This is a genomic window from Ruegeria sp. AE4, from assembly GCF_056542185.1.
Genome location: NZ_JBQFZK010000006.1, coordinates 1 through 57361, shown reverse-complemented (window position 1 = coordinate 57361; position 57361 = coordinate 1). Strand labels below are relative to the sequence as shown.

Genomic DNA, 57361 nt, shown 5'->3' with positions numbered 1-57361 from the left:
TGGTCGTCGCGCAGTGCGCCTTTACCCATCAAAGAATGCGCGACTGGTAGGCCCATGTGCTCCACAAAGGCGCGTAATTCCTCGCTGGCCTGTGCCAGTAGAATACCACCACCGACATAAGCGACCGGACTTTGAGCCTGCGCCAACGCTTCGACAATCTCTCGCGCTGTTTCATCGTCAATCGACGGTTTTTTGAGCGCGCGCGTGTTGTCGCGGATACGGTCGAAACTGTCCGAGGGGATCACCTCGGAGAAGATGTCCATCGGCACGTTGACCAGCACTGGCCCGGGCTGGCCGCTTTCGGCCAGATGAAACGCCTTTTCCAGAATTTCGGCCATCAGGTCTGCCCGATCGACCCGCCAGGCGCGTTTGACAAAGGGACGATAGATCTCCCACTGGGCGGCGTCTGCATGGAGGTTCACTTCCTGATGTGGATGTTTACCGTAGTAGTGCGTTGGAATGTCGCCCGCGATCACGACCATCGGGATACAGTCCAGTGCGGCGTTGGCGACCCCGGTTGCACAATTGGTCAGCCCCGGGGAGAGATGGGACAGCACCACCGAGGCCTTGCCCGTCACGCGGGCATATGCGTCCGCTGCGTGGCTGGCGATTTGTTCGTGCCGTACGGTGACGAAATCGATGGGGCTTTCCGCCAACGCGGCCAGAACCGCAATGTTCGTGTGCCCGCACAGGCCAAATACATGCTTGACCTCGCGACGTTCGAGAAAGTCGACGATGTGTTCGGCAACGGTTTTGCCTTCCAGTTTCGCTCCGTCCATCACGCGACCTCCTGTCCGTAGAACTCACCGAACAGGTCCGGCTCCGAGGGGCGATCCTCGGGGATGGGACGGCTGACCCAGGTGTAGTTCATCATGTGTTTCATGGTGACATTTTCATTGGTAATGTTGCCGCCCCAGATGCCGCAACCTAGGCTGCTGGTCATAGGCATGCCATTGGTCCAGGCACCCGCATTGGCCTTGGACTGAGGCTGTCGCACCATCATGCGGCTGACCGGAGCCAGGCGCGCCAACCGGTCGATGTGATCGTCATTGTGGCTGTAGATGCCGCAGGAATGGCCCTTGCCTCCGGTGTTGTAAATCTGGCTGACCGTTTCCAGCGCGTCATCGAAAGTGTCAAAGTGATATAGCGCCATCAGCGTGGTCAGTTTTTCCTTCGAGAACTTGTGCTGCGGCCCGATTTGCCCCTGATTTTCAACCATCAGGAACTTGCGATCTTCGGGGATCGAGAAACCGGCGACCTTGGCCGTTTGCTGAGGCGGACAGGCGATAGTCGGGAAGGTACGGTTTCCTTTCTCATCCCACATGGCAGCTTCGAGCATGGCCTTCTCTTTGGTCGAACACAGGTATCCACCTTCGGCCTCAAGCGCCTTGACCATATCGTCGTAAACCGAGCGCTGGATGATGATGTTACCGTCGGCCGAACAACCCGAACCAAAGTCAGACGTCTTGGAAATTCGTGTGTTCTGAGCGGCGATGTCCAGGTCGGCAGTCTCATCGATGACGATGGATGAATTGCCCGCGCCGACGCCAAAGGCCGGGCGCCCTGAACTGTACGCCGCTTTGACCATGGGCTTGCCGCCCGTTGCCAGCGTCAGATCACAGATCTCCATCAAATGTTGCGTCAATGGGATCGACGGTTTGCGAATGGATTGAAACAGATCCTCGGGGGCATCAGCGGCACGGCAGGCCGCTCGCATGACCTCGACCATCTCGAAGGTGGTATGAGCGGTTCGCGGATGCGGACTGAAGATAACAGCATTCCGGGCGTTGGCGGCGGAAACACCGGTCACCGGTGGTGTCATCGCTGGATTGGTCATCGGAATCAGAGATGCGATCACACCGGCAGGCTTGGCATATTTTACCAGACCCTTTTCTTCGTCTACTTCGACGATCCCGGTCGATGGTGTCCGCAAGACGTCACGCAACACCATGTGAATCTTAAATCGCTTGGCAGGACGCCCTTCGCGATCTCCGATACCGCTTTCGTCCACGCCTTGCTGGGCTAGACGCGTGAAGGTTTTCTCGTTCCCCGCATACCACGCAATGGCCTGAGACAGGCGGTCCAACCTGCCCTGATCCCAATCCTCGATCTCGGCCATGGCAGCGCGGGCGCGTGCCAGCATATCGGCCGCCATGTTGCGGTCGTTTTCAGTGAGCTCTTTGCCCATGATGATCCTCTTGGTGTTTTGGAATTGCAGCATTGGGCATACGACGCTGTGACCGCGCCTCGCCGAATGTTCGCTTGGCGTGGCTGAGACAGCGACGCGCGTGTTCTTCATATCCCAACTCGGCCACGCGGCTTTGGTTGGGCAGTTCGATGGAATAGTCGACGGGTGGCATCCGTTCGATGATGCCGGTGAAATCGATCCATCCCTCACCGGGATATAGCCGCGCATCGCGGGCCAGTTGGATCATGCCCTCACGCGTATCGGCGATGCCGGGCAGGCAATCAGAGATATGCAGGAAGTGAAACAGGTCCGAGGGAACGTGCAACAGCTCACCAAGATCTACGCGGCTGAGGTGCAGGTAGAGCGTATCGACCAGAATACCGCCGTTGGGCTGATCAGAGGCGCGGACAATGTCCAGTGCTTCATCCAGCGTGCGCAAGCGGGAGAAGCTCGGGAACTCCAAGTCCACCGTTAATCCGTAGGGCGCTGCCAGTTCGCAGGTTTCGGAATAGACGTCGATCAGAAAGTCACGATCATCGCGGGTGTTTGTCCACGCGCTCATAATCATGCGTTTGGCGCCCAACTCCCCGCCAATCTCAAGAGAAGGCTCAAAACTGCGTGGATCGACATCTTCGGTGATGCGTGCAAGCTCGACATCAAGGACCTTCAATCCGGTGGTAGAGAGAGCCGTTTTGGTGGCCTGCACCTGTGCCTTGTCGATTGGGGATTGAGTGAATTCGCCGGGCACATGCATCGGAATGAATCGGGGGCTGACGGCATCGTAACCGGCCCGTGCGGCGATATAGACCAACTCGGGCGGCGTACAGCCAATCAGCGTCAGATGCGCCAAGGAGTAGAGAGAGGGGCTTGCGCCAGCCTCTTCGGGTTTCACCATGAACGACAGCTCCACGTGTCTGCGAATCTAAAATTCATCACACGTAGTCAAAAATATCTGTTATTTTTTAAAATATCAACTTTAATACTGAACAGGAAATGAAAACGCCCGGGCAACGGCCCGGGCGTGTATTACATTCGTGTAGGCAGACCCTTAGAGAGTGACCCAGTCCCCTCCGGACTGGTGAGAGCGCACAGAGGCGTCAATGAATCGAACACCGTCTGCGCCTTGTTCGACACTGGGATAAGCAAGCCAATCGGCCGGAACGGTAACGCCATCCCGACGCGCGGCTACGGCCATCGCAAGTTCCGTATAGAGGTTGGCCCAGGCTTCGATAATCCCTTCAGGGAAGCCGCGCGCGGTACGGACCAAACGTTCTGCGCCGGGTCCGATACCATGCCCGAGACCTCGGCTGATGATATGATCCGGTTCACCAAACCGATTGAATTTCAGCCGCTCCGAGTTCTCTAGGTCCCACTCGAGGCCTCCTTCGTTCCCGAATATGCGCAGGCGCAACCCACCCCGGTTTCCGGGGGCAAGGCGTGTTGCCATCAAGGTTCCGGGGACTTCATTTTGGTAACGGGTGAACATGAACACCGTGTCTTCCAAAGGCTTTGGCGCGCCGCAGACATGAAACTCGGCCCGCAGGTCGGTCAAGGGCAGGCCGGAAACAAAACTGGCGAGATGCGCGGCATGGGTGCCGATATCGCCGACACAGCTGGTTGGACCAGAAATATTGGGGTCCAGCCGCCACTTTACATGAGGCGCATCGGCCACATCTTCGGGCGTCATCCAGTCTTGCATGAACTCGACATGGATCTGGTTGATTTTGCCGATGCCCCCGTCGGCCACGATCTGCTTGGCCTGCCGTATCACCGGAAAACATGACATCGCATAACCGACAGCAAAGATGTGTCCCGTGCGCGCGGTAATCTCCTCAAGCCCCTCGGCCTCGGCCACTTCGTTGGTCAGGGGCTTGTCGCACAACACGTCAATGCCCGCTTCCAGAAACGCTTTGGCCACGCCGAAATGAACGTGGTTTGGGGTCGTGATCATGACGGCATCTACGCCATCTGGGCGCGCCGCCTCGGCCTGTGCCATCTCCTCGAACGACGCGTAGCACCGTTCGGCCGGCAGGAACCACTCGGCCCCACGCGCCTTACTGCGCGCTGTGTCAGAACTGAGCGCTCCTGCGACGACCTCCCACCGGTCGGTCATCCGCGCGGCCGATGCTTGCGTGACAGAGATACGCCCACCGCCAACAACGCCCAACCGCAAACGGCGAGACAACCGGGGGAAAGGGCCGTCGAACTTCAGGTCTTCGGGTAAAAGTCTCTCAGCCATTCTCAACCTCCGCTTCCGGGACCCGTACGCCCTCGGGCAGTATTTCCACAGCCATGAAAATGCTGGGGGTAATCGTCTCGTATTGATGCCAAGGATAGTTGCCTTCGGCATCATACATCGGTTTGTGGGTCGTGCCCGGGGCCATGAATTCTTCGAGATACAGGGTCTCGACATCCCGTTCGCGACATTGCTGCATTTTGCCGAAGCCAACGATCTGCGTATGCACTTCGCGAAACCCTGGTACCGGGCAGAACGGATGATCCCTATGCAATCCGACATTCAAAGGGACCGAGCCGGAATGGTACATGGTCAGTCCAACGTTACCCACGAAGACCTTCGGCGACATGTAGTGGCTGACGCCACGCAAGCGTTCCTCTTGCCGGACGTCGAATGCAGATGGCCATGTATCTTTCACCCATGCGAACAACTCGTTGTCATTGGAATGGGCGTCGAAACCGTGGACAATGACTGCACGTTCCACGCCGCTAAGCGTGCTGTCTTGCACGATCACAGACGAAAGCGGTGCAATGGTCTGATCCTCGACAGAGAGATTTCGCCCCCCAAGGTTAAGGACGATGGCGCGACCCTCTATAGAAATTCTGCGCTCGTCAGTTATGTGCTGGACGCGAAAGAATGGCTGAGCAAAGTCGAGAGTCTCAATCGGCATGGACCAACTCCTTCCTCTCATCGTTCAGGAAATCGACCGGCAAAGGTTCCGGAGCCTCGCAACGGCTTTCTATCGTCTGATAGGCACCAAATTTCGGCGCCCGTTCAATCGCGTCCATGACCTCGAATACATGGTAGGCAAGCGCTCCACTTGCACGGGGTTGGCGTCCTTCTTGCGCCGCCAGGGCCAGATCCAAAAGGCCGAGCCCGCGGCTGTCTTCGTTGAAGCCGTGTTTGTTTTCTACCACCTGCCAGTCCTCGCGACCGGTTGGGCGGGGCTGATGCGACCAACGCGAGGTTTCGCGTGTTTTCAGCCAGACATCTCCCTGAAAGATGTTGGCTCCATGAACCGGGTCAGGGTCAGGGATACTGATGGTTCCGTTTTCGCCATAGATCTCGAACCGCGGCGTTTCACTGTCCCAGATGTCGAAACTCATGGTCATCGACCCGATGGCACCGGACGCAAATTGCAGCAGGCTCAGGGAGTGCGTGTCGACCTCGACATCTATCCATTCGCCGTTGCGAGGGCCGTTTTCGATCATCCTATTGTCGAACGTGCGCCGAGCCATTCCGGCAACCCGGTCAACGGGACCAAGGCAGCAGATCATGGCGGTCAGGTAGTACGGCCCAAGGTCCAGCAATGGCCCGCCACCCGCCTTATAGTAGAAATCCGGGTTGGGATGGTGGCGCTCCGTCCCGTGGGTACCGACATGGGCAAAAATCCCTGTTGGTTTGCCAATGGCACTCTCGTCGATCAAGCGCCGAACGGTCTGCCAGCGACCGCCCAGAAATGTGTCGGGTGCGCAACCGACCAGTAACCCCTTTTCAGAGGCCATGTGCAGGATCGCCTTACCGTCCGTTCGGTTCATGACCAGTGGCTTTTCGGAATAGACGTGTTTCCCCGCCTCCAGCGCGCGCAAGCTGATTTCGGCATGCGCCGCCGGAATTGTCAGGTTCAGAACGCAGTCAATCGTCGGATCGTCAAACACTTCACCTGGCGTGCAGGCCTTGGCGATACCGTATTGATCCGCTTTGGCGCGGCTTTCAGAAGGGTCAAGGCTTGCGCAAGCCACGACCTCGACGCTGGAAAATTTAGATAGTGTTTTTAGATAGATATCGCTGATACGACCACAGCCGATAAGGCCGACCCGGAAGGATTTCGATGTCTCACCTGTCATCATTCCTGTCTTCGTAGAGGGGTAAGTAATTTGGGGGCATAGGCCCTTTGTTCCGACCGCCCTGGCTCGTCTGCTCCCAGGCGTGGGCAAGTATTCCGACCGAGCGGGACAGGCAGAACAGCCCCCGCGACAAGGGCGCAGGAAAGCCAAGTTCGCAGAAGATCACAGCTGTCGCGCCGTCGATATTCATGGCAATTGGCCGACCGCCGCGTTGACGACCGAGTTCGGCGCGAACCTCTTCTCCGATATCGGCAAACCGGCCAGATACTGTGCCTTCTGCCGCCGCATCACGAACAAGTTGCATCAATCGTGGTGCGCGTGGATCGACAGGCTTGTGAAACCTGTGACCAAAGCCCGATACGATCTTGCCGTACGTCTCGCGCCAGCTGTCCAGACCGTCCTGAACAGCATTATTCAGCGATGCCCCAGCATCCATGCGTTCCGAGATATCATAGTAAAGCTCGGCGCATTGTTCGCCTGCTCCGCCATGCACATCGCCCAGCATGTTCACCGCAGTCGCCATCGCATTATTGAGACCTACCCCGCAGGTGGCAGCCATGCGCGCCGCCGCGATTGAGGGGGCCTGTGGGCCGTGATCCACGCCTGCGACCAAAGCGGCTTCGAACAGACGCGCTTGTGCGTCGCTGGGCAGATCGCCCCGCACCATCAGCCAGATCATCTGCGGGAAAGAAACGTTCCCGATCAGATCCTCTATTGCGTTGCCACGAAACGCGATCTTGCCGGGTTTCATGTCAATGATGGATGTGCGCCACCATTGGCGGATTGCTTGTTCGTCGTTTGTCATACCGTTGCACCTCTAAACTCGCGCATGCGCTGCTGACGAAGTGAATCGAAAACGTTTTGAAGGCGACTGATTGAGGCGGTGCAGCCGGTGAAGATTTCAAAAGACGCTGCAGCCTGATGAACCGCCATTCCAGCACCATTCATCACTTTCAACCCAGTTGCGCGGGCCCTGCTCAGTAGGTGTGTCTCAAGCGGGAAATATACGATGTCTGCCACCCATGCATCGGGCCGCAACAGGGATGGTTCAATGACTGTTCCGGGGTACTTGTCCATTCCAAGTGGTGTTGCGTTGACCACTCCGTCCACAAGTTCGATCCGATCCAACGAAATCGAAGGGGAACCCTGAATCTTTGCGTAAGGGCGCAAGACCTCTAGTCGACTGACCAGCGCCTGCGCTCGGCGGAGGTCAGGATCAATAATCTCCAGGTCTCGAACACCTGAATCAAGCAAAGCCAAAGAGACTGCACTGCCCGCGCCACCAGCACCAAACATGAGAACCGTTTCAGTCTTCGATGATCCCAAAGAATTTCCGAAGGCACTGTGGAAACCTATGTAGTCGGTGTTGTGGCCAACCATTCGGTCGTCACAAAAAACCACCGCGTTGACAGCTTGAAGCTCCTCAGCAGTCTTGGTAAGCTCATCAAGATGATCAATGACTGATGCTTTGTAGGGATGCGTCACGTTGACCGCCGCGCAGCCTAATTCAACGGAATAATGCAGTAAATCAGCGACCGACATTCCACGAAATGGCTCTTTTGCAGTGTCGATCCTACCGTAGCTCAGATCGATACCCTGCGCCCGACCTTCTGCCTCGTGCATCTCAGGCGTCATGGAGCCAGCAATACCTTGGCCGATTAGTGCCGCCTTCATTTCAGGTTGTTCCTTCCGCCATGTGGTGTCGCGCTTGGGCCGCCAATCGGAACGCAGCATTGCGCGCGCCATAGCCGGAATAGCCAGATCGGCGCTCAACAATTTCAAAGAAGAAGCCGTTAAAGATAGGTCGGCTGTAGATCTGAAAATACTCGGAACCCGCTGCGCGGTCGTAGAGAATGTTATCCCTGCGCATTTGGGCGATCAGGTCTTCACTTAACCCGAATGTCGCTTGCAGATCAGCGTAGTAGTTTTCTGGGATGGACAGGCTGGGAAAGCCGGACTTCCGCAATTGGGCTGAGGTTTCAAATATGTCGTCCGACTGGAAGGCTATGTGCTGAACACCGGCACCAAAACCGTCTTCAAGGAATGAAGCCGCCAGTGTTCGACGCCCAACTGCACCATTCAGGTTTAAACGCACTTCGCCCTCGGGGCTCTCGATGGCTTGGCTTTGCACAACACCTGAAGGGTCGGCAACGTTCACGATCGGAGATTTTGCCATCTCAAAAGTCGAAATGTAATAGAGCAGCCAGCTTTGCATCTCATCGTTACGCATCGTCTGCGCCAGATGGTCGATGCGGCGCAGACCAGCAGGCTGGATCGCTTTGGTCTTGGCGACTGGCTCGAACTCGATGTCCCAAACCCGATGCAGATCGGATTTCTCATCTATGAAATGGACAACATTGCCACCAACACCTCGGATGGCCGGGATGTCCAGTTCCCCAGTCCCTACCGGCTGTGAGAAATTCGGCGCGCCCAACGCGGTCGCTCGCTGAACCGTCTGATCCGCATCTTTGACACGCAACCCCATGTCACACACGGAGGGGCCGTGACCCAGGAACGCCGAATGGGCGAAACCTTCCTTTTCGGTATTTACAACGATGTTTATCGCGCCCTGCCGCCACAGCTCGACGGACTTGGTTACGTGTTTTCGCTCCATTCGAAAACACATTGCTGACAGCATATCTGCCAGCTGCGCGCCGCTTGTTTCGTCGGCTGTAAATTCGACGAATTCGAAGCCTGACGCATAGACGCGTTCCGGCAGGTCCGGGATGCCGAAATCTGTTCCCGGTTCGGTCCGGGAAACCTCATCTAACAGGTTCACCAGCGACCTGTAGCTGTCTCGGGCCAGTGTCAGGCCACCGGGTTGAGGAGCTGCTTCATTGACACGCGCAATAGACCAAGGCCCCTTGTACCCAGCGCGGGACAACACCCGCACAAAGCCCGCAAGGTTCAGCGACCCAAGCCCCGGCAGAAGCCCAAAGTGCCGTTTGAGCCTGCGAATATCCATCTCAAGTCGGGGTGCATCGGATAGCTGCACATGGAACAGCCGATCTCCGGGAATGTCCCGAAGGCGGGCTGGTTTGGACCCGTCGGCAAGCGAGAAGAAGGAATTCAAGGCCAACCCCAAATAAGGGCTGTCGATAGCTTCAACGACGCCTAACGCCTGTTCATCCGAGTGAATAAGATCCGACCATGGCAAGCCCATATAGGCCAGACGCAACCCCAATGCCTTTGCTATTTCGGCCGCCTCGCCAAGATCTGCGATTACCTGTTCTTCGGTCGCAGCGGCATCGACCTCGAATGCGGACCCGATTAGCAGCAGATCCGTACCCAATTCGCTCATCAGGTCGAGTTTGCGCTTCAGTCGATCAAAGGCGCGCTCCCGTCCGCCGCCAGACTGACCTTCAAGGTTATGGAAAGGTTGCAGCAGGCAAATCTTCAGGCCGAGATCTGATGCAATGTTCCGAATTTGCGATGGCGGCCCGTCAAAAGCGGTCAAGTCCGGTTCGTGTAATTCGACACCCCCGAATCCCGCGTCAGCGATAGTGCTTAGTTTTTCGGCCAGATCACCGGGGATCGACGTTGTCGAAACCGAGAGGCACATTATCCCTGATATCCAAACATACGCGGCAACCACAGGACCAAATCAGGCATCAGTATCATGATCACCAGGGCGAAGATGAGAACCGCGAGGAAGGCCCAGATTTCCGAGATGATTTCGCGTAGCGGAATGTCCGTCACGGCGTTGATCACAAAGAGCAGAATGCCATAGGGCGGCGTGATCAGACCGATCATCGAGTTCACGACGACCAGCACCCCGAAATGCACCAGATCAATCCCAAGCGCCTCGCAGGTTGGAATGAACAGGGGCACAATCACCAGGATGATCGTTGTTGCGTCTAACACGCATCCCAGCGCGAGGATCAGCAGGTTTACGAGGATCAGGAACACAATCGGGCTAACATCGGAACCCTCCAGCAGCGCCGAGATAGACTGCGGTATTTGTTCCTGGATGACGATGAAGTTCAGAATGAACGCGCCACCAATGACAACCCCGACGGCTGCGGAAGAGCGCGCACTATCGACGAACACCTGATAAAGGCCGCGGAAGGTCAGCGCTCGGTAGAACAACGCTGCCAGTAGCAGGGCGTAGAATGCAGCTACGGCGGCAGCTTCGGTCGGAGTGGTGACGCCCCCATATATGCCGTAGAGCAGGATTGCGGGCATCAGCAGTGCCGGGAACGCGTTGGCGGTTTTAGCCGGCAACTCGCGCAGCGGAACAGGTTTCTCCAATGCAAAGTTCCGCTTACCGGCCAGATAATAGTTCATCGCCATAAGAACGACGCCCATGATCAGGCCGGGCAGAATGCCAGCCAAGAACAAGGACCCGATAGAGGCCTTGGAAACGAGCGCGTACAAAACCATCGGGATAGAGGGCGGAATAATAGGGCCGATCGTTGCCGACGCCGCCGTGATTGCAGCTGCGTAGCCTCGGCTGTAGCGGCCATCCTTGGTCATCATTTCAATGATGATCTTCCCGATCCCCGCAGCATCCGCGACGGCCGAGCCGGACATACCCGAAAAGATCAGTGACGCTACCACGTTTACGTGCCCGAGGCCGCCCTTGAAACGACCGACAGCAGCGACGCAGAAGTTCAAAAGACGGTCCGTGATCGATCCAGCGTTCATGATATTCGCGGCGACGATGAACAAAGGCACGGCAAGCAGGATCGTGCTTTTGTAAAAACCTTGCAGGATCTTCTCGCCCGCGAGGGCGACGTCCAGTCCGGCCGTGCCCAGGTACACTAATGAGGCCAGGAGGATGGAATAGCCGATAGGTGTCCCGATGCCTGCCAGAAGAAAGAGAGCGAGCAGGCAGGAAAGAAGTTCAAAACTCATTTCTTAACTTCCTCATCCTTTTCGACGTCGACACGGGGATGATCGTCAACCACGTTGTACCCAACGACCAGTTCCAACTCTGTCTTTGGTGGGCCATTGCGCATGACGTCGAAGAATAGCCACGCGTAGCGCGCTGCGACGACCAGCATGAATACCGCGTAAATCGAGAATACTGTGCGCAGCGGAATCTTCTCACCGGAGAACGGATTGCGGACAGTCGATGTCTTGCGGATTTTCATCCAGTCGATGTAGTCCCACGTCGGAAGGAAGCTGTAGAGCATACCGACTACGATCGCTGCGGCCGCCAGCATCGCAAAGACCTGCCGTACGCGCATCGGCACCGAAAGATAGATGATGTCGAACTTCACGTGATCCCGTTCGCGCACGATGAAAGCGCAGCTGAAGAAAATCACCCAGACCCAAAGAATGCCGATCAATTCCAGCGTCCAGCCTGCTGGGGTGAAGAAGTACCGTAGTAGAATTTGGAGAAGGAAGATAAGGAAGATTGCCGCCAGCATCCCGCCGGCAATCGCTTCGGTCAGTCGGGAGAACCCCTTCATAAAGGCCTTCATTATGGTTCTCCCTCCCCTGTCTTACTGGGTTCAGTTGCCCAGAGCGTTGATCTGATCCAGAACGCCTTCGGGCCATGAGCCAGCGAATTCGCTGTCCAGATACATAGACTGTACCTGATCGCGGAACGCAGCGAGATCGGGTTCGTAAATCTCCATGCCCTGCTCTTTCAGGAAGCTGACAAGATCCTCTTCTTTCTGAAGCTGCTTCTGGCGGCCTGATTCAGCTGCTGCGTCCGCAGCTTCCTGAACCTTGGCTTGCTGTTCCGGTGTCAGCCCGTCCCAAACCTCTTTGCCGATGGCGATATAGTTCAGGTCGACCAGATGCGATGTCAGGACGATCTGATTGGTCACTTCATAGAACTTGGCGTCGACGACGGTCGGCAACGGGTTATCCTGCCCGTCAACGGCACCGGTCGACAGCGCGGTATAGACTTCGGAGAAGGCCATCGGTGTCGGCGCGGCACCCAGCGCCTTGCCAAGGAACTGCCATGCGTCGGTGCCCGGCATCCGCAGATTCACGCCTTCCAAATCTGCGGGTGTCGTGACTGTCAGCTCATCCTTGGGCTGGCGCAGGTTCACCTGACGACGGCCCAGATACATGACCGACAGCAGTTTGACGCCTAATTCTTCTTCGGCCTTCTGCTTAAAGGCATCCATCAAGGGATCGTTGAAGACAGCCACCTGATGCGCGGCGTCCTGGTGGACATAACCTGCGGTAAAGATCGAAAACTCGGGGAAGAACTGTGCCAGTTCCTGCGCCGAGGTGATCGACATTTCCAGGTTACCCCGGCTGATGGCATCCAACTCGGTGCCTTGGGCAAAGATGGTTCCATTATAGCTGGGCTCGTAGCTTGCAAAATCAGCGACCATCGGCGCGAAAACCTCGGCCATAGCGACCGAGCGCTGGTCGGTCTCCGATCCTGATGTTGCGAGGCGAAGTTGCACTTTGTCTTCCGCCAGCGCACCGCTTGTCGCGCCAAACAGAACACCGGTTGCAACAAGGGCTGATACAGCAGCCCGGCGGGTAAGTTTGGTAATCACTTTGCTCCTCCCTGAGACATCATGATGCTTCTTTTTTGCGATTCAGAGTTTTGCCCTATTTTGGAAATTTTGCAAGATTTTTTGCAAAATATCTGATATTTTATACTACTGTCATATCTACCATTGGTGTTTTTTGTAAGTTTTTGATCCTGACCGTTTCACCTGTTCTGCAAGAATTCTGAATAGCTTCAATAACTTGAAGCGTTCTGAAACCTTCCCATCCAGACACAATCGGCACTGCTTCGTGCCGGGCTACTTCAATAAAGTGCCTGAGCTGATTGACCAAAGGGTCAGACGCACCCTTCTTCAGCGCGGTCGATGAGATAGGCGTCCACCAGTCCCGTTGCTCACTCTGGTAACTCCACAGGCGAAGATCGGGAACGGACAACGAACCATGAGAGCCACCGATCATATAGCTACTCTCTGTGGTCGAAGGATAGATTGGATATTCCTGAGACGTCATCTCCCAGCTCCATGGAGCAACGATGCTGTCGGACACACTTATGGTCCCTATCGCCCCGCTTTCAAATGTCAACAGCGCACCAGCAACATCTTCGTTGTCGTAGCCCCGCTGCGATGCAGCCGACTGAGCCTGTACGGTCACAACTTCTCCGGCCAGGTACCTCAGCAGATCCACATCGTGGACAAGATTGACCGAGATGGGCCCTGCACCGGGTTTCTTTCTCCAGGGCGCAGTATCAAAATACTCGTCTGGCTTATAGAACCAGCAATTCGCATGGACAGCGCGCACATTTCCAATCTTTCCATCGACAATTGCTTCCTTAGCCGACCTGATCAAAGGATTGTGTCTGCGATGATGACCGACCATCAGTGGCACATTGGCCTTCTCCGCAGCTTGAACAAGCTCAAGTGCAGCGGTGGCTTCTACGGCGATCGGTTTTTCGACAAGAACAGGACAACCGTGTCGAACACACGTGAGGCCTTGTTCAACATGAAGCGTGGTCGGGGTCGCAAGAACAGCTCCGTCTGGCGTCTGATTTGCAAACATTTTCTCGAGGGTCTCGTAACATGCGACCCCGTGCTCAACGGCGTAAGCACGACCGTCATCACTGGGGTCGACTACCGCAACGAGATCAACATGGCGCAACGCTCGGATAGCGTCTGCGTGGCGGCGTCCAACAAGACCAATGCCGACAATGGCAATGCGAAAGTTCTTAGACACTTTGCTTCCTTCCGGAGGGTCCGGAAAATCCCGAAACCGTTGATTGCGATCAGGCTGCCTTGCCCAATTTGGCCACGACCGTATTGGGGTTTTCGCGATTCCGCAATAATGTATGATATTATTATTTATACCATACATCAGTTTGGATTGCTGATGTCTCAAAAAAATGCTAATTGAACGAGGAAACTAAAAATATCGGGTGAAACGCATGGCGAAACAGCCGTCTACGATAGGTGCAAGCACCTATCAGCGCATCAAGCGGGACATCATCTTCGGGGAGCTGCAGCCCGGCTCCAAACTGAAGCTGGACGCCTTGAAGGAACGCTATTCGGCAAGCCTTTCGACACTTCGTGAAACGCTGAACAGGCTCGCCAGCGACGGATTTGTCGAAGCTCCTGAGCAACGGGGTTTCCTGGTCACGCCAGTTTCACGAGAAGACCTGACCGAGATTTCAGAACTGCGCGTTCTGCTGGAATGCCACGCGTTGGAGTTGTCCATTGCGAATGGCGACACGGACTGGGAAGGCAACCTGGTCGCTGCGCATCATAAGCTGCATTTGATGGAGCAACGGCTTCTCAAGGGAGATGACTCTGAAAAGGAAACCTGGAAGAGGTACGATTCAGAGTTTCATCAAGCGATGATTGCAGCCTGTAATTCCAAGAACCTCTTATCCCTTCACTCAATCATTTATGACAAGTACCTTCGTTATCAGATGCTCGTACTGACCTACCGAGGTGAGGTTGCAGCCCAAGAACACAAACGAATGTTCGATGCCGCGTTGGCCAAAGACGCTGATACAGCCAAGAAACTGTTGGAAGATCACATCAGAAATGGCCTCGCCCACACGTTGGAGGCTATGTAAGGCGGCATGCTGATTGTGTGCCTCGACGTCTTCAGGTCGATTTGGCAGGGAATACCTCAAGATTCCACATCTAAATCGAGAAGTTTGTGAGCGCCCCATACCGGACCTTTAGCGTCGAAGCCGAATGCTGGTGGTGCAGCCCGCATAGCTGCCGATCGCTGGGATCCCGCCCACCACCTTCCGATATCACCGACCTCATGGCAGGGTACGGAGTTCTACAACAACATGCAGCTACTTCAGTTGATTTAGTGGAAATTCCTTTTTCAACGGCTCTCAAGCCGATGGCCGACTTCGTAGTAGAGGAAATCGGTCTCTGCAACTTTGGCGCAAACGGCACGTAGCTTGGTATTCATGCCGCTCTTGTCGACCCTCGTCATCTTGGGATTTCCGTTGGAAGCTAGTTCGCACGTCTAACCAGGAAATTCAGGAAAAACTGACCGTCGATACGTCGTGGCTCATACACGAGGCGTCGGTTGGGTTGCAGTCCTTGAGGCAATTTTACATCAATTCGAACCTTGTAGGGCGTCACCGGTGGACCAAAATGTGAGCTTAGGGTGAAACGGAGTTTCAGTTGACCGTTGTCATCCAATGACCCCTGGAAATCCTTGAACCACGGACCCCCTCCAGTAAACGCTTGGGCGGACACCAGAGTCACTTTGCTGCCTTTCCGATTGATCCGCAATGACGCGAGTGGTTCGATTTTTCCGGGGTAGTAGGATTCGTCGCCGCGCGTTGCAGTCTGCCAATAGTCATCATCCCATCTACGCCGAATGGAGATGACGTAATCACCGTCTAAACCTACAGCAACCGCAACTTCCTTGCAAACGCGACCCGGTTCTTTCTTAAGCGCAATGAGGGTCTGTTGTTGGTTCAGACCTTCCGCCGGAAGCCCCAGGTTTTTTCGGGCGTTCCGGTATCTGGTATATGCCGCTCTAGTGCGAGGACCTGCAACGCCGTCCGCCGCGCCCGCGCTGCATCCGACGCGGTTCAATTCGCTCTGAATGTCACGGACCAGGCTGCGTGTCTGTGCTTCCTCAGTCGGATTGTCCGGCGGAGCCACAACGGCGACTTCCGTGTCGTTCGTTCTGGGGTTGTCGTCAGGAGCAGCTTGTTGCCTTGCCTTCTCACGCAGATCATCCCGAAGCGAAAGGGCGAGCGTTACCGCAAAGTGATCATTCTGTTCCTGATAACGGTTTAGAAAGGACTCAATTGCATCCAGCGTTCCGAGTGAACGAGCCAACTCAAAGTCAGCGTAGATTTCACGGTTGTCAGACCCGACACGCTTGGCTTCCGGCGGCATGGGCGCTGCCACCGGAACTAGGTAGATATCTTGGCTCGGTAAAGAACCGTAGGTGAAAGGTTCCTGAAACCCATCTGTCAACTTAAATACGGTGTCGCGGACCTTGCGGAACATTTTACCTAGTTCCAGCCCAGGCTCTTCGATGTGCTTTAGCAGCGCTGTGGCATACGGGCTGTTACGCCCCTCTCCATCAAGAGCCAACGTTCCACCCTTGGCTGCGTAGCTTACTAATACTCCGCTGGGGTCAATACGACCCAATCCGCGACCGATGGAGCGTGTGCCGCCATTTCTTTCCATCGTGCTCAGGAATGGGTTGTTCCGGCACGCATCGATCAAAACGACCTTTAACCCATCGGCACCCGACAAAGAACTGATGACGGAGTCCAACCGTATCGCTTCAAATTCGATATCCTGATCGCTGCGCAGTTCTGAGTTTACAGGAATAAGGTAGTTTGTGTTTTCGATCTCAATCCCGTGACCCGCAAAATAGATGATGGCCATATCCGCATCTTTCGCCGCTCGACCAAAGTCGCGCAACGCAATGCGGAGACCACGGTAATCTAGATTCTGATTGTGCCAAACCGTGAAACCGATCCGTTGCAAGGCTTTGGCCAGATCCGAGGCATCATTGCCTGCATTTGGAAGATTGGCGACATGTTGATACTCGGCATTTCCAATCACCAATGCGACCCGTTTGGTGTCCGCGTGCGCAACATGCGAAACCGAGAACCAAATCGCAAAGCCTATCAGCCATAAGAATGTCCTGAAAGGGTATTGAAATGAACTGTTAAACAAACTGCCCCCGATCGGAACAAATTGAGACGCCTGAACATTACCACATAACCTGATTGAATCGAATATGCCGATCCGATTGCCAGCGTATCCTCAAAAAAAAATAGCTTCGCTGAAACCCTTTGGGCAGAGCGCGTTATTTCAGAGAACCTTCCAAGACCACAGAACGCGCATTCCATCCAGAGCCATCGAACCATTTTGTTGGGGTCACATCATCAAGGTCGCGCCGTCCTCGCGCTTCGTACTGAAATTGGGCAAATGATTTTCTGCCTTTGCCGTGAGTTTTGTTTGGCTTGGATGGCAACCAGTTGGTGTAGCTCACGGGTTCTCCGCTGAACCATCGCCATCCGATGATGGCACCGTCTTCTTTGGGGTCCTTTCTGAACCCGAAATAGGGTCCGGCCTTGTAGCTGATTTTCGTTTTGCTGTCGTATCCCAATTCAAAGAAAGCCGGGTCACTTGAAATCATCCGGACGATGAACGCATTCTCTGCAGCCGATGTTATTGCGGCCAAATCCAAGCCACATTTTTGCGCCTCGCTGCGCGCACTCTGCACACTGCCTGAATAAACCAGCGCAATATATAGGTTTCCGCGAAACGTACCATAGACGCTTTTACGCAGGCCCAAACAGCCAAGAATTTGCGTGACCTCTTCGGATTCACCTAACACTTCCAGTTCGGATATATCCTGTCGGACAGCAAAGGGATTGCTGATAAAACTCGCGCCATCATCCGCCAGCGGTCTGATCCCCAAACCGGACAGGACAGCAAGATCGGCATATCCGGTTGGTTCTAACCCGAAGTTGGCCTGAAGCGCCTTGATGCCTGATCGGGTCCGCGGTCCGAAAACTCCGTCAGGTGTACCAACGTCGAAGCCTGAGTTGTTAAGACTTTGTTGTACTTCCTTCTTCTGAGCAGGGCCCGGCAAGAGCGCGGCTTCTATCTCATCGAGCCGCCCGCTTTTTCTGGTCCAGGCAGGTGTGATCTGGGCCATCCGCTTCAGTATTTCGGGCTCGGATAACGTTGCAGCGCGATAGGATCTGGCGACCAAATCCCACCCCCTGACTGTGTTCACCTTCATAGCTGCGGCCAGCGCGTTTTTCTGAGTTACCTGCGGCCGCAAGACTGGTTCGTCAGACTCCTGAAGGTCAGGGAAGGGTAATGCAGCCTGTTCTACCTTGGGGACCAAAAAAATGTCCTCGCCCGGTAGTGAGCCATAGACAAAAGGCTCCTGATACCCGTCGGTCAGTGCGACCACGCGGTCGCGCACCTTGCGGAACAGTTTACCAAGTTCCACTCCCGGTTCTTCAACATGTTCCAGAAACGCCTGCGCGTAAGGGCTGTTCCGGCCGTCGCCATCCTGCGCCAGAGTCCCACCTCGGGCCGCGTATCCGACCACGACTCCTCTTGGTTCAACTGCGGCCAGACCGCGCCCGATTGAACGAGTGCTCGAGGCCTTTTTCATCTGGGCCAAAAACGGGTTGTTTCGGCATGCGTCAACAATCACGATACTTAGAGCCGACGAGCCAGCAATGGCATTCACGATAGCGTCCAGACGAATGGCTTCAAATTCTACATCCCGATCACTTTTTAGCGCGGCATTCACGGGTATCAGATAGTTTGTGTTCTCAATTTCGATTCCGTGGCCCGCGAAATACGCAAGCGCCACTTCCGCATCGGCTGCGGCTTCGGCAAAGTCGCGCAATGCAATGCGCATATCGGTGTAACTCACGTTTTGATGCTGTGTAACCTCAAACCCAATGCGCTGTAACGCCTTAGATATGTCCTCAGCATCATTGGCCGGATTGCGCAGGTCCGGGACGTATTGATAGGCGGAGTTACCTATTACAAGCGCGACGCGCTTGCCCTTAGCCTCTGCCGCAAGCGGCAAGATCAAGAGCAAACAAACCACCAACAAACACGAGGCGCCGCTTCGCCATTTGCTTTCAGGAACCATGAGCACAGACTCGACTCTGAACCGAACAGATCCTTATTTTAGCATAAAATTGCCTGACCACCGAGCTTAGGATCAGCTGAAGCGAGACAGAGCAGGAACTGGACTCAACGTAGTTTCAAGCCTACGCTAAACCTTCAAAAAGCGGATACACTTGCAGTTTTCTTCGAGAGGCGTCTTGTGTCGTGGAATTGGGTATCAATAGCTGTTTCTGTCTTCGTACTCGCTGCAGGCCTTTTTCTCAGCGGTTTTGCGCTAGCTTCCGGCGATGAGAAAAACACCGACACGTCCGCAGAAATTGTGTTTGTTCCTCCCAAAATAGGTACGCCAAAAGATCGAATGGGCGCAGGCACCCGGAATATACCTTCGGATGCCGCTTCTGACCTATTGCTACTGGTTCCAGCAGACGGTGGGCTAACAACTCAAGCCTTTCCGCCGTTGATCTGGCGGCTAACTCGCGGCCATCGAGGAAATGTAATCGTCAAACTGGGCCCATCCGGGATGACTGCAACAGAGTTACACATCAGTGGCCCTTTCCCACCCGGCGATTACGGTCTGGACCTCAGTAGGTCAAATATTGTGCTGGACACCGACCGAGTTTATCTTTTGCAACTCGAGTTGCTCGATCCAAACACCGACGCGGTGGTCGAACGAACATCAGGATTGATCGAGCGTTTGCCGGAAGAATTTAGATCCGACACCCCGGCCGCAGCTGGTCTGTGGTTCGATGCGCTCTCTGAACTTGTGGATATAGGCCTCAGCGGCCGTGTGCAGGCGACGAACCCAGCCGAACTCGAACAATTGCTGAACTCAGCTGGCGTAGGTCAGTGACATCGAAGCGTCAAAAGCATGCATGGCAGAGAACGTCATCGCTCATGCCGGTTTGGCAACGCTGGGTGTTGGTCTGTGTCATTACACTGATTGTCGGCATGCCTCTGGTCGAACTCCGGAAAAAAGGCATGCTCGAGTCACTTGAGCTTCTCCAATACGATTGGACAATATCGGCCTTTGCGGCGGATGAACCTATAGCAGACGTTTATCTGGTTGCCATCACCGACCGAGATTTGAGCGAATGGGGTTGGCCTGTCCCCGATCGGCAATTGGCACAGATTGTAAACACCTTGCTCGCCTCTGGTGCAACTACGGTGGGCGTCGACATTTACAGGGACGTTCCGGCAGGTGAAGGTCGGGACGCCTTACTTGAGGTGCTGAGCGATCCCAGAGTTTTCGTGATCTCGAAATTGCAGGATAGCGAGACTGCTGGCATTTCAGCGCCGCCGGGCACGCACACTGGGTTCGCTGATATTCCAATTGACCCTGATGGCGTTGCCCGACGCGCCTTGTTGTTAGTAAATACGCACGATGGTATTTCCCTGTCACTGCCTATGCATCTGGCCGCGACCCATACCGGGCAACCCGCATTGAAAAGCGCTCCCGACAATCCGCGCTATTTGATGTTTGGCGATACAGTTGTAGAACCCTTGGCCCCGGGTGCAAACCTGTTCCGCAACGTGGATACGTCAGGCTATCAAATCGTCATTGATTACAAAAATGCATTGCCGATCACGCGCAGTGTTCCCGCCGCAGAGATTCTGACTCAAACTGGGCTGGATCGCTTTGAGGGAAATGCCGTGATAATCGGCGTTACCAGTCATTCCGTAAAAGATTACTTTTCAACACCACTCAACCGATCAACCGGGTCAGATTTTACCTTTGGTGCCGAAATTCATGCCGCCATCGTTCAACAGTTGATTGACTACTTCAACGGCCAAGCCTCTCCGCTGCGCGCGTTGGACGGTCAGTTCCCTGCGTTCATCATCCTCGCTTCGGTCTTCTTAGGTGCCTGCGTGTCTGTTTTCGTCAGGGTCACCGGCAATGCGGTGTTGCTGGCTGGGATAGGTGGCGTCCTGCTAACGATTACGTTGTCCATGTTTCAACAGTTCGCGTTGTTAATGCCTGTCGCGCCTTCTCTGCTGGGCTGGACTTTCGGGTTTCTTTTCGGCTTTGGGATCATCTCAGGCTTTTCGCGCAACCAAAGACGCGCGATCGCACAGGTTTTTTCATCTCATCTGTCCGAAGAGTTGTCAGCTGAGATCTGGAAGCAGCGCAAAAATCTAATGTCGGGTGGAAAGCCCCGATCTCGACAGCTGTATGTTACGGCGCTGCTTGCGGATATTGAAGGGTCGACCCTCGCCGGGAATGCGATGGATGCAGACGAGTTTATGACGTGGATCGCGCGAATTCTTGATCGGCTGGGTGAAATCGCTCGCGCGCATGGTGGGTTTGTCGAGAAATATACAGGAGACGGCATACTGGTTGTGTTTGGCGCGCCAATTCCAAGCGAAACACACGAGCAAAGGCAATCGGACGCGCAGGCCGGACTACGTTGTGCCAACGCCATGCGCGAAGCCGTGGCATCACTTAATAACACTTTTCGAAATCAACGTGCATACAAGCTACGGATTGCGCTGAACAGCGGAGAAGCAATCGGTGGCACACTGGGTGTCAGCGGATCCATGCATTATAACGTCATCGGTGATACGATAAATGTCGCTGCACGCCTGGAAAGCTGGATCAAGACCCTAGCACCGGATGCCGATGGGTTTCGTCCCATTTATATGACCATGGCGACGGCAAAAACTGTGGACGCTGAACGACGATGGCCAGTGGCTGCGAGTTTCATTCACGATGATGGCGAGACAGAAATTCAAGTAGTTGAACTCAACAGGCGCGTACCCGAGTAGCTGCGAATACTTCGTGTTGTGAGTTTCAACGTTTTGTTATCGTCACATCCATGAAAAAGGCTTTGTCGAACTGGCCTTGGTTGGAGTGGAGGGTTTGCCCCTTGGAAAAGTCTGCAGGAATTCTCTGAGTAATCGAGAAGGGGACAATTCTTACTTTACCAAACAGGTACCCTGTATTTCCCGAAATACGCAACCGCCCCTTTTCTGATAACGATGCGCGAAATCGTTTTGGTCGATTTTCACCACCTTCCGTCAGATCCTGAGCGCTGATCATCTGAAACCCGGCGGACGACTTCCGGTACACCATCTGCAACACTATTTTGGGCCGATCCTTAGCAAGCTCAGGGTCATTGTAGTTTGGATTGGGTCGTCTTCTGACCACGATTGAGTAATCCCCATGGTAGCTGTTCGCTACTGCGCCGGTTTGGGTCGTCTTCGGCAAGGCAGCAAGCGTTTCGCCGCTCGTTTGTTCCTCGCTGTGCGCCGAGGGTGGCGGCTTTGCGACGTTCTTTAACACAGCAAGGCTTTGCGCTGTCAGATACCCCGTTCTGGTCGAACCGCTTTTGCTCTGAAATTGCTTTAGTGCCGCACGAGAGCGCGTACCGAATATCCCATCAACAGGCCCGGCTGAATACCCTAGGAAATTCAGGCCACGTTGAATGTTGCGATAGTCGTTTTGGCTGAGATTAAGATCCTTTTCTGCCACAAGGGCTGGATCTGGTTGTTGCCCCGCGACGTTTTCCTGGTTCGTCGTGTTGATCGGGCTTTGGGACGCGGCAGCAGACTCTGTAGGCACGCTGGCGTTGTTCTTAATCGGTTGTGAACGGCTGAGCACATCGGCTACGTCAGCCGCATATTGACCAGCGCGTGTATTTGGATAGAGCTGCGCGATCATCTTCAAAGCGCCCAACTTGACCGTTTGATCATCCAACTTTAACGCTTCGCGCAGAACGCGTTGGGCAGATTTTTCACGCTCATCTTCAGGCGAGGACTCGGCAACAGGCGCAGGCGTTTCTTTTAAAATGGAAGGTACCTTGGCCGCTGCAGGGACAAGGAATATATCCCGCCCTGGCAATGAGCCATAAGTGAAGGGCTCTTGGTACCCATCGGTAAGTTTAAAGACTGAATCCCGGACTTTGCGAAACAATTTCCCAAGTTCCAGCCCGGGAACCTCAATATGTTCAAGCAGCGCTTCGGCATATGGGCTGTTGCGACCTTTTCCATCCAAAGCCAAAGTTCCACCGCGTGCAGAATAGCCGACCAGAACACCTCCGGGGTCAATACTGCTCAATCCGCGCCCGATCGACCGCGTCGCGGTTGTGCGCTCCATATCAGAAAGGAACGGATTGTTTCGGCAGGCGTCAATAAGAACAAGTTTGAGACCTTTCGCCGTCGATACCGAATTTAGTACCGAGTCCAGCCGTATAGCCTCGAATTCCACATCCTTGTCGCTTTTGAGTTCCGCGTTGGTGGGAATCAGGTAATTAGTGTTGTCTATTTCGATGCCATGACCCGCAAAATAGACCAATACCACGTCGGCCGTCGCAGCCTTGTCGGAAAAATCCCGAAGGGCCAGCCGCATTTGGCGATAGTCGAGATCGTATAATTCGGTCACATTAAAACTTATCCGACCAAGCGCTGCTGCTATATCCCGGGCGTCATTTGCCGAGTTCGGAATATTCGAAACGTACTCATACTGCGAATTTCCTATGACAAGCGCCGTACGTCTGACATCAGATACGTCCGCCAGTACAATAGCAGGTCCGAACATCACAATAGCGATGAGGCTAGACCTAAGCCGCAAAAAACCTAGAAAAACAAGGTGTACTAGCATAATAACTTCGTCCACGAAAGCCGCAGTTACTTTAACATAATCCACATCGAATCGCGATAAGGCTACAAAGAATTTGCCAGGTGTGCCGCCAACTTTTTCGTATGAACCGCGCTAAAACTTCCCGTTTCATCAAACGAAGGATCAGGCCTACGCTGGGATTCAAGTCGTTCACTTCAGCAGCATCTGCCTTGGCTGGTATCGAACTGGTCAACATGATCCGCAAAGGTCAGTTCACGCCTGGACTCTCTCCATTTCAACAGTTTGCCAGATTGGCTGGATAATCGGCTCGTCAGCACTGACAATGCTAATCTCATTTAAGTTTGCGACACGTGTAGACGCCCAAAACACAAGAGGTAATTTTGACCGGTAATTGCATCGGTTCGGGTACTGACATGTGTTCGGCCTGTTGCGCGGCGTTTGCACATGCCGCTGGCCCCTATGGTGTTAGCGGATCCGGTCCAATTCAGAACCACGTGCTCAAAGCACTCTGTCGCAAGCTGGTTTTTCCGACCCGGTCTCACGATCCTTATGCCATACCGTCCATTGTCCTCTTCCGTTTCCGCCGCCTCGCGGCCACAGACGCCTTACGCGTTGGCAGCCGGAGCCCGGTAGACTTCCCCTGTGTTCATCAAGGCCCAAACGATCCTCGCCATCATGTTCGCAAGGGCCACGCGAACCAGCAGTGGCGGCTTGCGTTCGATCATGCGGGCAAGCCAGGGATCGGTTTCCGTTCTCTTACGTGAACGCCACATAACAACGCTGTTGGCACCGTTGATCAGTAACCGCCTGAGCGAACGTTCTCCCATCTTTGTCGTTGCGCCGAGGCGCTGCTTGCCCCCTGTTGAATGCTGTCTTGGAACCAGCCCGAGCCAAGCCGCGAAGTCGCGCCCTCGCGGGAACGTTTCCGGCGGCGGGGCGAGGGCCACCAGCGCAGTCGCGATGAGCGGACCAATTCCAGGCACCGTCATAAGGCGGCGTGCCGTTTCATTTGACCGCGCGCGGCGGGCAATCTCGGCATCCAGTTCTTTGATCTGACCCTCCAGCTGGTTCAACATGCTGATCAGCCTTTCTAAGCACTGGCGCAGGCCTCCATTCAGGTTGTTTGCAAACCCACAATGGCACACCGAGGCCAGCGGGGGCCTCTACACCTTCAGAACCGTACAGGATTTCTCAAATGGAGCGATTTCTTTGCCGACCCCGGTTGCAGAACTGGTCGATATGGAACTTAGAACGCTCTGTGGCGGGATCGTCCGGTGGTCCGGCAGATCTCACGAATTGATCGCATTTGAAGAAGGCGGACTTGTACGAAGCCTCGATAGCTTCCAATCGGGTCAGGTCGAAGACTTGGTTACGGAATTTGGCCTCAACCCAGCTGAAGTTACCGAAGTGCGCGGAGATTCAGACGATCAAGCCCTTTGGATCAGATATCTGAAATAATGAATCGTCTGCACCCGCTACACTTGCGTTCCCCAGCAATCCACTTATGAAAGTGCCATCAATTGACCTCGGGGAAAGCTTACGATGCGCATGCGCGATACGTTCATCAAACCGATGCACCCTGAAGGCATTCGGTTTGTCGCGATCTTTGCCGCCATCACGGTCGGTCTGTTTCTCCTGTCCGACATTCTGGGCTGGATTGGCGTCGGCCTTACGGTCTGGTGCTACTATTTCTTTCGCGACCCCGAACGCGTATCACCGACAGGGGAAGGCTTGATTGTCAGCCCGGCGGATGGGGTGGTTTCGCTAATCGAAGCGGCAGTGCCGCCGAGTGAGCTTGGGATGCCAAACACGCCCCTCACTCGTGTCAGTGTATTCATGAGCGTCTTCAATTGCCATGTGAACCGCACGCCCATTGAAGGTGAGATCACCGCCGTTGCCTACCGCCCCGGCAAATTTTTCAACGCATCCCTAGATAAGGCCAGTGCCGATAACGAGCGCAACAGCCTGCGTATTCGAATGAGGAATGGTCAGGACCTGGCTGTGGTCCAGATTGCCGGCCTAGTGGCCAGACGGATCGTCTGCTTTGTGAAACCTGGCAACGCGCTTCAAACCGGAGAGCGATTTGGATTGATCCGTTTCGGTTCCCGTCTGGATGTTTATCTTCCAGATGGCGTGGAGCCGCAGGTGCGTGTCGGGCAAACGATGATTGCCGGCGAAACTATCCTTGCCAGTTTGCACACACCCAATGAAAAGTAGGTGGCTGGATCAGTGACAGAACCATCCGAACAGGAAGAGACCGGGTTTGCGCTGATTCATTTGCTGCCCAATGCACTGACAATAACAGCCATTTGCGCGGGCCTGTCGGCAATCAGATTTGGCGTTCAGGGCAACTACGAGCTTGCGGTGCAGTTGATTATAGCCGCTTGTGTGCTGGATGGGTTGGACGGGCGCATTGCGCGCTTGCTCAGCAGTGACAGCAAAATCGGGGCAGAACTGGATTCGCTTGCGGATTTCTTGAACTTCGGTGTTGCCCCGCCGCTTGTTCTCTATTTCTGGGCTTTGCAGGATGTACCCAGTGCTGCATGGCTCGCCGTGCTGTTTTTTGCGGTGTGCTGCGTTATGCGCCTTGCTCGGTTCAATGTGGGCAGCAAGTCCGAGACCTGCGAACATGACAGCGCTTATTTCGAGGGGGTTCCGGCCCCTGCAGGGGCGCTGCTGGTCATGTTGCCAATGTATCTGTCCTTCGCTTTCGCGGATGCGCCCGCGCTGCCCAGTATATTGATTTGCCTCTTCATCGTGATCATTGGTCTTTTGCTTATCAGTCGCATACCGACCTGGTCTTTTAAAACCACGCGGATTTCACGCGAGAACGCGAAGTTTTTTCTCATCGGTGTCGCTGTTGTTGGCGCCGCGCTGCTGACCTTTGCCTGGGCCACGCTGATCGCGCTTTGTGTCGGATATGTGGGAATGGTCGCCTGGGCGTGGATTGACAGGGAAGCACCTTCTAACCGTTAAGGATACGATATGGACATCAAAGCCGTTCAAACCTCTTACGCTCGCTGGGCACCCGTCTATGACAAGACGTTTGGGGCCGTCACCAATGTCGGGCGGCAGCATGCGGTTGACTATATCAACAGACGTCCTGGCAAGGTTCTGGAGGTTGGCGTGGGCACCGGGCTGTCACTGGAACATTACGGACCCAGGACTCAGGTGACCGGAATCGACTTCAGCGAGGACATGCTGCAAAAAGCACGCGGCAAGGTAAGAGATTTATCCCTGAGCCACGTTGCGGAGCTAAGGCAAATGGATGCCCGCGCGCTTGATTTCCCAGACAACCATTTCGATACGGTTGCAGCGATGCATGTGCTGTCCGTCGTTCCAGAACCGGAAAAGGTAATGGCGGAAATTGTGAGGGTCTGTAAACCCGGCGGCAGTGTGGTGATTACGAACCATTTCAAACGAGAGCGAGGTCTGCTGGCAACCTTGGAACGCGCGTTTGCGCCAGTCGCTAACACAATCGGTTGGCATTCTGACTTCGAAATCGACACGGTATTACAAGAGCAAGCGCTAACTGTCGAAGAGCAAAGAGCCCTACCACCGATCGGGATGATGACCTTTCTGGTTTTGAGAAAATCAGGGGTTGCATAGGGTTCTAATAAAAAATTAGCGCCGCCGAAAACAGGAAGCCGAGCAGAATGACAGGTATTGCCAAGTTGATGACCCGAGCATGTGAGGTATTGGCGAAGACAGGATCAAGCGGTCATTTCCGCAGTGTACTCGTCCCAGAGGCTGAATGCGTCCGTGCGAGCGTGGTGGTATGAGTTTGCGGTGAGTTGATATCGGCTGGGGCGGAAGACCAGGTTGATTTGGTCATGCGCTGAGAGAAATCTCTGAACCTGTAGGTGAGACTTGAACTGGCCCATGATCTTTTCTCGTTTGCGGGTTGGTTGGTGCGACACTTCGATGGCGTTATTCAGACCTTTGTGGGCATGATGGTCAGCGTCCGGTGCCAGTACTTTGATTGGTTTGATATAGCTGCGCAATTTGCGGCGATCGCCCGCCACAACCAGTGTTTGTTGCCACGGATCATGATTACGACTTCGTCCATGTGCCACTTGTCATTCGGCCATGGACGATCCCGTCTGATACAATCTACAAAGTGTCAACCGAAGCGATTGACCCATAGCCGAACTGCTTCCCGGCTTACGATCACGCCCCGAGCAGCCAACAGATCCTCAACGTCAGCTGTGCTCAACCCAAAGCGATGGTAAGCCCAGACCGCGTAAGCAATGATCTCACGAGGAAAGCGAAAACCTTTCAGGAGTGGCATGATCGTTGGGATGTTCATTAGCGCGACATAGCTGGATCATTCAACGTGAACAACTTGGCAATACCGTCGAGTTAGGTTCTTTCGCAAACTTCTCTGAGATCTGCATACATGAAGCTGGAGGGACGATTGTCCAGCCAGTTGGCTGAACTGCTGAAAAAGACGGAATATGGGCTTGAATTGACCTTTGCTGATCTTCTTGAAGACTGTTCGGAAACTACTCGATGGGACCGAACATGAGATCACGTACGTTCGACAATTGGGCAACAAGGCCGAAGACAGTTACTCAGCTGCGTCCACGCGAACCGTCCTGATGCTGGGATCAATACGGCTGTAGGCGGCCAGAAGTCGCGCCGACCACTTCTGCGAAATATAATCGGCCATGAATCGTGACGGTGCGATAAGGACAACACGCCCCCCTGCCCTTTCAGCTTCGGACAGATGTTGAAACCAGCTTGCCCACAGTTCCGGATCGCGACCGTGTAGAATCGCCTGTACCTGCGACCACACATCCCCAGCTGGGCTGTCAGGGGTACTGGGTTTGGTTGCAAAGGGTACGACATTCGTTTCGGGTTCCGGCACGTCAGTCATCCGGGCTTGAAAGTCCGATCCGATAACAGACCACACCTCTTCGGTGTCAATCAGGATTTGTTTCAGATCGATCTCGTACACGGCTACACGACCCCGCGCAGCGGGCCGTTTTACCGTTACCCAACCTAATGTGCGAAATCTGGACATTTCGCGCTTTACGGTTCTTTCGTTCACTGCCCACAGGCGCGAAATTTCTTCCCGTCCAATGGATAATTCGTTGTTGCGCCAGTTATACCGGGTCGTAATCAACGAAATGATACGCAAAATACTTCGTTGTCGGTGCTTGTCGCCTGACAGCGCATGAACGGTCAGAGCAGATAGTATATCATATTTCAAAGCCGGCGCATTTCGCCCGACCGGTTTCGCAAGCTGCATATCCGTTCTCACCGCTCAGTCTGCCTCTGGCGGGTGTGTCCCGCCAATCTCGCGCCGTTTGCCAACGCTTTTCGTCATCTTGGCCTAATTAGCGTCCAAAGCTTCGATTCTGTCAAGCCAAGACTGGAACATCGCGAGATCTTGCGCAGATCAAACTCAAAAACCGAAAAGAAATTTGGTGAAATATTGGTGATGGGGGACATTCTGTGTGTCCCTTTATTGGGTCTTTGTGTCCCCCTATATGTGGTTATTTCCTTCGGTCCGTCCCCCTAAATACTGGCTGGATAGGGCTGTCTTGATCTTTTTGTTCCAACTGGGGCGGTCGAATCGCTTCGGGTGTTTTTACGCCTTGTTTTCTTACCCGTGGGTAAGATCGTACTCTCATCATAATTTCTTTTGCGTAAAGTGCAAATCAAGCGTAAATAGGAAACGAGCAGAAATTTACGTTCCAAACTAAGAGACCCGAGGCATGTACACGCACGAAGACCTGAACGCATTGCGCAATCAGTCCCTCAAGTTGCAGGGGTGGATTCGCCAGCAGACCTTTAGCCCTGAGATGGAGAAAACGCTCCGCCGGTTTTCCAGCTGGGAAGTGTCCGAACTGATCTTCCGGGTGAACCAGTCAACCTTTCGCGGAAAGCTTGCAGCCGATCCTTCCCTACCTGGTGGAGAAGTTGAGCCCGACGGGCGTCAGCGCTGGTTCAGCCTGGAAGAGGTGAACGAGCTTCGGCGACGGCTCAAGATTAATCGCAAGTCACTGATGCCCCCTCGCCCTGAAGGCAAGCGCGCCATTCGTGCGGCTGTCGCAAACTTCAAGGGTGGCGCGGGAAAGTCGACCGTGGCGCTGCATCTTGCCCATGCAGCCGCCCTGGATGGGTATCGGGTCCTTGTGGTGGATTTCGACCCTCAGGCAACACTAAGCCATTCGATGGGGCTGACGGATGTGGCCGAAGATTATACGGTCTGGGGGATCATGGCGCGTGACCTCATTCGTGAAACAGAACGCATGAATAACCGCCCCGCCGCTGCAGAATCGGGAACCGCTCTGCCCCGCCGGGAGTTGCCGCCCGCGATAACAGATATGGGCCTGGGCGATCTGCGAATTGCTGATTTCATCAAGAAGACCTCCTGGTCGACGATCGATGCGATACCTTCCTGTGCGAACGCAGCCTTTGTTGAATTTGCGTCGGCCCAGTACCGGCACCTGAATCCCGAATGGTCCTTCTTTGCGGCGGTGTCCCGGTATCTGGATCAGATTCCGGATGACGCCTATGACCTTATCCTGTTCGATTGTCCGCCCGCAATCGGGTACCAGTCTATGAACGCGGTCTTTGCCGCAGACATGCTTTATATCCCTTCTGGGCCCGGATATTGGGAGTATGACTCGACCACATCGTTCATCGGCCAATTGGCAGAAGCGTTGGAAGATCTGGCCTATGGGTTCGACAAGACCTTACCCACGGGTAAGATTGGGTTGCCCAAAACCTTCTGTGAGTTGCGGTTCCTGTTGACGCGGTATGAACCGGGCAATGCGCTGCATCTGGCGATGTTTGATGCCTTTAAGAAGGTATTTGGCGAGCACGTCGCACAGCACCCGGTGGAAATGACCCGTGCGGTGGAGCAGTCTGGACGTTTTCTGAGCTCGGTCTACGAAATGGACTACCGCGAAATGACTCGCGAAACCTGGCGGCGCGCCCGCTCAACTTTCGACAATGTGTATGAGGAATTCCGGGGCGTAATGTTATCGGCCTGGGACAAGGTGGAGGATGACGCATGAGCCGCAAGCGGAGAATGTTCGATATTGATTTACCGGCTATGGATGACATTCCTGTTGGTAAGGTGCCGGATAAAGTTTTCGAAAAACGACGTGGCCCAATGGCCGCTGCAATTTCGGAAAATGCCGACGCTTTGCGTGATCAACAATCGACAGAGCAATCCATCCGTGCAGAAAACGATCGTCTTGCACACGAACTGGTTCGGCTGAGAGCCGAAGGTTTGGTGACAGAACGAGTGGTGCTGAACGACGTTGTAACGGAAAAGCTGACACGAGATCGCAAACCCGGTCCCGATCCAGAACTGGATGAACTAAAGGACTCTATTAGGGAGATCGGCTTGTCCAACCCGATCCGCCTGGAGCGCAGGTCGGACGGGCTGTATGAATTGATCCAGGGCATGCGCCGTTTGTCTGCCTATCGTGCCTTGTACGATGAGACCGGTGACGAAACCTATGCCAGAATTCCAGCGGGGATTTCTGATGCGGGTGATCTGGACAACAGTTATCGGCGTATGGTCGACGAGAACCTGATCCGAAAGGATATCTCATTTGCGGAAATGGGCGCCCTCGCCCGTGCATATTCCGAAGACCCTGCGAATGACTGTCCGGATGTCGACAAGGCGGTGTCCACGCTGTTCAAATCTGCCAGCTACACAAAGCGCAGCTATATCCGGTCTTTTGCCAGTTTGCTGCTAATGTTGGACAAAGTTCTGACCCACCCGAACGACATTCCGCGAAACGTGGGTGTTGAGCTAAAGCGCAAATTTGACGCGACGCCAGGTCTGGTTCGCCAGGTAAGCGAGGCACTGAAGAGTGAGCCTGATCGGGATGGCGCGCGTGAAGTCGCAATTCTTAGGTCATTTCTAGGTGAGCCAGAAGCTGTGTCCTCGAAGAAGACGGAGGCCGCCAGTGCAGGTAAACCACGCCGCGCGAAAACAACTTTTCAGGTTTCGGGCAGGGCAGGGATCGCGAAATGTGCTGCTTCTAGTGGAAGGATCGAGGTGCGGTATGATCTGGATTTTACCCGCGTTGATCGAAGCAAACTGGAGGCAGCAATTGCTGCGCTGCTCGATGCGCTTCCCGAGGAAGATGATCTTACCCACGGGTAAGATCACGACCTGGCAAGTCAGGTGAAGGCGTCGGAAAGGTTTCGGCGCCTTTTTTGTTTTGCCGCGCAAAGGGTAGGGGCCTTAAGTGACATTGTCGGGTACATCTACTGTCCAAGCTGAACCGGAGGGCGCGGGCCATGGCGTGAACAGGGTAACCGGCATATCAAAGCTTGCTGTGAAACCAAGTATGAAGTTTCTCAAAATATCGATTATGGACATAATCTGCTTAGGCATGTATCTCCGTTCTGTCGAAAACAGGCGGCGCCGGGAGCGTCGCGCTTACCCCGCCGACCCGCCGAACGTCAAACTTACCTAGTGCGCAGGCATCGTTGCGATGTTTACAGTCGAAGATCAGTCGGTTGTGATTTGAGGCACATGTAGTGTTAGCCACTTGCAAAAACTACAATATATGCCAACAGCGCTGGCTTAGCACCCAAAAAGATGTGTCGCGAACTCTGGGGTCTGGTTGACGCGCATGTGTGATCTGAGGTTTGTACTCGTCGAACAGTTTTGAACAGGTTGTTTGAGCATGATCTCATTGAAGGGCTGTCATTTCCCCAAGGATGCTGTTTTGTACGCTGTGTACTTCTACCTGCGTTACACGGTGTCGTATCGGGACTTAGAAGAAATCCTGGCAGAACGCGGCGTTCAGGTGGACCATGCCGCTCTCATCAGGTGGGTCGTGAGGTATTCACCGATGATCGCAGCAAGATCGCAATCGAAGAAACGCCCAACGCCGAGCTCTTGGCGCATGGACGAGACATATGTTCGTGTTCGCAGCAATTGGATGTACCTTTACAGGGCTGTCGACAAGGCAGCAGATACTCTTGATTTTATGCTGTCTGAGCGGAGGAACCGTCCAGCGGCAGCTAGGTTCTTTGCCAAAGCGCTGTCTTCAAATGGAATCCCGAGCAAGATCGTCATCGACAAAAGCGGAACCAACGCAGCGGGCATTCGAGAGGTGAACAAAATGCTTAATCGGTTTGGTTGCCCTGCCAAAATTCAAACAGTCAGGTCAAAGTATTTGAATAACCTGACCGAGCAGGATTATCGGTTTATCAAGCGTTGCGTGCGGCACATGTGCGGGTTCAAATCGTTCAGGTCCGCATCGGCTATTCTGGACGGCATCGAGGTCGCAAACATGATCCGAAAGCAGCAGTTCCCCAACGCTACGACGTCGGGATTTCAGATATTTGCGGAGATCGCAGGATAGGTGTGTCCGGTTAGTTGCTACTCTAGTCATTCCAAAAGTTTGCAACAGATCCAATTACATGCGCCCGGTGAGTATCTTAGCCAGATCGGGTTCAACCTTTCGGGTTTGTTCCAGATCCAGACTGTTTTTTACGTGAAGGAGATGGTGTTGGATGTTGTCTTCCGCGGATTTTGGATCACCACTCAAGATCGCATTAATGATCGAAGCGTGCTCATCATCGGGGCACGAAGAGTCTCTGTTGGTTCCGAACAATGCCACGATCAGAGACGACCGGGTTACCAGCTCGCGGACAATGCGTGTGAGTACCGTATTGTTGTGGCATTTGGCCAGCTCCACATGAAACTCACCTGAGAGCCGAATAATCTCGGTTCGATCATTAGCTGCCCGAGCCTTATCTTCTTCTTTGACATGTGTCCGTAATGCGTCGATTCCCAGGCTGCCGTTTTCATGTGCTAGTGTACGTACGATGCCAGACTCAATCATCAAGCGGGCCTCAAAAACCTCTCGAGCTTCGTCAGGGCTTGGACAGGCTATAAAGGCACCGCGGTTGGAATGAAGTTCAACAATGCCTTGGCTGCTCAATAACAACAACGCGCGGCGGACGCGCATGCGACCAACGCCAAAGGTCTCACATAAGGTTTGTTCACTCAATTTGGTTCGTGGAGCCAGCTTCTGTTCCATAACCGCGGAATAAATTCGATCGACGATCAATTGCTCATCCGGATCAGATTGGACGGTGTCGAGTTTTTGTTGGGCGTCTGTCATCTTGTTCCGATTTGGCTGGAATTCATGTTCGTTTTTATTAGACGCACGGCTTCCGAATGACAATATATTGAGCATTTGTTCACAATATCAACACTGCCGTTGATTAAAAATGTTGACATAGATTGTTAACAATGCTGAGTTTAACAACATCACCGGGATTCGACCTGTGACTCAATAACCTTTGCAAGCGCACAAAAGAGGCGCCCAAACCTCAATAGGGAGGAAACAATGAAACGCAGAAATCTGATGAAATCATCGGCGGCCCTGGCGATGGCCATATCCGTTCTGGGCTCCACCGCCTGGGCGGAAAACCCGGTTCTTAAGATTGGCTTTGTTGGTGTGACTTCAGGTCCGGCAGCGGCCTGGGGCATCTCGAACCAGCGCTCGATGGAGGCGCGGGCTGACTGGATCAACGAATCCGGGGGCTACAAGATTGGCGATACCACATACGACATCGAAATCGTCTCGTTCGATGACCAGAAAGACCCCAAGCGCGCAATCGCAGGCATGGAGAAGATGGCGCAGGAAGGGATCCACTATGTGGTTGGTCCGAATGTGGATGACGGCGCAGCCGCCGTGCGCCCAGTTGCCGAAGCAAAAGGGATCATGTATTTCCCATATGCCTTCCCGAAAGAGCTTTATACCGCTCCGGCGTCCAATGCGGTTTTGGGCATGGTTGCGAACTATCAATCCGGCCCGGCGATTTACGAATACCTGCGCGACGAAAAAGGAGTAAAGAGCGTGGCCTTTGTTGCTGCCAACGAGTCTGATCCGCTGAGCCAGCGGGATGGAGGGATCGCAGCGGCAAATGCGCTGGGTCTTGAAGTTGTGTCTGACAACGTGACGTATCAGGTGGACACGACAGATTTTACCCCGGTTCTGACGCCTGTAATGCGCACGCAGCCTGATTTGCTGGTTCTGTCCGGCGTCTCGCCGGCCAATGCACCTCAGTTGATCCGGTCTGCGCGCGAACTGGGGTATCAGGGCATCATCTCGACCGAGACCGCGCAGGATGCGACGGTTCTGCGCGAAGGTGCGGGCGATCTGGCCAACGGGTTCATCTCGGTCGGCGGTGCATCGACGCCTGAAATCGCATCGGACGACATGAAGGAATTCGTCAAGCGTTACACTGATATGTTCGGCGAATATAACGATGAATCGAATACCAAGGTCTATGCGCTGGAGTATATTCTGGCGACTTTGAACGCCAACCCGGCGGGCATTGACGACGTCAAGGCGTTCCAGACCACGATGGACACGTTCGAAGCACCGAACCCTTTCATGAAAGGCGACGCCGTAATGCGGTACGTCGGAACAACCTCCTTCGGACAAAAGCGTCAGATTGCGGTCCCGCTGGTAGTGAATGTCTACCAGGACGGACAGTTTGAAACACTCTTTGTCGCTGAAGTCGACTGAGGCAGAACTCCCCACGACAAGGCGAAAGCCTAACGAGCCACTCAAACTCCCGGGCTGATGATCGGCCCGGGAAACCCGAACCTAACGCGGGACTATCATGGAACAGATACTAGCAAACGGCATCTATCTGGGCGCGCAATATGCGATGATCGCCTTGGGTCTGACGCTGATCTTTGCCCTGATGAACGTACTGAATTTTGCTCACGGACAGATGTACGTTCTCGGCGGCTTTGTGACCTACACCTTCTACGGACAACTTGGCTGGCCTTTCATCCTTGCGCTGCTGGCGTCCTGTATCACTCTGGCCGTGCTCGGCGCACTGATAGAACGGTTTCTGTTCGCCCCAGTCATACGACGGTCATCGCGCGAAGAAAGCACAATGCTGTTGGCGGCGGGACTGGCGTTTCTGTTTGACGCGGTCATCCTGCTGGTCTTTGGAGAAAAACAGCGCGGTGTGCCCAAGATCGTCAACGGGGTTTTCAACTGGGATTTCAAGTTGATCATGCCATATGACCGTATTTTGATCTGCGTGCTGGCTATTCTGTCGATCGTCACTTTCATCCTGTTTATGCAGTATTCCAAAACCGGCCGCGCCCTGCGTGCGCTGGCGCAGGACAGAACCGCGGCCCAACTGATGGGAGTCAATGTTGCTCGCTACTCCATGATTGGATTTGCATTGGGCGCAATGCTGGCTGGTCTGGTCGGCGGTCTGCTCGTGACTATTACCGGCGTCAATCTGGGTATGGGCGGACCGACCTCAATCAAGGCTTTCATGATGGTCATGATCGGCGGCGCAGGTGTGATTTCCGGCGCAATCGCAGGCGGTATCATCCTTGGCTTCATGGAAGCCATCGGTTTAGCGGTGCTCTCGCAATATGGCGATATCACCTATCTGCTGATCTTCGTCTCGCTGATGATTTTCCTGGCCATCCGCCCGCAGGGCCTGATGGGCAAACCGTGGGGATAACGCAGTGCCAAAATTTTCAATGATCCAATGGGCCGGTGTGGCGGTCTTCCTGCTGGCCATCTTCATCGCGGTTCCCGGCTTTGTCGCCGCCTCCGGACGGTCTGACCTGTACTACACGCTGACCTCGGTAGCGCTGCTGTCGATCGCCAGTGCCGGTGTCTGGCTGACCTTCTATATCGGCCGCATTAACATAGGGCAGGGCGCCTTTGCCCTGATCGGAGCTTATGTCTCGGCCATTCTGGTGACCAAGGCTGGCATTTCGTTCTGGCTGTCCCTGCCGCTTGCGGGCCTCTTTGCAGCCGGTGTGGCGGTTCTGATCGGTCTGCCGATCCTGCGGCTGCGGGGCGTGTATTTTGCAATGATCTCGCTGGTGCTGACACAGGTCGTCACCCTGACTGCGCTTGCCTTGCCTGTCACGAATGGTGCCAAGGGCATCACCTCGATCCCGCTTCCGGGCGGGGTGTCGATCCTGGGTATCCCTCTGATACCCGATTTCGGAACACTGGAGAACCCAAGACTGGCCTTCTACTACACCGCCTGTGTTCTGATGGTCCTGACCTTTGCCGCCATGTACCGGCTGGTGAATTCGCGCCTTGGCCACCTTTGCCGCTCGATGCAGCAGAATGAGGAACTGGCCAGCTCCATAGGTGTGAACATCTCGTATATCCGGGTCATCGTCTTTGCCATCTCGTCCTTTCTGGGCGGCATTGGCGGTGCGATGTTCGGATCGATCGCGCAATCGGTTTATCCGTCCAGCTTTCAGGTCGCCGACAGTGTGAACTTCATGCTGAATTGCTTCCTCGGTGGTCTGGGATATGTGTTTGGCCCGATGTTGGGCACGCTGGTCCTGTATTTTGGCTGGGACCTGTTGTTCGAGTTGGGCCGCTTCCAGCTGCTGGCCTATTCCAGCTTGCTGATCATCCTGATGCTGTTCCTGCCCAACGGGCTGCTCAGCCTGCGTCTGCCTGGCAAGAAAGGAGAGGACAAATGAGCCATCTTCTGGAAGTCCGCCATGTCACCAAGAAATTCGGTGGCCTGACCGCGAACAGCAACATCTCGTTCAACGTCAATGAAAACGAGATCCTGTCGGTGATCGGACCGAACGGTGCGGGTAAAAGCACGCTGTTCAAGATGATTTCGTCCTTCCTGCCGACCACGACCGGAGAGGTGCTGTTCAAGGGCGAGAGGATTTCAAACCTGAAACCACACGCAGTGGCGCGCAAAGGTGTTGTCCGCACGTTTCAGGAAACGACGATCTTCAAATCCATGACAGTGCGCGAAAGCATCATTGTCGCTCAGCACTTACGGGCCCGTGCTTCGTTGGCCGGGTATTTCTGGGGCACAAAAACGGCGCATGAAGATGTCGACAGTTTCGGGCAATATGCCGACGATCTGATCGAATTCCTCGGCATGACCGAGATCGCAAACGAACAGGCCTCAAACCTGCCACAGGGCAACCTGCGGGCGTTGGGGATCGCGATTGGTCTGGCAACCGATCCCAAGGTGTTGCTGCTGGATGAACCCTTCGCCGGGATGAACCATGACGAGACCATGAAGATGGTCAATCTGGTGCGCAAGGTGCGAGATGACCGGGGGGTGACCGTTCTACTGGTAGAACATGACATGCCTGCGGTGATGAATATCTCGGACCGGATCGTTGTGCTGAATTTCGGTGAGATGATCGCCGAGGGCACACCGGTAGAAATCCAGAACAACGAAAAAGTTATCGAAGCCTATCTGGGCAGCGCCGACGACGAGATTGGGATCTGAGCCATGACCAAAATGTTAGATTTCAAGGATGTCGAGCTTTACTACGATCACGTCTATGCCCTTAAAGGGGTATCAATAGATCTTGAGCAAGGCGAAACGGTTGCTCTGATCGGTGCCAATGGGGCAGGCAAAAGCTCGATCCTGCGGGCGATCACTGGGCTGGCGAAGATCAAATCCGGTTCGGTTGCGTTCGAGGGCGAACAGATTGCCGGAACCAATCCGGCCGAGATCGTCTCGAAAGGCATCGCTATGGTGCCCGAAGGGCGGCGCGTCTTCCCGTACATGTCGGTAAAAGACAATCTTCTGATGGGGGCGTTTACCCGCTCGGACAAAGCGGATGTTCAGCGGACTCTGGATTCGGTTCTGGCACGGTTTCCGCGTCTGAAAGAGCGCTACAGCCAGTCGGCAGGAACCTTGTCGGGTGGCGAGCAGCAGATGATGGTGATCGGGCGCGCTCTGATGGCAAAGCCACGCCTTCTGTTGCTGGATGAGCCGTCGTTGGGAATTGCGCCCAAGCTGGTGCAAGACATTGCGCGGTCTATTGTAGCTATCAACCGGGACGAAGGTGTGTCTGTGCTGCTGGTCGAACAGAACTCGCGCATGGCGCTTTCGATTTCGCACCGTGCCTATGCACTAACCACAGGAAATGTGGTGATCTCGGGCAATTCCAAAGAGCTGTTGACTGATCCCCGGATCAAAGCCGCCTATCTGGGCGGAGAAATGTGAGGACGTTGTGAAACTTCTAGTCGTCAATCCCAACACCACCAGTTCCATGACGCGAAAGATAGAAGAGGCAGCGCGGGCGGCTGCGCATCCTGAAACCATGATTATTGCTGCCACTTCGCAAGACGGTCCCGCCAGCATACAGGGCTATCTGGATGTCTCTACTTGTGTTCCGGGCTTGTTGGATGTGGTCAAGCAGCATCCGGATGTGGATGGCATCGTAGTGGCCTGTTTCGATGACACAGGCGTCGACGCTGTACGTTGCATCACCTCGGCTCCGGTCGTTGGTGTTGGTGAGGCCGCCTATCACGCGGCCTCCATGATCAGTCCAAAATTCAGCGTCATTACTACGCTGTCCCGATCTCTGGCTGGGTTGGAAACCAATTTGCTGAAATATGGCCTGGATCGCAGATGTGCCCGGGTTCGGGCATCGGACGTGCCGGTTCTGAAGCTTGAGGAAAACGATCCGGCGACAATAGATAAGATACGGGCTGAAATTCGCGCCGCCATTGACGAGGACAAAGCTGAAGCCATCGTTCTGGGTTGTGCCGGAATGACAGACTTGATGTCACAATTATCCGAGGAGTTTGGTTTACCAGTTGTTGATGGTGTTGCCTGTGCCGTCACCTTTGCCGAAGCCTTGGTCAAATCCAGATTGACGACGTCGAAGCTGTGTTCTTACGCCTAGCCGGGGTCTTCGACTTGCTCTCTACGGCCAACTATTCCACCACTTTTGGGCAAAATCAGAGTTTTTCAACACTATCGGCCGGGCCTCATCGTCAGCTAACGCAATCTGCCGCTTTCCGGCTGACCGTATTCCTCGATGAAGTCCGCCATCACGGTGCTCCAAGCCTCCTGTCCACAACATCGTCTAAGTGTTCCAGGAGGATCGTCAGCAGATAGTTGTTGCCGAAACGCCATTCGCTGGTCAGATCGCGAAGCCGTTGGTATTCTGCTTCGGACATGCCGAGGATGTGTCGCAAACTCTGGAATCTAGTTGACGCGCATGCTCCCAGGTCTGCTACGAACCCAGAACGAACGTGTCTGGAAACTCAGACCGATGTTCCAGCCACTGTCTTGCCAAGCGTTGGGTCGAACAGTCCTCCCCCTAAGTGCAAGTGCCCCCAGTTCATGATCCCCAACAAGGTTGGCTCTAACGCTCGCCCCCGGTCGGTAAGCATGTAACGATAGCGCACAGGCCTGACCTGATAGGCCTCCCGCTCCACAAGCCCCCACTCCATCAACCGCTTTAGTCGTTGAGACAGAAGGTTTGGGGGCAGGTGTTCCTCACTGTTCTGCAATTCCTGGAATGTATGTTTTCCGTGCCACAACAGGTCTCGCACCACCAGCAGGGTCCATTTGTCACCAAGGATCTCAAGGCTGCGCGCAATCGAGCATCGGGAACGAAACTCATGCTCTGTTTGGGTCATTCCGTCCTCATGTTAGCTGTCAATTTGTTGAACTTAGTGCAGTTACTTAAAAAATGGAAGTTTGACTCGGATTGTGACTTAATTTATGGAAGCCGCTGGTGATGACAGTCCGCGAAAGGCTCCAAAATGACCACCATCGGCAATACCCCACTCATCAAACTGTCCCATCTGACAGGACCCGATCACGCCGACATCTATGTGAAGTGGGAAGGGGCCAACCCAACGGGCAGTATGAAAGACCGCATGGCCTTGTCGATGATCGAAGGGGCCGAACGGCGCGGAGAGTTGAAGCCCGGTGGGCGCGTTGTCGAGTACACTGGTGGCAGCACCGGAAGCTCGCTGGCGATGGTCTGTGCCACTCGCGGGTATAAGGCCCACTTTGTGTCTTCAAACGGGTTCTCCGAGGAAAAGCTACAAACGATGAGAGCGTTCGGCGCGGAAGTGGAAATTGTCCACGCTGAGGGCGGCGTGCTGACTGCGGATGTACTCGACCGGATGATCGTGCGCGCAAAAGAACTGGCCGGTGAACCAGGCACGTTTTGGCCGGATCAGGTGAACAACATAGATAACAAGCTGGGGTATCACGATATGGCTCAGGAAATTCTGAGCCAAGTAAACACTCCCGTACATGCCTTCGTCATGGCTGCGGGCGGTGGCGGTTGCATTTCGGGCAATGCTGAGGTCTTGAAGACGCACAATCCCAACACCGAAATTGTCGCCGTGGAGCCCTACTACGTGCGCAACCTCTCAGGAGGTGACACCAGTGGTACGCACAAGCTCGAGGGGATAGGCTTATCCTTCGTGCCGAAGATCCTGCGCAGGGACCTCATTGATGATGTTATTCCAGTGAAGGATGAAGACGCCTATTGGGGGGCCCGGGCGCTCGCTGGCCAGGAAGGTTTGCTTGGCGGTGTGACGTCAGGTGCAAACATCTGGGCGGCCCTGAAAAAGGCCAAGGAACTTGGACCGGGCAAAACCGTAGTGACCGTGATCATCGACACCGGTCTGCGATACTTGAACGGAGACTTGCATCGGTAGTGGATCTCAAACACGAATTGTCGATGCCAGCTTTGTTCGCGCTGCTGACCTTGCGGTGATCCTACCTTTCGTGCCTGCAGCGAATGTCTGAATTTCGGGCAGCGACCGTAGAGTATGGGGTTGCGCTGAGAGATTGGTTTGGGCCGTCCTCGATGGCTCCACAGATCTCTCTTAATTCAGATGCTGCTCCGCCTTCGATGACCGCCCAGAGCCCAGTTTGACAGATACCGCACTCTGCACGAATGCCAGCTTTTCAAAAGTCGCTATTGACTTAGAGTGGCTCTAACTCGCTACCCAGAGATCAGAGGAACATTTGCGAAGATGAGAATTGCTGAAGCGGCGGAAGCCTGTGGGCTATCCGCACATACTATAAGGTTCTACGAGAAGTCGGGAATGCTGCCAGAGATCGAGCGTGGCACCGATGGACATCGTCGGTTTACGCCTCGTTTGGTCGAGTGGCTGACTCTGCTCTATTGGCTGCGCGAAACCGGCATGCCACTCAAGCAAATGCGTCGGTTTACGACTCTTGCCAAAGCGGGCGATGCAGGTATCGAAGAACGGCGACAAATCCTGTTGGGCCACGCGTCAACGCTAAAAGCCAAACGCGCTACTCTCGAAAAATGCGAAAGTATCCTCGCCATCAAGATCGCCAGCTATGGCCCGGACACCAAAGAGGATGACCCATGAAGTTTGCCTACCTGATCGAACCGCCGTTCAATTACGTCGATGCAACAGGCCTCGTCACGGGCTGTGACGTTGAACTCGCGCGGTATGTATTGGCGCAACTTGGCATTGCCGGTTTTGAAATGGTAGAAACGGAATTTGCTGAACTCTTGCCCGGGGTCGGGGATGGCCGATGGCGCATGACGACCGGTCTTTTTGGAACGGAAGAACGCAGGAAGAGCGCATTGTTCAGCCGCCCGATCTGGGCGCTACCCGACGGGCTCCTGGTGGCTGGGGGCAATCAGATGGGTTTGAGCGGATATCGATCGGTTGCCGACAATTCTGATATCCGTTTGGCGGTTATCCGGGACCAGTTTCAGCATCGCTCGGCGATTGAATTTGGCGTCAGCGCAGAGCGCATCATGATTTTCGAAACATATGCCGAGGCCGCACAAGCTGTTTGTGAAGGCACCGCCGATGCCTATGCCAGCGTGGGTCGAGCGCATGGTGGATTTATCGAGCAGAACCCGGAATGGGACCTGGAACTGATCCTTGTGCCAGACTCAGAAAAACCTCCTGCGTTCGGGTCGTTCGCGTTTGGTTTGAACGACACAGACCTGCGGAACGAAGTCGATGCAGTTCTTTTGCAATTCCTTGGGACCGATGCACATCGGAACATGGTCGCTTCTTTTGGTTTCTCGGCTGCCGAAGTTGATATGGTGGCTGCCTGATACGTCGAAAGCTGACCTTGGCCGCGGCGCGCAAAGTCCGATACCGCCCAAGTGCCTTGCAGCGAGCCAGAGTGGCCGAAGCTGCGCGATGCGAGAATGGCGGCTTTGTGAGAGTTTCTGCAGAAGTTGCTTGACCTGAAGTAGCTTCAGGTAGGTAGGGACTTGGGCGAGAGGATCAGAACGCATGATGATTTCAGAAGTTGCAGAACGCACCGGACTCAGCGTTTCAACAATTCGTTTCTATGAGAAATCGGGGTTGTGTCCATTCGTCCAACGCGGCACGGATGGCAAGCGCAAATTCTCGAAGACAGATGCCGACTGGTTAGAGTTACTGGCGTCCCTTCGTTCGACAGGTATGCCTTTGGCAGAAATGCGGGCTTTTGCGGAGCTTTACGCATCCGGCGACGGCAAAGTCTCTGAGCGCAAAGCTGCCCTTTTGGCACATAGCCGCCGCCTGGAAGATCGACAGGCCGATCTGGACCGATGCCGCGTGATCCTAAATCGAAAACTGAAACGCTATGATGAGATATTGAAGGATCAGGCATGAGAATTATCGTAGTCGGAGCAGGTGGTGATATTGGACAAGCTGCCTGCAAGGAGCTTCGGCAAAGGCATGAAATCGTCACAGTGGGACGTTCAAGTGGGGACCATCGGGTCGATTCAAGTGACTTAAACGCGGTGAAATCACTGTATGAAAGCCTCGGCAATTTCGATGCTGTGGTGTCCTGTGCAGGCGACGCGACCTTTGCCCCGTTGCCGCAGATGACCCAAGTGACCTTCATGGTGGGTCTTCAGCAAAAGGTTATGGCGCAAGTGAACCTTGTCCTGGCTGGGCTGGACGTCATTTCGGATGCAGGTTCCTTCACTCTGACAAGCGGTGTTCTTGATCGCGATCCGATCAGAATGGGTTCAAATGCGGCAACCGCTAACGGAGCATTGGCAGGCTTCGTAAAGAGCGCTGCAATCGAGATGCCGCGCGGGTTGAGAGTCAATGTTGTCAGTCCGGGCATGTTGGACGTGTCCGCGCCACGTTACGGCGCATGGTTTCACGGCCACAAACCGGTTTCATCCCATCATGTTGGATTGGCATATGCGAAATGTGTCGAGAGTGCTCTCACAGGGCAGGTGGTGATCGTTGACTAGAAACCCGTCGTGCGACCGGACGTTGGTGCAACCGCAGCGAAATAGGACTCTCGTCCGCGACTCGTAAATTGGGTGTCCGAAAATTGCTGCGCAGTCGATGAATGGCCGGTCTCCGCGCTGCACCGCGGCGCCGAAATTTCCGTCCCTGCGGCATACAGGTGCTGTGAGCGCGCGCAACACGAAATCGCTCAGAGTGTCATTTCGCCCCGTCCCGCAATGGCGTCATTGTTTTCTTAGCGTTGGATTCCACACTCTTCCGCAATTGACCCCTACAACTTTGCCCTCAGACTGAAGACGCTCAGCGGTCTCGCACCATATGAATACATCTGCAAAATCTGGACATCAAAACCAGATCGATCCATCCTAAATCCAATCCACCAGATGCCGAAACTGAACACCTAACCCCGGCCGATGTCTACTTCGGACGCGGGCAGACCATACTAAGACAACGAGGAAGGACCAAACAAAAGACAATCGAAACCCGGCGCTTGCTCCACCTCGAATCCGCCGCATAATCAAAACAACCAGGTGAGCCTGATCCTCTCTTAGTTCAGGCGGCCAACTGTCCCAAATTCCCTGACGACAGGCAGCATGTCGCACTTTACGCAACTGGCGACATTTGAAGACGGTCGCTACGAAATGCGATTCTGTGGCGCAGTACTGAAATCGACCCAAGTAAATCGCTGGGTCGATTTAGCCGAGATTTCAGATTGATGCAGTGAAACCTGGCAGTCCAGCGTTTTGGCAAAACACCTGCGTGCAGCGGAACGGTTCCTGCGATTGAACAGTGTGCTCATATTCTCTGTCAGCATGATTATTTTACTATCAGGAAAGCTTGGTGCTATTGTGGTCCGAATTGGATGGGCTATTGCACCGCGCCTGGTTGCAGAACCGGTTTGGACAAGTGTAGCAAGACGTTGAAAGAGTGAAATTGAAAAAAAAAGACAAAGACATGGCGATAAATCTGAGTCAGGACCCGCATTCGGTTCGTTCGGGTGACAGGGAAAAAGTTCTCGAAGTCGCCATTGGTCGCGAGGTTCGAGCGTTTCGTAAACAGCAGAACATCACGGTTGCAGACCTGGCTCAGCTAACTGGGTTGTCAATCGGCATGTTGTCGAAGATCGAAAACGGCAACACGTCACCTTCTCTGACAACCCTGCAATTGCTGGCGGATGCGCTCTCGGTTCCTCTGACTAGCTTTTTCCGTCAGTTTGAAGAACGCCGCGAGGCGGTTCATACGAAAGCTGGTGAAGGGGTCGAACTGGAGCGCGAGGGAACTCGCGCCAACCATCAGTACAACCTGCTTGGGCATATCGGCGCCAATGGATCAGGTGTAATCGTGGAACCTTACCTGATCACACTGACTGCTGAATCCGATGTGTTCCCAACGTTCCAACATGGCGGAATTGAGACGATTTACATGCTTGAAGGCGAGGTAGACTATCGCCACGGGGACCAGATTTATCCCCTGAAGCCCGGCGATACCCTGTTCTTTGACGCCGACGCACCCCACGGCCCGGAACGGTTGGTCAATCTGCCGGCACGCTATCTTTCAGTGATCAGCTATCCGCAGACAAACTGATCGGCTTGCGCAGCAGGAAATCTGTGGGTCTGTCATACCCCTCATGGCTGCCCGTGCTGACAATCGTGAACCCAAGCCTGGAAAATATGCGATGGTTTTCAGTGAGCTCCACGCGCGTTTGCAGTTCCAGCGCGGGCAGGCCAAGCTGCGCTGCGCGGATTGCAGCATGATCCACCAAGGACCGGCAAATACCCTGTCCTCGCAATCCGTCCTTCACTGCCAGCTTTCCAAGGTACAAGCTGTCGGGCTTGGGCGTTAGAAACATGCAGGCGAAAAGCGGTCGGCCGATGGCCCAGATTTCTCCGCCACTTTGACAATGCGCAAGCATTCCGTCCACGTTCAGACGATGGATGGACGACGGAGGGTCGATCCGAGCATCCATGTACCGAAAGGACTCGCGCAGCAGCGCCAGAGCGTCATACAGAGCGAAGTCATCGCTCGGGATGAGCCACGGTGTTCTGTCTGGATCAGTCATAACAGCCAAGACACCTGACATTGCCGGTTTACTTTGACAAGGGGGGTTCCGTTTCCAGATCCGGCCAGATCCCGGGCGAGGTGGGCAACCCGTCGTCGAACTGGCTGAGATAGTCCAGCATCAGCGGCCGGTTGTCGATGAACCCTTTGTAGGTTGCCAGTTCCACTGGCAGATCACGAACAACACGATGCAGGCGACGACCCCATTTCGGTACAGTCATCAGATCCTGAAAACTACACAGATAACAGCGGATTGGGAATAACAGCGCGTTTGAACGCGGTAGTCGGAAGAATGTCTGCAACTCGACCCGAAGATGTTGTTTTTGGCCAATATTCTCCGGTGTCAGTGTGGTTTTCTGAATACCCCATTTATGGTAGTTCTCCGGGCTGGTATCCAAAAGCGGGTTGACCGTCATGGTCCAGTTCAGGCGGCGTGCGGGTGCGCCCTGCTGAATACTCAGCAAGAATTTCAGCGCACGCTGAAAGATACCCATCTCGTGGGCCAGTGGTACCGGGGCGTGCCATTCGAAAAAGTTCATGCCAATGTCGAAATCCAGGCTCCAGTCGGCCTGGGTGGTCACCATTCCGGCATCCATCCACAGCATGTCGTCACGTTGATCAAGCACCGCATAGTCACCCTGGGCCTGACGGGTGATATATTCCATCGGCCCGCAGGGCAGGGTGGTTTCATCCATGAAGGTAAAGCTGTGATCAATCCCCAATGGTTTGTTGATCCAGCGCCACTGGTTGCCGTTGCGGTGCAGTTCAAACAGATCCGGGTAATCCTCGGACTTGCAAACCATAATCAGTTCCAGAATGTCCCAACCCGCCAATGTCATGTGTGGCAAAGACTGGCAACGCAGCGGGTCCTGATCCAGAACGATGGCGCGGTCTTTCATTTCCGAAACGTAATGTTCGTCCACATCGAACCGCTTTTCATAGACTGACCCTTCGGGCCCGCCGCGATGCTGTTCCATGTTGACCGAATACATGTAGCTGTCTTCGTGGAACGGAAACGGAAAGCGATTTATCGCCCAGTCCGAGTTATGAAACGTATAATCGTCGCGGAAGGACTCGTCGTTGAATTGAATGGTCATGTTGGGCCTCCTCTCAGCGGTCCAGCACGAGGGACTTGCCCTCGAAACGCGATACACAGGGCATGATTTTCTTGCCCGCTGCCTTTTCCTCATCGGTCAGCCAGTGGTCGCGGTGAACGAAATTGCCATCATGATCCAGCACAACTGTTTCGCATTGGCCACAGGCCCCGCCGCGGCACAGATACGGTGCATCCACCCCTTCACGTTCGATCGCCTCCAGCAGGCTTTCATTCTCGCCCACATGAATAACCTTGTCCGATGTGGCCAACCGCACTTCGAACGGTTTGCCGGGTCGCGGTGCCAGAAACTCTTCGTAATGGACGCAATCCTCGGGCCAGCCTTCGGCAGCGGCGGTGTTGCGCACCCAATCAATCATGCCCTTGGGACCGCAGACATAAACATGCGTTCCCAAGGGTTGCCCGCTCAGCAGGTTTTTCAGATCAATCTGCTGGTTTTGGTCGTCGTAATACAGATGGGTTTCATTCGGATGCCTGTCTGTCAGTTGCTCGGCATAAGACGCCAATGCCGTGTTGCGGCACGCGTAATGCAGTTCCCAGTGCCCGTGCAGCAGTTCGAGTTGCTTGATCTGCGCCAGAAATGGCGTGATGCCAATGCCACCGGCCAGAAACAGGTGTTTGCGGGCGCGCAAGTCAAGCGAGAACAAGTTGACCGGGTAGCTGATGGTCATTTCATCACCCAGCTTGACCTGACGGTGCATGAACAACGAACCGCCCCTGCCTTCATCATCACGCCGGACCGAGATCGTATAGGATGACTGATCAAACGGGTCGGACATCAGGGAATAAGGATTAAGCCGTGTGATGCCGCCATCCTTCATTTCGACAACGGTATGCGCTCCGCCCGAAAATGTTGGCAACTGACCGCCGTCGATGCGTTCGAACCGGAACCGCGTCACCAGTTCATTCAGCGGGGTGATTTCGGTCACTTTGACCTGAATTTTCTCGGCACCGCTCATTCGTAAATCCCTTTCGGCTCGGGCACGTTGCCATGATCTTCGGCGTCGACGCGGACACCCTGATAGGCGGCAAGCCGGCGGGAGTAGTGATCGCGCACGAACAGATTCAGCCCGCAATGCGAGCAGACAAATGGATCAACCTCGACATCTTCGGTGATGCCTTTGCAGTGCACACATTGCATCCGGCGTGCAACCGAACCGCGATGCTCGGTCTGTATTGCCGTGTGTGGCAGGCCGACTGCTGTCACCTCGTTCATGGCCTGTCCCATCATGCCCTCAGTACCGCTCAGATAGACCTGCAGTCCCATATGCGCGTCCTCCAGTACGCGGCGGATGCGTTGCAGCGCGGCCGCATAGGATGGACCTTCGTAGAATTGGGCGGGGTTCAGCGCCTGCAACCTTTCCGAGTAGTCCGTCCCTTTAGGGATGTAGATCAGATGCGTTTTGGCCATCAGATCAGGCGTCGCGATGTCGAGAACGGCTTCTGCGCCTTCGGCTTCGGCGATCATGAGATGATGGTCACCCTTGCGAGCTTCCAGCGTGCCCCAGATCGGTCGGCTTGTGATTGACTTGGGAAATTCGAACTTTGACATTGTACCCTCAAATAGGAAAAGGGCGCCACGGTATGCCCGTTGCGCCCCCTGAAACTCAGCCCTTTGCGGTTCTGATCGATTTATCCTGATCGTAGAACGGCATCTCTTCCGCAGTCGCCGCTATTTCCGTTCCATCTCCGTTGCGCACCGTCAGCTTGGTTCCGGGCGATGCGCAGGCAACCGGCATCCGCGCGATACCCACATTATGCCCGTTGATTTCGGAATACATGCCAAAGGTGACAACACCGACCTTTTCACCATTCTGCAGCAGGTCCGCGCCCTCATTCGCCGGTGTCGTGCCTTCCAACTTGACGCCATAGATCTTGAACCGTTCCTTGCCTTTCGAGGCATAATGGTTCTCGGCGCCGATAAAGCCGGTCTTGCCGGGCGAGACAGTGAAATCCAGACCCAGTTCCCACAGCGTATCGCCACATGTCTCACCATCGAACGGATAGGTTTCCGAATTATCGCCCGGATAGAACAGCAGGTAACTTTCGGTGCGCAGCAGATCGAGTGTCGAGAACTGGACTGGTACGATGCCCATGTCCTTGCCGTCAGCCAGAATGCTGTCCCACAGATGCACAGCATGTTTGGCCTGACAGAAAATCTCGTACCCACGCTCACCGGTATACCCGGTCCGCGAAACCATCACCGGGCACCCATAAAGCTTGGTCTGCATGATGCCGAAATAAGCCAGGTCACGAATGCCGGGGATATGCTTTGCCAGGAAATCAACGGCGACTGGCCCTTGCAGCGACATATCATGCATGTCGTCGTCAAAAATGACCGAGCAGTTCTTGCCTGCCGCCACGGATGTCAGCTGCTCCATGCCTGTTCCGGTGCCATGCACCACCAACCACGTGTTCACCGACAGACGATAGATGATGCAGTCATCAACAAACTTGCCTTCGGCATTCAGGATCGAGGCATAGGTCGATCGGCCAGGCATGATTTTTTCCACATTCCGCGTGGTGACGCGATCAATAACATAGGCGGCATCCTCGCCAACCACATGAACCTTTTTCAGGCCGGATACATCCATAAGACCAGCTTTGGTGCGGATGGCTTCGTAGTCCGCTTTGGCACGTTCAGGGCTGTGGTCATAGAACCAAGCGGTCCCCATTCCGTTCCAGTCCTCAAGCTCGCCGCCGATCTCGGCATGGCGCTGCGCAAGGGCCGACGTCCTCCAAAGAATGGCCATGGTTCAGGTCTCCCGTTGATCGTTTTTGTTGGCCACATTGAGGCCGATGTTGGATTGAAAATCAACACCTGAGTGCAGAAAATTTTCCTGCTGGGAATATTTGCCTGCAATTTTTGCACCCTGAAAGCATTCCTGAGAAGGGAATTTGTTAGTTGTTTGTCAGATGTTTAGGTCCGTTTTTGGTGTGCCAAAGCTTAGGTTACGGACAGGCCTAAAAGGTGTTTGCCCCACATATCTATTGACAGGTCGCAAATGAAAATGTCCTCTGAGTAGATAAATATTCCCAGCAGGAAATTCTGCGCGGGCGGACCTCCTGCTGCAACAACAGGGAGACTACGAAGTGGATGGTAATCTAAACGCACTCACGACGGTCTTTACCGAGTTTTATTACTGGGTAACGGTCGTCTTCATGTTCCTCATCCATGTGGGCTTTTGTATGTACGAGGTCGGCGCCAGCCGAGCGCGTAACCACATGCACACATTGATGAAAAACATCATGATCATCCCGCTGGTGACGGTCACGTTCTTCTTCTTTGGATGGTGGATCTATTGGGCCTTTCCGAACTTTCCGTTCTGGGGCGGTCTGGATGCAGAAGCGGGTGCCGCGAATCTGCCTTGGGCCGACACAATGGCCACCAACCTTGGCGACAGAATCACAGGGGTCTTCTGGGCCGCATTCTTGCTGTTTTCGTGGACCGCGGCCTCGATCGTTTCCGGCTCGGTGATCGAGCGGATCAGATCTTCGGCCCTTTGGGTACATGCGGTGCTGATCGGGTCGGTCTTCTGGATCATCGATGCCGCATGGGGTTGGCACTATGCCGGCTGGATGGTGCGTGTTCTGGGGTATCATGATGCCTATGCATCCGGCGTTATTCACGCGATCGCGGGGGGGTATGCGCTTGGTGTGATCATGGTTCTGGGTCCGCGCCTTGGCAAGTTTGCTAAGGACGGAACGCCTCGGGATATTCCACCTCACAATCCGTGGATGCTGACGATCGGGATTTTCCTGATCTACACCGGCTTCTGGGGTTTCTACGCTGCCTGCAACGTTCCGGTGATCTCTCCCGAGGCGATTGACGGGCAGATCACTGGCGTGACCTGGACGGCAACAAACATCTATCTGGCTCCGACGACTCTCTCGGCGATTACCTTCAATTTCCTGATGTCTCTGTCTGGTGGGTTGATGGCGGCGTATGTGGTTTCAAAAGGCGATGCCTTCTGGACGTTCTCGGGCGGGCTGGCCGGTGTTATCACAGCATCCGCAGGGAATGACCTGTACCACCCGATCCAGGCGATGATCATCGGCGCGATCGGTGTCGTGATTGTGTACAAGCTGCACTACTGGGTCGAACGCCGGTTCAAGCTGGATGATGCTGTCGGGGCGGTTGCAGTGCACGGGTACTCAGGTGTTATTGGCCTCATCATTGCTGGGTTTGTCCTGTGGGGTGTCCCGTCTTCGCCTTACGAAGGATATGCGACGATCAATCCGGTCGGACAGGTCACCGGTGCAGTCATCATGTTCTTTGTTCTGGGTTTCATGCCTGGTTGGATCGTGGCCAAGTTGCAAGCGGCTGCCGGTGTTCTTCGCATACCGGAAGAGGTTGAGCTTCAGGGCCTCGATTACGCCGAACACCATGCCTACGAAGATGCCAAAGCAGCGATTATCGCGGCTGACAAAGAAGAGCTGGCCGCCCGCGGCGCAGCCGCGAAATAGAGGAGAACGTTATGTCTACAATCGGATATACAAGTTGGGCCGTTGATCTTGCAGAAGTCGGCCCGGTCTATCCCTTCCAGGGGTACGAAATTCTGATGGTCATCATTGGCGTCGTCTTCTGGATCGGCTGGCACCGTATCCAATTTGTCCGCGAGGGCGAGCATCTTGAAAAAGCCCGCCACGCAGGAGACGAAGACAGAGTAAAAGCACAGCTGGATCGTTATTGATCCGGTTTTGAGAACCGGCAATGGGCGCAAGATCAATGGATGCGTCCATTGCCTGACAGGAAAAAAACTTTCCTACCGTTATTGATATCCTGCAGAATAATTGGTACCGTCGAATCATAACGAAACACACAAGGAGATCTGCCAGCCATGTGCGGAATTGTTGGATTATTCCTCAAAGATCAGTCCCTTGCTCCTCAACTGGGCAATATGCTGACAGACATGCTGATCACGATGACAGATCGTGGCCCCGACAGTGCCGGTATTGCGATTTATGGCGCAGAATCGGCGGGTATAACCAAGATTACGGTTCAGTCCCCCAACCCCGAAACCGATTTTGTCGACCTTGCGGACGAGTTGGGCAAAAGCCTGGGTACGTCTGTTGGTCAAAGAAACAACGACACACATGCCGTTTTGGAAATTCCTGCCGGTCAGTTCGAAGCTGCACGCGCCGCGCTGGCTGAGATCCGCCCGTCGGTCCGGGTGATGAGCCGTGGTGACAGCCTTGAAATCTACAAGGAAGTCGGCCTGCCGAAGGATGTTGCCGAGCGTTTTAACCTCAGCGGAATGAGCGGCACGCATGGCATCGGACACACCCGCATGGCGACGGAATCTGCGGTGACCACAATGGGTGCCCACCCGTTCAATACAGGGTCCGACCAATGTCTGGTCCATAACGGGTCGCTGTCCAACCATAACTCGTTGCGCCGCAAACTGCGCCGCGCGGGTGTAACGATCCAGACAGAGAACGACACCGAAGTTGGCGCAGCCTACCTGACCTGGAAGATGATGAATGGTGCCACCTTGGGCGAGGCTCTGGAATCCAGCATCGATGATCTGGACGGTTTCTTCACTTTTGTCGTGGGAACCAAGGACGGCTTTGGCGTCGTGCGTGATCCGATCGCGTGTAAACCAGCCGTGATGGCTGAAACCGATCAGTATGTGGCTTTTGGCAGCGAGTATCGCGCCCTAGTGAACCTGCCCGGCATCGAAGATGCACGAGTTTGGGAACCTGAACCGTCCACCGTTTATTTCTGGTCGCACAACGACAGCCCCACAACCCACGAAAAGGCCGCCTGATATGCAGACCTATGATCTAGAGGCAGACGGGCTGCGCGGATTGAACTCTTGCTTGCAGGCACAAAATTCCGAGACCAACCAGACCCGTTGGGAAATTGTAAATCCCAAGGGCAGCCATGCGATTGCCGTTGGGCTGGATGCGCCGATCGAAGTGACGGTCAAGGGATCGACTGGGTATTACTGCGCGGGGATGAACCAGCAGGCAACTATCAAGGTAGAAGGGTCCGTCGGGCCGGGTGTTGCAGAGAACATGATGTCCGGTCAGGTCATCGTCGATGGTGACGCCAGCCAATATGCCGGCGCGACCGGCCATGGCGGATTGCTGGTGATCAAGGGCAATGCAAGCTCGCGCTGCGGCATTTCGATGAAAGGCATCGACATCGTCGTGCACGGCAATATCGGCCACATGTCCGCCTTCATGGCGCAAGCCGGAAACCTGGTGGTCTGCGGAAACGCAGGCGATGCGCTGGGGGATTCACTCTACGAGGCGCGGCTGTTCGTGCGTGGCTCGGTCAAAAGTCTTGGTGCCGATTGTATCGAGAAGGAAATGCGTCCCGAACATCTGGAGATACTGAAAGACCTGCTGGGCCGGGCGGGCTGTGATGCCAAACCGGAAGAGTTCAAACGCTACGGCTCGGCACGGCAGCTGTACAATTTCGACATCGACAACGCCGCCGCATACTGAGGAAGAAGGGTATGAAAGATATGGACGATCAGATCCCCCGCACCCTGCCGATCCAGTCGGCGACGTTCTCCAACCCCATCAATGCCGAGATCCGACGCGCAGCCGCGACAGGCATCTATGATATTCGAGGAGGTGGCGCCAAGCGCAGGGTCCCTCATTTCGACGATCTGCTGTTTTTGGGCGCATCCATCTCGCGCTATCCGCTGGAAGGATATCGCGAACGCTGCGATACCTCGGTAACGCTAGGCACACGTTTTGCGAAAAATCCGATCAAGTTGGACATTCCGATCACCATCGCGGGTATGAGTTTCGGCGCGTTGTCTGGTCCCGCCAAAGAGGCTTTGGGCCGTGGCGCATCTGCTGCGGGCACATCGACCACAACCGGTGATGGCGGCATGACCCCGGAAGAACGGGGCCACTCGACCAAGCTGGTCTACCAGTATCTGCCCTCGCGCTACGGCATGAACCCGAATGATTTGCGCAAGGCGGATGCGATTGAAGTCGTGGTCGGGCAAGGCGCTAAACCCGGAGGTGGTGGGATGCTTCTGGGTCAGAAGATCAGCGACCGTGTGGCCGAAATGCGGACCCTGCCCAAAGGCATCGACCAGCGTTCGGCCTGTCGCCATCCGGACTGGACCGGGCCGGACGATCTGGAGATCAAGATCCTTGAGCTGCGCGAAATCACCGGTTGGCAGGTGCCGATCTATGTCAAGGTCGGCGCGACGCGCCCCTATTATGATACTGCACTGGCGGTAAAGGCCGGGGCTGATGTCGTGGTCATGGACGGGATGCAGGGTGGCACAGCCGCCACGCAGGATGTGTTCATCGAACATGTTGGCTTGCCCACACTGGCCTGTATCCGCCCCGCCGTGCAGGCGTTGCAGGATCTAGGTGTGCATCGTGAAGTTCAGTTGGTCATTTCGGGTGGCATACGAACAGGTGCAGATGTGGCCAAAGCATTGGCGCTTGGGGCCGATGCGGTCGCCATTGGCACCGCCGCTCTGGTGGCCCTTGGCGACAACGATCCCAAATGGGAATCCGAGTATCAGAAACTGGGCACGACCACAGGGGCCTATGATGACTGGCACGAAGGGCGCGACCCCGCTGGCATCACAACGCAGGACCCAGAGCTTGCCGCGCGCTTGAACCCCGTCGAAGCGGGTCGCAGGCTGCGCAACTACCTGAAGGTCATGACGTTAGAGGCGCAGACCATTGCGCGCGCCTGCGGTCACAACCACCTGCACAACCTCGAGCCGGAGGACCTGTGTGCCCTGACTATGGAGGCCGCCGCGATGGCGCGGGTGCCCTTAGCGGGAACCAGTTGGTACCCGGGCAAGGAAGGGTTCTGAACATATGCGACGCGGCCTCCTGAATGGGGGCCGCGTTCTTGCTTTGAAAACCGAAAATTCAACAGGGAAAGGAAAGCAATCGTGACGATAGATCTCGCAGCTTTCGCAAAAGAAAAAGGCGTCAAATACTTCATGATCTCGTTCACCGATCTGTTTGGTGGACAGCGGGCCAAACTGGTGCCAGCGCAGGCCATTGCCGAGATGCAGGAAGATGGCGCTGGTTTTGCCGGTTTCGCTACCTGGCTCGACATGACACCGGCGCATCCCGACATGCTGGCGGTTCCGGACCCGACTTCCGTCATCCAACTGCCCTGGAAACCAGAGGTGGCATGGGTTGCGGGCAACTGTGTGATGGAAGGCAAGGACGTCGCGCAAGCCCCGCGCAATGTTCTGCGCCGCCTGATCGACGAAGCGGCAAGCGAGGGCATGCATGTCAAAACCGGGATCGAGGCCGAGTTCTTTTTGATGACCCCGGATGGCGAACAGATCAGTGATCCGTTCGATACAGCCGAAAAGCCCTGCTATGACCAACAGGCCGTGATGCGCCGTTATGATGTGGTGCGCGAAATTTGCGACTACATGCTGGAACTGGGCTGGGGCCCGTACCAGAACGACCACGAGGATGCCAACGGCCAGTTCGAGATGAACTGGGAATTCGATGATGTCCTGCGCACAGCAGACAAGCATTCCTTCTTCAAGTTCATGGCAAAATCGATCGCGGAAAAACACGGGCTACGGGCAACATTCATGCCGAAACCGGTCGAAGGGCTGACCGGCAATGGCTGCCACGCCCATATCTCGGTCTGGGATGCGCCGGGTGATGCCGCTAAAACCAATGTATTCGCAGGAGAGGGTGACGGCCCCACCGGCGAGGTTGGTCTGGGAGAACGCGGCAAGCACTTCCTCGGCGGGATCATGAAGCACGCCTCGGCACTGGCGGCGATCACCAACCCCACAGTGAACAGCTACAAACGCATCAACGCGCCGCGGACGATGTCCGGTGCAACCTGGGCGCCAAACACGGTGACGTGGACCGGCAACAACCGCACGCACATGGTGCGCGTTCCCGGCCCCGGACGTTTCGAGTTGCGCTTGCCCGATGGCGCAACCAACCCCTACCTGCTACAGGCCGTCATCATCGCGGCCGGGCTGTCAGGTATCCGGTCCAAGGCCGATCCCGGCAAGCGCTGGGACATCGATATGTATGCCGAAGGCCATAAGGTACGCGGTGCACCGAAACTGCCCCTGAACATGCTTGATGCGCTGCGCGAATACGACAAGGACAAAGAGCTGAAGGCGATGATGGGTGCCGAATTCTCGTCAGCTTTCCTGAAAATGAAGCATCAGGAATGGAACTCTTTTGTTTCCCATTTCTCGCGCTGGGAAAAAGACAACACGCTCGATATCTAAGTCGGATTGCAGGATTGCATATCGGGGCCGCGCCATAGGCGGCCCTGTTTCTGCGATGGCCACGCGAAGTTAGTCGCTCTTTTCACGCTGTGTGTCACGGGCATCTGCGCCCGCATCCGCCTCCAGCCGCCAGTCAGGTACGTCATTGACCAGCATGAGCGCCGCCCTGCGCAACGTCACGCGCATCCTGTCGACAACCGGACCGGACATGCCGCAATCCGCCAGCGCGGCGTCAAACGTCTCCAGCCAAAGCTCGGCATCAGCTTCGCGGATAGGGACATGCGCATGAATTTCACGCAGGTCCATGTGACCAAATCGTTCGCGGTAATAGGCCCGCCCTCCCAGAAAACCGCTGAGAAATTCGAACTGGGCCTGTCTGGTATGGTTCAGCCCATGGCCGCGAAAGTGTAGCCTGTGCAAGGAATAAACTGCCGGATCCGTTTCCATCCGATCATAGAAACGCTCAACCAGACTGCGCAGCCGGCTCTCACCGCCAAGTTGCTCTAATGCAGACGTCATGTGCTGCCTCTTATTGCCTTTGGCTTCAATATTATTGCATAGCAGGAAAATAAGTTTAACACCAGTGACAGTTTGACGTATGCATGGTCTCAAGCGGATTCAAACGAAGCCGATGATGGTGATGACAAAATGACTGCTCTGGCGCTTGGCCTGGTCGCGGCACTTTGCTGGGGGATACACGATCTGGCAGTACGTTATGTCAGCCAGTCTGTCAGCGTGATCGCATCGCTGATGGTCGTGCTGATATCGGGCGCGGTGCTTCAGTTTGGTCTGACGGTGACGCTGGGTACATTTGACTCGATTTCTGGTGCCGCAGTGTTCACCGCTGTCGCCGCGGGCGGGTTTTATCTGTTGGCGGGTATCAGCATGTATGCCGCTTTTCAGCGTGGCCCGGTTCGGTTGGTTGCGCCACTTGTCGCGAGTTACCCGGTCTTGTCCGTGTTGCTGGCCATATGGCGGGGTGCAACTATCAGCCCGCTGCATTGGCTTGCCGTCATTGCGATTGGCATCGGGGTTTCCGTGGTCGCAGCCAAGTCCGAACGGGATGCGGTGGTGTATCCGGCAACAGGCCCAACAATACTGCTGTCGCTGGTTGCGGCCGTCGGCTTCGCGGCGGCCTTTGCCCTAGGACAATATGCAACCGAGCTTAGCAACGAGTACTCGGTCTCGCTGGTCAGCCGATTGGCGGCAATCCTGACTCTGGGGATGGTTGCTGTGGCATCTGGAAAAGCAATCTGGCCCGGACCCCAAGCGATGCCCCTGTTATGTGTGATGGGTGTTCTGGATGCAGTTGCCATCCTTTGCGTGGTCTCAGCGGGTGGTTTGCCCAATGCACAATTTGCCTCGGTCTCGGCATCCGTTTTTGGGTTGTTAACCGTAGTTCTGGCCTGGGCCATATTGAAGGAAAAAATGGCTCTTCAGCAGTGGCTTGGATGTTGTGTTGCATTTGCAGGTATAGGGTACCTTGCACTCTGAAACGCCCCGCTCCGGCCCCCGTGTTTATCAGGCGGTCAGGCCTTCTGGTTCTGGGAGTTTGTTTGCGCGGCAGCAGGCGGTGAGGGTGTTGGCCAGC

The 57361-nt window shown here is 54.9% G+C and carries 54 protein-coding genes and 4 pseudogenes (1 of these 58 cut by a window edge); 31 read left to right on the top strand and 27 right to left on the bottom strand.

What is annotated here, in order from left to right:
• From ACR0EK_RS10325 to ACR0EK_RS10265, 13 genes are all read right to left on the bottom strand, one after another.
• On the bottom strand, positions 1-779 hold the 5' end (the start) of the coding sequence (locus ACR0EK_RS10325; RefSeq protein ID WP_480911356.1) for a thiamine pyrophosphate-binding protein. The gene continues 1003 nt to the left of window position 1, outside the view; only the first 779 of its 1782 coding nucleotides appear in the window; it begins with the start codon at positions 777-779; its stop codon lies off the left edge, out of view.
• Positions 779-2188, bottom strand: coding sequence for an aldehyde dehydrogenase family protein (locus tag ACR0EK_RS10320; protein WP_480483569.1), 1410 nt, complete (start codon positions 2186-2188; stop codon positions 779-781). Before ACR0EK_RS10320 ends, ACR0EK_RS10325 begins: the two co-directional genes overlap by 1 nt.
• A complete protein-coding gene (locus ACR0EK_RS10315; protein WP_480871228.1) occupies positions 2169-3083 on the bottom strand; it encodes a sugar phosphate isomerase/epimerase family protein in 915 nt (304 codons plus the stop codon). The genes ACR0EK_RS10320 and ACR0EK_RS10315 overlap by 20 nt, the downstream gene beginning before the upstream one ends.
• Positions 3084-3236: 153 nt before the next feature.
• Positions 3237-4427, bottom strand: a complete 1191-nt coding sequence (locus ACR0EK_RS10310) for a Gfo/Idh/MocA family protein (RefSeq protein ID WP_480899768.1) — start codon at positions 4425-4427, stop codon at positions 3237-3239.
• Positions 4420-5094 (bottom strand): hypothetical protein, encoded by a 675-nt coding sequence (locus ACR0EK_RS10305; protein WP_480899771.1) that lies wholly within the window; start codon positions 5092-5094, stop codon positions 4420-4422. The genes ACR0EK_RS10310 and ACR0EK_RS10305 overlap by 8 nt, the downstream gene beginning before the upstream one ends.
• On the bottom strand, positions 5084-6274 hold the full coding sequence (locus tag ACR0EK_RS10300) for a Gfo/Idh/MocA family protein (protein WP_480967792.1): 1191 nt from the start codon (positions 6272-6274) through the stop codon (positions 5084-5086). Before ACR0EK_RS10300 ends, ACR0EK_RS10305 begins: the two co-directional genes overlap by 11 nt.
• A complete protein-coding gene (locus ACR0EK_RS10295) occupies positions 6261-7076 on the bottom strand; it encodes a citryl-CoA lyase (protein ID WP_480899776.1) in 816 nt (271 codons plus the stop codon). Before ACR0EK_RS10295 ends, ACR0EK_RS10300 begins: the two co-directional genes overlap by 14 nt.
• The gene (locus tag ACR0EK_RS10290; protein WP_480967791.1) at positions 7073-8005 is read right to left on the bottom strand and encodes a shikimate dehydrogenase; all 933 of its coding nucleotides are present in this window, start codon (positions 8003-8005) and stop codon (positions 7073-7075) included. The genes ACR0EK_RS10295 and ACR0EK_RS10290 overlap by 4 nt, the downstream gene beginning before the upstream one ends.
• Positions 7947-9833 (bottom strand): bifunctional sugar phosphate isomerase/epimerase/4-hydroxyphenylpyruvate dioxygenase family protein, encoded by a 1887-nt coding sequence (locus tag ACR0EK_RS10285; protein WP_480483575.1) that lies wholly within the window; start codon positions 9831-9833, stop codon positions 7947-7949. The genes ACR0EK_RS10290 and ACR0EK_RS10285 overlap by 59 nt, the downstream gene beginning before the upstream one ends.
• Positions 9833-11128 (bottom strand): TRAP transporter large permease, encoded by a 1296-nt coding sequence (locus tag ACR0EK_RS10280; protein WP_480899780.1) that lies wholly within the window; start codon positions 11126-11128, stop codon positions 9833-9835. Before ACR0EK_RS10280 ends, ACR0EK_RS10285 begins: the two co-directional genes overlap by 1 nt.
• Entirely contained in the window at positions 11125-11700 is a 576-nt protein-coding gene (locus ACR0EK_RS10275) for a TRAP transporter small permease (RefSeq protein WP_480483576.1), read from the bottom strand. Before ACR0EK_RS10275 ends, ACR0EK_RS10280 begins: the two co-directional genes overlap by 4 nt.
• A 30-nt stretch (positions 11701-11730) precedes the next feature.
• Entirely contained in the window at positions 11731-12741 is a 1011-nt protein-coding gene (locus tag ACR0EK_RS10270; protein WP_480483577.1) for a sialic acid TRAP transporter substrate-binding protein SiaP, read from the bottom strand.
• A gap of 100 nt (positions 12742-12841) precedes the next feature.
• Positions 12842-13924, bottom strand: coding sequence for a Gfo/Idh/MocA family protein (locus ACR0EK_RS10265; protein ID WP_480899783.1), 1083 nt, complete (start codon positions 13922-13924; stop codon positions 12842-12844).
• Between the two features lie 208 nt (positions 13925-14132).
• On the opposite strand from ACR0EK_RS10265, the gene ACR0EK_RS10260 reads away from it, so the two are divergent.
• Positions 14133-14786 carry a GntR family transcriptional regulator gene (locus ACR0EK_RS10260; protein ID WP_209506749.1) on the top strand — a complete coding sequence of 218 codons (654 nt, stop codon included), beginning with the start codon at positions 14133-14135 and terminating at the stop codon, positions 14784-14786.
• A gap of 397 nt (positions 14787-15183) precedes the next feature.
• Here ACR0EK_RS10260 and ACR0EK_RS10255 read toward each other — a convergent pair whose 3' ends face one another.
• Positions 15184-16881, bottom strand: coding sequence for a caspase family protein (locus ACR0EK_RS10255; protein WP_480899785.1), 1698 nt, complete (start codon positions 16879-16881; stop codon positions 15184-15186).
• Positions 16882-17014: 133 nt separating this feature from the next.
• A complete protein-coding gene (locus tag ACR0EK_RS10250) occupies positions 17015-18790 on the bottom strand; it encodes a caspase family protein (RefSeq protein ID WP_480967802.1) in 1776 nt (591 codons plus the stop codon).
• A gap of 222 nt (positions 18791-19012) precedes the next feature.
• Here ACR0EK_RS10250 and ACR0EK_RS10245 point away from each other — a divergent pair, with 222 nt between their 5' ends.
• Entirely contained in the window at positions 19013-19663 is a 651-nt protein-coding gene (locus tag ACR0EK_RS10245) for a DUF928 domain-containing protein (protein ID WP_480899789.1), read from the top strand.
• A 98-nt stretch (positions 19664-19761) separates the two neighbouring features.
• Positions 19762-21576: a CHASE2 domain-containing protein gene (locus ACR0EK_RS10240; RefSeq protein ID WP_480899791.1), complete on the top strand. Its 1815-nt coding sequence runs from the start codon at positions 19762-19764 to the stop codon at positions 21574-21576.
• A 25-nt stretch (positions 21577-21601) separates the two neighbouring features.
• Here the strand turns inward: ACR0EK_RS10240 and ACR0EK_RS10235 are convergent, their stop codons facing one another.
• Positions 21602-23425 carry a caspase family protein gene (locus tag ACR0EK_RS10235; RefSeq protein WP_480967790.1) on the bottom strand — a complete coding sequence of 608 codons (1824 nt, stop codon included), beginning with the start codon at positions 23423-23425 and terminating at the stop codon, positions 21602-21604.
• A 107-nt stretch (positions 23426-23532) separates the two neighbouring features.
• Here ACR0EK_RS10235 and ACR0EK_RS10230 point away from each other — a divergent pair.
• Positions 23533-23691 (top strand): annotated as a pseudogene (locus tag ACR0EK_RS10230) (IS6 family transposase); the annotation flags it as partial.
• Between the two features lie 303 nt (positions 23692-23994).
• Here the strand turns inward: ACR0EK_RS10230 and ACR0EK_RS10225 are convergent.
• Positions 23995-24483: pseudogene (locus ACR0EK_RS10225) on the bottom strand (IS110 family RNA-guided transposase); the annotation flags it as partial.
• Here ACR0EK_RS10225 and ACR0EK_RS10220 point away from each other — a divergent pair.
• From ACR0EK_RS10220 to ACR0EK_RS10205, 4 genes are all read left to right on the top strand, one after another.
• On the top strand, positions 24464-24847 hold the full coding sequence (locus tag ACR0EK_RS10220) for a hypothetical protein (RefSeq protein WP_480833471.1): 384 nt from the start codon (positions 24464-24466) through the stop codon (positions 24845-24847). The pseudogene ACR0EK_RS10225 and the gene ACR0EK_RS10220 overlap by 20 nt on opposite strands.
• 84 nt (positions 24848-24931) lie before the next feature.
• On the top strand, positions 24932-25606 hold the full coding sequence (locus ACR0EK_RS10215) for a phosphatidylserine decarboxylase (protein ID WP_480773855.1): 675 nt from the start codon (positions 24932-24934) through the stop codon (positions 25604-25606).
• A 12-nt stretch (positions 25607-25618) separates the two neighbouring features.
• The gene (pssA, locus tag ACR0EK_RS10210; RefSeq protein WP_480773856.1) at positions 25619-26365 is read left to right on the top strand and encodes a CDP-diacylglycerol--serine O-phosphatidyltransferase; all 747 of its coding nucleotides are present in this window, start codon (positions 25619-25621) and stop codon (positions 26363-26365) included.
• A gap of 9 nt (positions 26366-26374) precedes the next feature.
• Positions 26375-26998: a class I SAM-dependent methyltransferase gene (locus ACR0EK_RS10205; protein ID WP_480773857.1), complete on the top strand. Its 624-nt coding sequence runs from the start codon at positions 26375-26377 to the stop codon at positions 26996-26998.
• 104 nt (positions 26999-27102) lie between these two features.
• Here ACR0EK_RS10205 and ACR0EK_RS10200 read toward each other — a convergent pair.
• Both ACR0EK_RS10200 and ACR0EK_RS10195 read right to left on the bottom strand, forming a co-directional pair.
• A pseudogene (locus ACR0EK_RS10200) lies at positions 27103-27698 on the bottom strand (IS6 family transposase).
• Between the two features lie 261 nt (positions 27699-27959).
• Complete coding sequence (locus ACR0EK_RS10195) at positions 27960-28643, bottom strand: DnaA N-terminal domain-containing protein (RefSeq protein WP_480871452.1); 684 nt, start codon at positions 28641-28643, stop codon at positions 27960-27962.
• A gap of 469 nt (positions 28644-29112) precedes the next feature.
• On the opposite strand from ACR0EK_RS10195, the gene ACR0EK_RS10190 reads away from it, so the two are divergent.
• The 3 genes from ACR0EK_RS10190 to ACR0EK_RS10180 all read left to right on the top strand — a co-directional run bounded on the left by ACR0EK_RS10190 (position 29113) and on the right by ACR0EK_RS10180 (position 32739).
• Complete coding sequence (locus ACR0EK_RS10190) at positions 29113-30420, top strand: AAA family ATPase (protein ID WP_480483587.1); 1308 nt, start codon at positions 29113-29115, stop codon at positions 30418-30420.
• Positions 30417-31526, top strand: a complete 1110-nt coding sequence (locus ACR0EK_RS10185) for a ParB/RepB/Spo0J family partition protein (protein ID WP_480558978.1) — start codon at positions 30417-30419, stop codon at positions 31524-31526. The genes ACR0EK_RS10190 and ACR0EK_RS10185 overlap by 4 nt, the downstream gene beginning before the upstream one ends.
• 529 nt (positions 31527-32055) lie before the next feature.
• Positions 32056-32739, top strand: a complete 684-nt coding sequence (locus tag ACR0EK_RS10180) for an IS6 family transposase (RefSeq protein WP_480773859.1) — start codon at positions 32056-32058, stop codon at positions 32737-32739.
• Between the two features lie 54 nt (positions 32740-32793).
• Here ACR0EK_RS10180 and ACR0EK_RS10175 read toward each other — a convergent pair whose 3' ends face one another.
• Positions 32794-33504 (bottom strand): GntR family transcriptional regulator, encoded by a 711-nt coding sequence (locus ACR0EK_RS10175; RefSeq protein ID WP_480773860.1) that lies wholly within the window; start codon positions 33502-33504, stop codon positions 32794-32796.
• Between the two features lie 228 nt (positions 33505-33732).
• Between ACR0EK_RS10175 and ACR0EK_RS10170 the strand changes: the two genes are divergently transcribed.
• From ACR0EK_RS10170 to ACR0EK_RS10145, 6 genes are all read left to right on the top strand, one after another.
• Positions 33733-34920, top strand: coding sequence for an ABC transporter substrate-binding protein (locus ACR0EK_RS10170; protein WP_480899798.1), 1188 nt, complete (start codon positions 33733-33735; stop codon positions 34918-34920).
• 97 nt (positions 34921-35017) lie between these two features.
• Positions 35018-35887 (top strand): branched-chain amino acid ABC transporter permease, encoded by an 870-nt coding sequence (locus ACR0EK_RS10165; protein ID WP_480483595.1) that lies wholly within the window; start codon positions 35018-35020, stop codon positions 35885-35887.
• A gap of 19 nt (positions 35888-35906) precedes the next feature.
• Entirely contained in the window at positions 35907-36878 is a 972-nt protein-coding gene (locus ACR0EK_RS10160) for a branched-chain amino acid ABC transporter permease (RefSeq protein ID WP_480546035.1), read from the top strand.
• The gene (locus ACR0EK_RS10155; RefSeq protein WP_480495253.1) at positions 36875-37657 is read left to right on the top strand and encodes an ABC transporter ATP-binding protein; all 783 of its coding nucleotides are present in this window, start codon (positions 36875-36877) and stop codon (positions 37655-37657) included. The genes ACR0EK_RS10160 and ACR0EK_RS10155 overlap by 4 nt, the downstream gene beginning before the upstream one ends.
• Before the next feature lie 3 nt (positions 37658-37660).
• Positions 37661-38383 (top strand): ABC transporter ATP-binding protein, encoded by a 723-nt coding sequence (locus ACR0EK_RS10150; RefSeq protein WP_480899800.1) that lies wholly within the window; start codon positions 37661-37663, stop codon positions 38381-38383.
• A gap of 7 nt (positions 38384-38390) precedes the next feature.
• Positions 38391-39068: an aspartate/glutamate racemase family protein gene (locus tag ACR0EK_RS10145; RefSeq protein WP_480483598.1), complete on the top strand. Its 678-nt coding sequence runs from the start codon at positions 38391-38393 to the stop codon at positions 39066-39068.
• 364 nt (positions 39069-39432) lie between these two features.
• Here ACR0EK_RS10145 and ACR0EK_RS10140 read toward each other — a convergent pair whose 3' ends face one another.
• Positions 39433-39810, bottom strand: coding sequence for a winged helix-turn-helix transcriptional regulator (locus ACR0EK_RS10140; protein ID WP_480483599.1), 378 nt, complete (start codon positions 39808-39810; stop codon positions 39433-39435).
• Between the two features lie 126 nt (positions 39811-39936).
• Here ACR0EK_RS10140 and ACR0EK_RS10135 point away from each other — a divergent pair, with 126 nt between their 5' ends.
• The 7 genes and pseudogenes from ACR0EK_RS10135 to ACR0EK_RS10105 all read left to right on the top strand — a co-directional run bounded on the left by ACR0EK_RS10135 (position 39937) and on the right by ACR0EK_RS10105 (position 44967).
• On the top strand, positions 39937-40848 hold the full coding sequence (locus ACR0EK_RS10135; RefSeq protein ID WP_480539155.1) for a PLP-dependent cysteine synthase family protein: 912 nt from the start codon (positions 39937-39939) through the stop codon (positions 40846-40848).
• A gap of 321 nt (positions 40849-41169) precedes the next feature.
• Positions 41170-41535 (top strand): MerR family transcriptional regulator, encoded by a 366-nt coding sequence (locus ACR0EK_RS10130; RefSeq protein WP_480483601.1) that lies wholly within the window; start codon positions 41170-41172, stop codon positions 41533-41535.
• Positions 41532-42242: a transporter substrate-binding domain-containing protein gene (locus ACR0EK_RS10125; RefSeq protein WP_480967789.1), complete on the top strand. Its 711-nt coding sequence runs from the start codon at positions 41532-41534 to the stop codon at positions 42240-42242. Before ACR0EK_RS10130 ends, ACR0EK_RS10125 begins: the two co-directional genes overlap by 4 nt.
• A gap of 184 nt (positions 42243-42426) precedes the next feature.
• Positions 42427-42789, top strand: a complete 363-nt coding sequence (locus ACR0EK_RS10120) for a MerR family transcriptional regulator (RefSeq protein ID WP_480912135.1) — start codon at positions 42427-42429, stop codon at positions 42787-42789.
• Positions 42786-43385: a short chain dehydrogenase gene (locus ACR0EK_RS10115; RefSeq protein WP_480967788.1), complete on the top strand. Its 600-nt coding sequence runs from the start codon at positions 42786-42788 to the stop codon at positions 43383-43385. The genes ACR0EK_RS10120 and ACR0EK_RS10115 overlap by 4 nt, the downstream gene beginning before the upstream one ends.
• A gap of 270 nt (positions 43386-43655) precedes the next feature.
• A pseudogene (locus tag ACR0EK_RS10110) lies at positions 43656-43787 on the top strand (IS481 family transposase); the annotation flags it as partial.
• Between the two features lie 550 nt (positions 43788-44337).
• Entirely contained in the window at positions 44338-44967 is a 630-nt protein-coding gene (locus ACR0EK_RS10105; RefSeq protein ID WP_480483605.1) for a helix-turn-helix domain-containing protein, read from the top strand.
• On the opposite strand, the gene ACR0EK_RS10100 is transcribed toward ACR0EK_RS10105, so the two are convergent.
• Genes ACR0EK_RS10100 through ACR0EK_RS10080 form a run of 5 tightly spaced genes read right to left on the bottom strand, consistent with a single transcriptional unit; the run spans position 44945 to position 49308 of the window.
• Entirely contained in the window at positions 44945-45442 is a 498-nt protein-coding gene (locus tag ACR0EK_RS10100) for a GNAT family N-acetyltransferase (protein WP_480483606.1), read from the bottom strand. The two genes, ACR0EK_RS10105 and ACR0EK_RS10100, sit on opposite strands and share 23 nt — an antisense overlap.
• A gap of 28 nt (positions 45443-45470) precedes the next feature.
• Entirely contained in the window at positions 45471-46538 is a 1068-nt protein-coding gene (locus ACR0EK_RS10095) for a heme-dependent oxidative N-demethylase family protein (RefSeq protein ID WP_480483607.1), read from the bottom strand.
• A gap of 13 nt (positions 46539-46551) precedes the next feature.
• Positions 46552-47514, bottom strand: coding sequence for a PDR/VanB family oxidoreductase (locus tag ACR0EK_RS10090; protein WP_480508325.1), 963 nt, complete (start codon positions 47512-47514; stop codon positions 46552-46554).
• Complete coding sequence (locus ACR0EK_RS10085; RefSeq protein WP_480487939.1) at positions 47511-48107, bottom strand: dimethylamine monooxygenase subunit DmmA family protein; 597 nt, start codon at positions 48105-48107, stop codon at positions 47511-47513. The genes ACR0EK_RS10090 and ACR0EK_RS10085 overlap by 4 nt, the downstream gene beginning before the upstream one ends.
• 55 nt (positions 48108-48162) lie before the next feature.
• A complete protein-coding gene (locus ACR0EK_RS10080; RefSeq protein WP_480478538.1) occupies positions 48163-49308 on the bottom strand; it encodes an aminomethyl transferase family protein in 1146 nt (381 codons plus the stop codon).
• Between the two features lie 340 nt (positions 49309-49648).
• On the opposite strand from ACR0EK_RS10080, the gene ACR0EK_RS10075 reads away from it, so the two are divergent.
• From ACR0EK_RS10075 to glnT, 6 genes are all read left to right on the top strand, one after another.
• Positions 49649-51022, top strand: a complete 1374-nt coding sequence (locus ACR0EK_RS10075) for an ammonium transporter (protein ID WP_480483611.1) — start codon at positions 49649-49651, stop codon at positions 51020-51022.
• A gap of 11 nt (positions 51023-51033) precedes the next feature.
• The gene (locus ACR0EK_RS10070; RefSeq protein WP_480483612.1) at positions 51034-51249 is read left to right on the top strand and encodes a hypothetical protein; all 216 of its coding nucleotides are present in this window, start codon (positions 51034-51036) and stop codon (positions 51247-51249) included.
• Positions 51250-51396: 147 nt separating this feature from the next.
• Positions 51397-52326 (top strand): class II glutamine amidotransferase, encoded by a 930-nt coding sequence (locus ACR0EK_RS10065; protein WP_480967787.1) that lies wholly within the window; start codon positions 51397-51399, stop codon positions 52324-52326.
• A gap of 1 nt (position 52327) precedes the next feature.
• Positions 52328-53011, top strand: a complete 684-nt coding sequence (locus ACR0EK_RS10060; protein ID WP_480487933.1) for a protein GlxC — start codon at positions 52328-52330, stop codon at positions 53009-53011.
• A gap of 20 nt (positions 53012-53031) precedes the next feature.
• The gene (locus tag ACR0EK_RS10055) at positions 53032-54360 is read left to right on the top strand and encodes an FMN-binding glutamate synthase family protein (RefSeq protein ID WP_480478657.1); all 1329 of its coding nucleotides are present in this window, start codon (positions 53032-53034) and stop codon (positions 54358-54360) included.
• An 81-nt stretch (positions 54361-54441) separates the two neighbouring features.
• Positions 54442-55770: a type III glutamate--ammonia ligase gene (glnT, locus tag ACR0EK_RS10050; protein WP_480487932.1), complete on the top strand. Its 1329-nt coding sequence runs from the start codon at positions 54442-54444 to the stop codon at positions 55768-55770.
• A gap of 69 nt (positions 55771-55839) precedes the next feature.
• Here glnT and ACR0EK_RS10045 read toward each other — a convergent pair whose 3' ends face one another.
• Positions 55840-56289, bottom strand: a complete 450-nt coding sequence (locus ACR0EK_RS10045) for a group II truncated hemoglobin (RefSeq protein WP_480478526.1) — start codon at positions 56287-56289, stop codon at positions 55840-55842.
• Positions 56290-56418: 129 nt separating this feature from the next.
• Between ACR0EK_RS10045 and ACR0EK_RS10040 the strand changes: the two genes are divergently transcribed.
• Entirely contained in the window at positions 56419-57264 is an 846-nt protein-coding gene (locus ACR0EK_RS10040; RefSeq protein ID WP_480483616.1) for an EamA family transporter, read from the top strand.
• Positions 57265-57361: the final 97 nt, after the last annotated feature.

Coding starts and splice junctions, on each gene's coding strand:
- ACR0EK_RS10285 (WP_480483575.1), bottom strand. CDS start 9,833: ATGTGCCTCTCGGTTTCGACAACGTCGATCCCCGGTGATCTGGCCGAA.
- ACR0EK_RS10085 (WP_480487939.1), bottom strand. CDS start 48,107: ATGTCAAAGTTCGAATTTCCCAAGTCAATCACAAGCCGACCGATCTGG.
- ACR0EK_RS10070 (WP_480483612.1), top strand. CDS start 51,034: ATGTCTACAATCGGATATACAAGTTGGGCCGTTGATCTTGCAGAAGTC.
- ACR0EK_RS10120 (WP_480912135.1), top strand. CDS start 42,427: ATGATGATTTCAGAAGTTGCAGAACGCACCGGACTCAGCGTTTCAACA.
- ACR0EK_RS10060 (WP_480487933.1), top strand. CDS start 52,328: ATGCAGACCTATGATCTAGAGGCAGACGGGCTGCGCGGATTGAACTCT.
- ACR0EK_RS10105 (WP_480483605.1), top strand. CDS start 44,338: ATGGCGATAAATCTGAGTCAGGACCCGCATTCGGTTCGTTCGGGTGAC.
- ACR0EK_RS10115 (WP_480967788.1), top strand. CDS start 42,786: ATGAGAATTATCGTAGTCGGAGCAGGTGGTGATATTGGACAAGCTGCC.
- ACR0EK_RS10295 (WP_480899776.1), bottom strand. CDS start 7,076: ATGACAAACGACGAACAAGCAATCCGCCAATGGTGGCGCACATCCATC.
- ACR0EK_RS10095 (WP_480483607.1), bottom strand. CDS start 46,538: ATGACCATTCAATTCAACGACGAGTCCTTCCGCGACGATTATACGTTT.
- ACR0EK_RS10045 (WP_480478526.1), bottom strand. CDS start 56,289: ATGACGTCTGCATTAGAGCAACTTGGCGGTGAGAGCCGGCTGCGCAGT.
- ACR0EK_RS10080 (WP_480478538.1), bottom strand. CDS start 49,308: ATGGCCATTCTTTGGAGGACGTCGGCCCTTGCGCAGCGCCATGCCGAG.
- ACR0EK_RS10280 (WP_480899780.1), bottom strand. CDS start 11,128: ATGAGTTTTGAACTTCTTTCCTGCCTGCTCGCTCTCTTTCTTCTGGCA.
- ACR0EK_RS10185 (WP_480558978.1), top strand. CDS start 30,417: ATGAGCCGCAAGCGGAGAATGTTCGATATTGATTTACCGGCTATGGAT.
- ACR0EK_RS10065 (WP_480967787.1), top strand. CDS start 51,397: ATGTGCGGAATTGTTGGATTATTCCTCAAAGATCAGTCCCTTGCTCCT.
- ACR0EK_RS10205 (WP_480773857.1), top strand. CDS start 26,375: ATGGACATCAAAGCCGTTCAAACCTCTTACGCTCGCTGGGCACCCGTC.
- ACR0EK_RS10165 (WP_480483595.1), top strand. CDS start 35,018: ATGGAACAGATACTAGCAAACGGCATCTATCTGGGCGCGCAATATGCG.
- ACR0EK_RS10180 (WP_480773859.1), top strand. CDS start 32,056: ATGATCTCATTGAAGGGCTGTCATTTCCCCAAGGATGCTGTTTTGTAC.
- ACR0EK_RS10195 (WP_480871452.1), bottom strand. CDS start 28,643: ATGCAGCTTGCGAAACCGGTCGGGCGAAATGCGCCGGCTTTGAAATAT.
- ACR0EK_RS10310 (WP_480899768.1), bottom strand. CDS start 4,427: ATGGCTGAGAGACTTTTACCCGAAGACCTGAAGTTCGACGGCCCTTTC.
- ACR0EK_RS10275 (WP_480483576.1), bottom strand. CDS start 11,700: ATGAAGGCCTTTATGAAGGGGTTCTCCCGACTGACCGAAGCGATTGCC.
- ACR0EK_RS10170 (WP_480899798.1), top strand. CDS start 33,733: ATGAAACGCAGAAATCTGATGAAATCATCGGCGGCCCTGGCGATGGCC.
- ACR0EK_RS10320 (WP_480483569.1), bottom strand. CDS start 2,188: ATGGGCAAAGAGCTCACTGAAAACGACCGCAACATGGCGGCCGATATG.
- ACR0EK_RS10215 (WP_480773855.1), top strand. CDS start 24,932: ATGCGCATGCGCGATACGTTCATCAAACCGATGCACCCTGAAGGCATT.
- ACR0EK_RS10135 (WP_480539155.1), top strand. CDS start 39,937: ATGACCACCATCGGCAATACCCCACTCATCAAACTGTCCCATCTGACA.
- ACR0EK_RS10040 (WP_480483616.1), top strand. CDS start 56,419: ATGACTGCTCTGGCGCTTGGCCTGGTCGCGGCACTTTGCTGGGGGATA.
- ACR0EK_RS10305 (WP_480899771.1), bottom strand. CDS start 5,094: ATGCCGATTGAGACTCTCGACTTTGCTCAGCCATTCTTTCGCGTCCAG.
- ACR0EK_RS10315 (WP_480871228.1), bottom strand. CDS start 3,083: ATGGTGAAACCCGAAGAGGCTGGCGCAAGCCCCTCTCTCTACTCCTTG.
- ACR0EK_RS10130 (WP_480483601.1), top strand. CDS start 41,170: ATGAGAATTGCTGAAGCGGCGGAAGCCTGTGGGCTATCCGCACATACT.
- ACR0EK_RS10140 (WP_480483599.1), bottom strand. CDS start 39,810: ATGACCCAAACAGAGCATGAGTTTCGTTCCCGATGCTCGATTGCGCGC.
- ACR0EK_RS10190 (WP_480483587.1), top strand. CDS start 29,113: ATGTACACGCACGAAGACCTGAACGCATTGCGCAATCAGTCCCTCAAG.
- ACR0EK_RS10090 (WP_480508325.1), bottom strand. CDS start 47,514: ATGAGCGGTGCCGAGAAAATTCAGGTCAAAGTGACCGAAATCACCCCG.
- ACR0EK_RS10125 (WP_480967789.1), top strand. CDS start 41,532: ATGAAGTTTGCCTACCTGATCGAACCGCCGTTCAATTACGTCGATGCA.
- ACR0EK_RS10175 (WP_480773860.1), bottom strand. CDS start 33,504: ATGACAGACGCCCAACAAAAACTCGACACCGTCCAATCTGATCCGGAT.
- ACR0EK_RS10155 (WP_480495253.1), top strand. CDS start 36,875: ATGAGCCATCTTCTGGAAGTCCGCCATGTCACCAAGAAATTCGGTGGC.
- ACR0EK_RS10260 (WP_209506749.1), top strand. CDS start 14,133: ATGGCGAAACAGCCGTCTACGATAGGTGCAAGCACCTATCAGCGCATC.
- ACR0EK_RS10100 (WP_480483606.1), bottom strand. CDS start 45,442: ATGACTGATCCAGACAGAACACCGTGGCTCATCCCGAGCGATGACTTC.
- ACR0EK_RS10290 (WP_480967791.1), bottom strand. CDS start 8,005: ATGCTGCGTTCCGATTGGCGGCCCAAGCGCGACACCACATGGCGGAAG.
- ACR0EK_RS10160 (WP_480546035.1), top strand. CDS start 35,907: ATGATCCAATGGGCCGGTGTGGCGGTCTTCCTGCTGGCCATCTTCATC.
- ACR0EK_RS10150 (WP_480899800.1), top strand. CDS start 37,661: ATGACCAAAATGTTAGATTTCAAGGATGTCGAGCTTTACTACGATCAC.
- ACR0EK_RS10220 (WP_480833471.1), top strand. CDS start 24,464: ATGCTGATCAGCCTTTCTAAGCACTGGCGCAGGCCTCCATTCAGGTTG.
- ACR0EK_RS10055 (WP_480478657.1), top strand. CDS start 53,032: ATGGACGATCAGATCCCCCGCACCCTGCCGATCCAGTCGGCGACGTTC.
- ACR0EK_RS10300 (WP_480967792.1), bottom strand. CDS start 6,274: ATGATGACAGGTGAGACATCGAAATCCTTCCGGGTCGGCCTTATCGGC.
- ACR0EK_RS10240 (WP_480899791.1), top strand. CDS start 19,762: ATGCCTCTGGTCGAACTCCGGAAAAAAGGCATGCTCGAGTCACTTGAG.